The sequence below is a fragment of the Kitasatospora sp. NBC_00070 genome, from assembly GCF_045041205.1.
Lineage (GTDB): Bacteria > Actinomycetota > Actinomycetes > Streptomycetales > Streptomycetaceae > Kitasatospora.
Map to the genome: position 1 here is coordinate 7,341,642 of NZ_CP108247.1, position 54,396 is coordinate 7,396,037.

At 73.9% G+C, this 54,396-nt stretch carries 59 protein-coding genes and 1 riboswitch (2 of these 60 running past the window's edge); of the genes, 39 read left to right on the top strand and 20 right to left on the bottom strand.

Annotated features, from left to right (window positions below):
- Together OHV05_RS33225 and OHV05_RS33230 are read left to right on the top strand one after the other, a co-directional pair.
- On the top strand, window positions 1–561 hold the 3' portion of the coding sequence (locus OHV05_RS33225) for an alpha/beta hydrolase (protein ID WP_405021016.1). 387 nt of this gene lie to the left of the window's left edge; only the last 561 of its 948 coding nucleotides appear in the window; its start codon lies off the left edge, out of view; the stop codon is at window positions 559–561.
- Window positions 558–1,838, top strand: a complete 1,281-nt coding sequence (locus tag OHV05_RS33230; RefSeq protein ID WP_405021017.1) for a PLP-dependent aminotransferase family protein — start codon at window positions 558–560, stop codon at window positions 1,836–1,838. Before OHV05_RS33225 ends, OHV05_RS33230 begins: the two co-directional genes overlap by 4 nt.
- A 56-nt stretch (window positions 1,839–1,894) precedes the next feature.
- On the opposite strand, the gene OHV05_RS33235 is transcribed toward OHV05_RS33230, so the two are convergent.
- From OHV05_RS33235 to OHV05_RS33245, 3 genes are all read right to left on the bottom strand, one after another.
- Complete coding sequence (locus tag OHV05_RS33235) at window positions 1,895–2,650, bottom strand: ABC transporter permease (RefSeq protein WP_405021018.1); 756 nt, start codon at window positions 2,648–2,650, stop codon at window positions 1,895–1,897.
- 57 nt (window positions 2,651–2,707) lie between these two features.
- The gene (locus tag OHV05_RS33240; RefSeq protein WP_405021019.1) at window positions 2,708–3,664 is read right to left on the bottom strand and encodes an ATP-binding cassette domain-containing protein; all 957 of its coding nucleotides are present in this window, start codon (window positions 3,662–3,664) and stop codon (window positions 2,708–2,710) included.
- Between the two features lie 112 nt (window positions 3,665–3,776).
- Window positions 3,777–4,865, bottom strand: a complete 1,089-nt coding sequence (locus tag OHV05_RS33245; protein WP_405021020.1) for a glycosyltransferase — start codon at window positions 4,863–4,865, stop codon at window positions 3,777–3,779.
- A gap of 225 nt (window positions 4,866–5,090) precedes the next feature.
- Between OHV05_RS33245 and OHV05_RS33250 the strand changes: the two genes are divergently transcribed.
- The 6 genes from OHV05_RS33250 (at window position 5,091) to OHV05_RS33275 (ending at window position 10,418) form a co-directional block, all read left to right on the top strand.
- Window positions 5,091–6,023: a 3-oxoacyl-[acyl-carrier-protein] synthase III C-terminal domain-containing protein gene (locus tag OHV05_RS33250; protein ID WP_405021021.1), complete on the top strand. Its 933-nt coding sequence runs from the start codon at window positions 5,091–5,093 to the stop codon at window positions 6,021–6,023.
- A gap of 83 nt (window positions 6,024–6,106) precedes the next feature.
- Window positions 6,107–6,394 carry a phosphopantetheine-binding protein gene (locus OHV05_RS33255; protein ID WP_403035551.1) on the top strand — a complete coding sequence of 96 codons (288 nt, stop codon included), beginning with the start codon at window positions 6,107–6,109 and terminating at the stop codon, window positions 6,392–6,394.
- A 5-nt stretch (window positions 6,395–6,399) separates the two neighbouring features.
- Window positions 6,400–7,119 (top strand): hypothetical protein, encoded by a 720-nt coding sequence (locus OHV05_RS33260; RefSeq protein WP_405021022.1) that lies wholly within the window; start codon window positions 6,400–6,402, stop codon window positions 7,117–7,119.
- Complete coding sequence (locus OHV05_RS33265) at window positions 7,116–7,886, top strand: 4'-phosphopantetheinyl transferase family protein (RefSeq protein WP_405021023.1); 771 nt, start codon at window positions 7,116–7,118, stop codon at window positions 7,884–7,886. Before OHV05_RS33260 ends, OHV05_RS33265 begins: the two co-directional genes overlap by 4 nt.
- Complete coding sequence (locus OHV05_RS33270; protein ID WP_405021024.1) at window positions 7,879–8,760, top strand: hypothetical protein; 882 nt, start codon at window positions 7,879–7,881, stop codon at window positions 8,758–8,760. Before OHV05_RS33265 ends, OHV05_RS33270 begins: the two co-directional genes overlap by 8 nt.
- Window positions 8,757–10,418: a condensation domain-containing protein gene (locus OHV05_RS33275; RefSeq protein ID WP_405021025.1), complete on the top strand. Its 1,662-nt coding sequence runs from the start codon at window positions 8,757–8,759 to the stop codon at window positions 10,416–10,418. Before OHV05_RS33270 ends, OHV05_RS33275 begins: the two co-directional genes overlap by 4 nt.
- Window positions 10,419–10,425: 7 nt before the next feature.
- Here the strand turns inward: OHV05_RS33275 and OHV05_RS33280 are convergent, their stop codons facing one another.
- Both OHV05_RS33280 and OHV05_RS33285 read right to left on the bottom strand, forming a co-directional pair.
- Window positions 10,426–10,638, bottom strand: a complete 213-nt coding sequence (locus OHV05_RS33280) for an EF-hand domain-containing protein (RefSeq protein WP_403035537.1) — start codon at window positions 10,636–10,638, stop codon at window positions 10,426–10,428.
- Between the two features lie 114 nt (window positions 10,639–10,752).
- On the bottom strand, window positions 10,753–11,121 hold the full coding sequence (locus tag OHV05_RS33285) for a cupin domain-containing protein (RefSeq protein WP_405021026.1): 369 nt from the start codon (window positions 11,119–11,121) through the stop codon (window positions 10,753–10,755).
- A 158-nt stretch (window positions 11,122–11,279) separates the two neighbouring features.
- Here OHV05_RS33285 and OHV05_RS33290 point away from each other — a divergent pair, with 158 nt between their 5' ends.
- Window positions 11,280–12,008 (top strand): tyrosine-protein phosphatase, encoded by a 729-nt coding sequence (locus OHV05_RS33290; RefSeq protein WP_405021027.1) that lies wholly within the window; start codon window positions 11,280–11,282, stop codon window positions 12,006–12,008.
- Between the two features lies 1 nt (window position 12,009).
- Here the strand turns inward: OHV05_RS33290 and OHV05_RS33295 are convergent, their stop codons facing one another.
- Window positions 12,010–12,732: a helical backbone metal receptor gene (locus OHV05_RS33295; protein WP_405021028.1), complete on the bottom strand. Its 723-nt coding sequence runs from the start codon at window positions 12,730–12,732 to the stop codon at window positions 12,010–12,012.
- Between the two features lie 117 nt (window positions 12,733–12,849).
- Here OHV05_RS33295 and OHV05_RS33300 point away from each other — a divergent pair, with 117 nt between their 5' ends.
- Window positions 12,850–13,737 (top strand): hypothetical protein, encoded by an 888-nt coding sequence (locus tag OHV05_RS33300; protein ID WP_405021029.1) that lies wholly within the window; start codon window positions 12,850–12,852, stop codon window positions 13,735–13,737.
- A gap of 95 nt (window positions 13,738–13,832) precedes the next feature.
- Window positions 13,833–14,759, top strand: coding sequence for a diiron oxygenase (locus tag OHV05_RS33305; RefSeq protein WP_405021030.1), 927 nt, complete (start codon window positions 13,833–13,835; stop codon window positions 14,757–14,759).
- Between the two features lie 33 nt (window positions 14,760–14,792).
- On the opposite strand, the gene OHV05_RS33310 is transcribed toward OHV05_RS33305, so the two are convergent.
- The gene (locus OHV05_RS33310) at window positions 14,793–15,581 is read right to left on the bottom strand and encodes an SGNH/GDSL hydrolase family protein (protein ID WP_405021031.1); all 789 of its coding nucleotides are present in this window, start codon (window positions 15,579–15,581) and stop codon (window positions 14,793–14,795) included.
- Between the two features lie 87 nt (window positions 15,582–15,668).
- On the bottom strand, window positions 15,669–16,595 hold the full coding sequence (locus OHV05_RS33315; protein ID WP_405021032.1) for a pseudouridine synthase: 927 nt from the start codon (window positions 16,593–16,595) through the stop codon (window positions 15,669–15,671).
- 134 nt (window positions 16,596–16,729) lie between these two features.
- Between OHV05_RS33315 and OHV05_RS33320 the strand changes: the two genes are divergently transcribed.
- From OHV05_RS33320 to OHV05_RS33330, 3 genes are all read left to right on the top strand, one after another.
- Complete coding sequence (locus OHV05_RS33320) at window positions 16,730–17,419, top strand: pyridoxal 5'-phosphate synthase (protein ID WP_405021033.1); 690 nt, start codon at window positions 16,730–16,732, stop codon at window positions 17,417–17,419.
- A 92-nt stretch (window positions 17,420–17,511) separates the two neighbouring features.
- Complete coding sequence (locus OHV05_RS33325; RefSeq protein WP_405021034.1) at window positions 17,512–18,531, top strand: hypothetical protein; 1,020 nt, start codon at window positions 17,512–17,514, stop codon at window positions 18,529–18,531.
- 94 nt (window positions 18,532–18,625) lie between these two features.
- Window positions 18,626–19,213 (top strand): maltokinase N-terminal cap-like domain-containing protein, encoded by a 588-nt coding sequence (locus tag OHV05_RS33330; RefSeq protein WP_405021035.1) that lies wholly within the window; start codon window positions 18,626–18,628, stop codon window positions 19,211–19,213.
- Between the two features lie 47 nt (window positions 19,214–19,260).
- Here OHV05_RS33330 and OHV05_RS33335 read toward each other — a convergent pair whose 3' ends face one another.
- The gene (locus OHV05_RS33335; RefSeq protein ID WP_405021036.1) at window positions 19,261–19,773 is read right to left on the bottom strand and encodes a protein phosphatase; all 513 of its coding nucleotides are present in this window, start codon (window positions 19,771–19,773) and stop codon (window positions 19,261–19,263) included.
- A gap of 119 nt (window positions 19,774–19,892) precedes the next feature.
- Here OHV05_RS33335 and OHV05_RS33340 point away from each other — a divergent pair, with 119 nt between their 5' ends.
- Window positions 19,893–21,455, top strand: a complete 1,563-nt coding sequence (locus tag OHV05_RS33340; RefSeq protein WP_405021037.1) for a UDP-N-acetylmuramoyl-L-alanyl-D-glutamate--2,6-diaminopimelate ligase — start codon at window positions 19,893–19,895, stop codon at window positions 21,453–21,455.
- 57 nt (window positions 21,456–21,512) lie between these two features.
- Window positions 21,513–22,685 (top strand): o-succinylbenzoate synthase, encoded by a 1,173-nt coding sequence (gene menC / locus OHV05_RS33345; protein WP_405021038.1) that lies wholly within the window; start codon window positions 21,513–21,515, stop codon window positions 22,683–22,685.
- 15 nt (window positions 22,686–22,700) lie between these two features.
- Here the strand turns inward: menC and OHV05_RS33350 are convergent, their stop codons facing one another.
- The gene (locus OHV05_RS33350; RefSeq protein ID WP_405021039.1) at window positions 22,701–23,246 is read right to left on the bottom strand and encodes a hypothetical protein; all 546 of its coding nucleotides are present in this window, start codon (window positions 23,244–23,246) and stop codon (window positions 22,701–22,703) included.
- Window positions 23,247–23,332: 86 nt separating this feature from the next.
- Window positions 23,333–24,247: an SDR family oxidoreductase gene (locus OHV05_RS33355; protein WP_405021040.1), complete on the bottom strand. Its 915-nt coding sequence runs from the start codon at window positions 24,245–24,247 to the stop codon at window positions 23,333–23,335.
- Between the two features lie 117 nt (window positions 24,248–24,364).
- A riboswitch (cobalamin riboswitch) is annotated at window positions 24,365–24,486 on the top strand.
- A 125-nt stretch (window positions 24,487–24,611) separates the two neighbouring features.
- On the opposite strand from OHV05_RS33355, the gene OHV05_RS33360 reads away from it, so the two are divergent.
- From OHV05_RS33360 to OHV05_RS33370, 3 genes are read left to right on the top strand one after another with little or no spacing between them, the layout of a single operon-like run.
- A complete protein-coding gene (locus OHV05_RS33360) occupies window positions 24,612–25,691 on the top strand; it encodes a FecCD family ABC transporter permease (RefSeq protein WP_405021041.1) in 1,080 nt (359 codons plus the stop codon).
- A 25-nt stretch (window positions 25,692–25,716) separates the two neighbouring features.
- A complete protein-coding gene (locus OHV05_RS33365) occupies window positions 25,717–26,487 on the top strand; it encodes an ABC transporter ATP-binding protein (protein WP_405021042.1) in 771 nt (256 codons plus the stop codon).
- A 30-nt stretch (window positions 26,488–26,517) separates the two neighbouring features.
- Entirely contained in the window at window positions 26,518–27,540 is a 1,023-nt protein-coding gene (locus OHV05_RS33370; RefSeq protein WP_405021043.1) for an ABC transporter substrate-binding protein, read from the top strand.
- A gap of 9 nt (window positions 27,541–27,549) precedes the next feature.
- On the opposite strand, the gene OHV05_RS33375 is transcribed toward OHV05_RS33370, so the two are convergent.
- Complete coding sequence (locus OHV05_RS33375) at window positions 27,550–28,461, bottom strand: DUF2797 domain-containing protein (RefSeq protein ID WP_405021044.1); 912 nt, start codon at window positions 28,459–28,461, stop codon at window positions 27,550–27,552.
- A 134-nt stretch (window positions 28,462–28,595) separates the two neighbouring features.
- Between OHV05_RS33375 and OHV05_RS33380 the strand changes: the two genes are divergently transcribed.
- From OHV05_RS33380 to OHV05_RS33395, 4 genes are all read left to right on the top strand, one after another.
- Window positions 28,596–29,951, top strand: coding sequence for a DUF4190 domain-containing protein (locus tag OHV05_RS33380; protein WP_405021045.1), 1,356 nt, complete (start codon window positions 28,596–28,598; stop codon window positions 29,949–29,951).
- Window positions 29,952–30,106: 155 nt separating this feature from the next.
- Window positions 30,107–30,535 (top strand): hypothetical protein, encoded by a 429-nt coding sequence (locus OHV05_RS33385; RefSeq protein ID WP_405021046.1) that lies wholly within the window; start codon window positions 30,107–30,109, stop codon window positions 30,533–30,535.
- Complete coding sequence (locus tag OHV05_RS33390; protein ID WP_405021596.1) at window positions 30,532–30,768, top strand: helix-turn-helix transcriptional regulator; 237 nt, start codon at window positions 30,532–30,534, stop codon at window positions 30,766–30,768. Before OHV05_RS33385 ends, OHV05_RS33390 begins: the two co-directional genes overlap by 4 nt.
- Window positions 30,765–31,745, top strand: a complete 981-nt coding sequence (locus tag OHV05_RS33395) for an NAD(P)-dependent alcohol dehydrogenase (RefSeq protein WP_405021047.1) — start codon at window positions 30,765–30,767, stop codon at window positions 31,743–31,745. The genes OHV05_RS33390 and OHV05_RS33395 overlap by 4 nt, the downstream gene beginning before the upstream one ends.
- A gap of 28 nt (window positions 31,746–31,773) precedes the next feature.
- Here OHV05_RS33395 and OHV05_RS33400 read toward each other — a convergent pair whose 3' ends face one another.
- The 3 genes from OHV05_RS33400 to OHV05_RS33410 all read right to left on the bottom strand — a co-directional run bounded on the left by OHV05_RS33400 (window position 31,774) and on the right by OHV05_RS33410 (window position 34,729).
- Entirely contained in the window at window positions 31,774–32,445 is a 672-nt protein-coding gene (locus OHV05_RS33400) for a hypothetical protein (protein WP_405021048.1), read from the bottom strand.
- A gap of 163 nt (window positions 32,446–32,608) precedes the next feature.
- Complete coding sequence (locus OHV05_RS33405) at window positions 32,609–33,994, bottom strand: erythromycin esterase family protein (RefSeq protein ID WP_405021049.1); 1,386 nt, start codon at window positions 33,992–33,994, stop codon at window positions 32,609–32,611.
- A gap of 168 nt (window positions 33,995–34,162) precedes the next feature.
- Window positions 34,163–34,729: an EF-hand domain-containing protein gene (locus OHV05_RS33410; RefSeq protein WP_405021050.1), complete on the bottom strand. Its 567-nt coding sequence runs from the start codon at window positions 34,727–34,729 to the stop codon at window positions 34,163–34,165.
- 239 nt (window positions 34,730–34,968) lie between these two features.
- Between OHV05_RS33410 and OHV05_RS33415 the strand changes: the two genes are divergently transcribed.
- Window positions 34,969–35,286, top strand: a complete 318-nt coding sequence (locus OHV05_RS33415) for a hypothetical protein (protein WP_403035468.1) — start codon at window positions 34,969–34,971, stop codon at window positions 35,284–35,286.
- A 6-nt stretch (window positions 35,287–35,292) separates the two neighbouring features.
- Window positions 35,293–36,429, top strand: coding sequence for a polymorphic toxin type 44 domain-containing protein (locus tag OHV05_RS33420; RefSeq protein ID WP_405021051.1), 1,137 nt, complete (start codon window positions 35,293–35,295; stop codon window positions 36,427–36,429).
- A 23-nt stretch (window positions 36,430–36,452) separates the two neighbouring features.
- Here the strand turns inward: OHV05_RS33420 and OHV05_RS33425 are convergent, their stop codons facing one another.
- Together OHV05_RS33425 and OHV05_RS33430 are read right to left on the bottom strand one after the other, a co-directional pair.
- On the bottom strand, window positions 36,453–36,782 hold the full coding sequence (locus tag OHV05_RS33425; protein WP_405021052.1) for a hypothetical protein: 330 nt from the start codon (window positions 36,780–36,782) through the stop codon (window positions 36,453–36,455).
- Window positions 36,783–36,898: 116 nt separating this feature from the next.
- Window positions 36,899–37,594 (bottom strand): TetR/AcrR family transcriptional regulator, encoded by a 696-nt coding sequence (locus tag OHV05_RS33430; protein WP_405021053.1) that lies wholly within the window; start codon window positions 37,592–37,594, stop codon window positions 36,899–36,901.
- 117 nt (window positions 37,595–37,711) lie between these two features.
- Here OHV05_RS33430 and OHV05_RS33435 point away from each other — a divergent pair, with 117 nt between their 5' ends.
- The 3 genes from OHV05_RS33435 (at window position 37,712) to OHV05_RS33445 (ending at window position 40,502) form a co-directional block, all read left to right on the top strand.
- Complete coding sequence (locus OHV05_RS33435; protein WP_405021054.1) at window positions 37,712–38,380, top strand: DUF4386 domain-containing protein; 669 nt, start codon at window positions 37,712–37,714, stop codon at window positions 38,378–38,380.
- 57 nt (window positions 38,381–38,437) lie between these two features.
- On the top strand, window positions 38,438–39,172 hold the full coding sequence (locus OHV05_RS33440; RefSeq protein WP_405021055.1) for a Mut7-C RNAse domain-containing protein: 735 nt from the start codon (window positions 38,438–38,440) through the stop codon (window positions 39,170–39,172).
- A 73-nt stretch (window positions 39,173–39,245) separates the two neighbouring features.
- On the top strand, window positions 39,246–40,502 hold the full coding sequence (locus OHV05_RS33445; RefSeq protein ID WP_405021056.1) for a pyroglutamyl peptidase: 1,257 nt from the start codon (window positions 39,246–39,248) through the stop codon (window positions 40,500–40,502).
- A gap of 20 nt (window positions 40,503–40,522) precedes the next feature.
- On the opposite strand, the gene OHV05_RS33450 is transcribed toward OHV05_RS33445, so the two are convergent.
- Window positions 40,523–41,617, bottom strand: a complete 1,095-nt coding sequence (locus tag OHV05_RS33450; RefSeq protein ID WP_405021057.1) for a calcium:proton antiporter — start codon at window positions 41,615–41,617, stop codon at window positions 40,523–40,525.
- A 172-nt stretch (window positions 41,618–41,789) separates the two neighbouring features.
- On the opposite strand from OHV05_RS33450, the gene OHV05_RS33455 reads away from it, so the two are divergent.
- The 4 genes from OHV05_RS33455 to OHV05_RS33470 all read left to right on the top strand — a co-directional run bounded on the left by OHV05_RS33455 (window position 41,790) and on the right by OHV05_RS33470 (window position 46,238).
- On the top strand, window positions 41,790–42,983 hold the full coding sequence (locus OHV05_RS33455) for an Ig-like domain-containing protein (RefSeq protein ID WP_405021058.1): 1,194 nt from the start codon (window positions 41,790–41,792) through the stop codon (window positions 42,981–42,983).
- Window positions 42,984–43,143: 160 nt separating this feature from the next.
- Window positions 43,144–44,787: a phosphoglucomutase (alpha-D-glucose-1,6-bisphosphate-dependent) gene (gene pgm, locus OHV05_RS33460; RefSeq protein WP_405021059.1), complete on the top strand. Its 1,644-nt coding sequence runs from the start codon at window positions 43,144–43,146 to the stop codon at window positions 44,785–44,787.
- Between the two features lie 92 nt (window positions 44,788–44,879).
- Window positions 44,880–45,257, top strand: coding sequence for a hypothetical protein (locus OHV05_RS33465; RefSeq protein WP_405021060.1), 378 nt, complete (start codon window positions 44,880–44,882; stop codon window positions 45,255–45,257).
- Window positions 45,258–45,377: 120 nt separating this feature from the next.
- Window positions 45,378–46,238, top strand: coding sequence for an alpha/beta fold hydrolase (locus tag OHV05_RS33470; RefSeq protein WP_405021061.1), 861 nt, complete (start codon window positions 45,378–45,380; stop codon window positions 46,236–46,238).
- A 38-nt stretch (window positions 46,239–46,276) separates the two neighbouring features.
- Here the strand turns inward: OHV05_RS33470 and OHV05_RS33475 are convergent, their stop codons facing one another.
- Window positions 46,277–46,861: a TerD family protein gene (locus OHV05_RS33475; protein WP_405021062.1), complete on the bottom strand. Its 585-nt coding sequence runs from the start codon at window positions 46,859–46,861 to the stop codon at window positions 46,277–46,279.
- A gap of 194 nt (window positions 46,862–47,055) precedes the next feature.
- Here OHV05_RS33475 and OHV05_RS33480 point away from each other — a divergent pair, with 194 nt between their 5' ends.
- The 4 genes from OHV05_RS33480 to OHV05_RS33495 all read left to right on the top strand — a co-directional run bounded on the left by OHV05_RS33480 (window position 47,056) and on the right by OHV05_RS33495 (window position 49,436).
- Complete coding sequence (locus OHV05_RS33480; RefSeq protein WP_405021063.1) at window positions 47,056–47,475, top strand: BlaI/MecI/CopY family transcriptional regulator; 420 nt, start codon at window positions 47,056–47,058, stop codon at window positions 47,473–47,475.
- 3 nt (window positions 47,476–47,478) lie between these two features.
- Entirely contained in the window at window positions 47,479–48,420 is a 942-nt protein-coding gene (locus tag OHV05_RS33485) for a M56 family metallopeptidase (RefSeq protein WP_405021064.1), read from the top strand.
- Between the two features lie 118 nt (window positions 48,421–48,538).
- Window positions 48,539–49,114 (top strand): TerD family protein, encoded by a 576-nt coding sequence (locus OHV05_RS33490; protein ID WP_403035431.1) that lies wholly within the window; start codon window positions 48,539–48,541, stop codon window positions 49,112–49,114.
- A 52-nt stretch (window positions 49,115–49,166) separates the two neighbouring features.
- Window positions 49,167–49,436, top strand: a complete 270-nt coding sequence (locus OHV05_RS33495; protein ID WP_405021065.1) for a hypothetical protein — start codon at window positions 49,167–49,169, stop codon at window positions 49,434–49,436.
- 19 nt (window positions 49,437–49,455) lie between these two features.
- Here OHV05_RS33495 and OHV05_RS33500 read toward each other — a convergent pair whose 3' ends face one another.
- The gene (locus OHV05_RS33500; protein WP_405021066.1) at window positions 49,456–51,948 is read right to left on the bottom strand and encodes an SCO7613 C-terminal domain-containing membrane protein; all 2,493 of its coding nucleotides are present in this window, start codon (window positions 51,946–51,948) and stop codon (window positions 49,456–49,458) included.
- A gap of 124 nt (window positions 51,949–52,072) precedes the next feature.
- Here OHV05_RS33500 and OHV05_RS33505 point away from each other — a divergent pair, with 124 nt between their 5' ends.
- The 3 genes from OHV05_RS33505 to OHV05_RS33515 form a co-directional block, all read left to right on the top strand.
- Window positions 52,073–52,471, top strand: coding sequence for a hypothetical protein (locus OHV05_RS33505; RefSeq protein WP_405021067.1), 399 nt, complete (start codon window positions 52,073–52,075; stop codon window positions 52,469–52,471).
- A 117-nt stretch (window positions 52,472–52,588) separates the two neighbouring features.
- The gene (locus tag OHV05_RS33510; protein WP_405021068.1) at window positions 52,589–52,939 is read left to right on the top strand and encodes a lipopolysaccharide assembly LapA domain-containing protein; all 351 of its coding nucleotides are present in this window, start codon (window positions 52,589–52,591) and stop codon (window positions 52,937–52,939) included.
- 361 nt (window positions 52,940–53,300) lie between these two features.
- Window positions 53,301–54,396 carry the 5' portion of an FAD-dependent oxidoreductase gene (locus tag OHV05_RS33515; protein WP_405021069.1) on the top strand. It continues 287 nt past the right edge of the window, so 1,096 of the gene's 1,383 nt are visible here — the first part of the coding sequence; its start codon is at window positions 53,301–53,303; the stop codon falls past the right edge of the window.

Sequence of the window (54,396 nt, forward strand, 5' to 3'; positions counted from 1 at the left end):
TGTCACGCGGGCACCGTCTGGCTGGCCGGGCACGCGGCCGAGCTGGGCCTGGACCCGGACCGGATCGCGATCGGCGGGGACAGCGCGGGCGGCAACCTGGCCGCCGCCGTCACCCTGCTGGCCCGCCGCGAGGGCGGCCCCGCGCTCCGGCACCAGCTGCTGGTCTATCCCAACACCGCGTACCGGGCCGACACCGCCTCGGTCCGGGAGAGCGAGGACCCGCTGTTGTTCAACCGGCACTCGGTGGACTGGTACTGGGGCCACTACCTGAAGGCCGAGGCGGACGGCGAGGACCCGCTGGCCTCCCCGCTGCGGGCCGAGGACCTGTCGGCCCTGCCGCCCGCCACCGTGATCACCGCCGAGTACGACCCGCTCCGGGACGAGGGCGAGGCGTACGCGGCGGCCCTGGCGGCCGCCGGGGTGCCGACCGTGACCCGGCGCTACGACGGCATGGTGCACGGCTTCTTCGCGATGGCGGGCACCCTGGAGGCCGGCCGGGAGGCCCAGGAGTGGGCCGCCGGGCGGCTGCGGGCGGCGTTCGGGACGGACGGGTCGTCATGACGCTGTACCTGGACCAGCTGCACGGCTCGCTGGCCGACCCGCTGCTGGATGCGATGACCTTCCTGAACGAGATCACCGGCCGCCACCCGGAGGCGATCTCGTTCGCCCCCGGGCGCCCCTACGAGGGATTCTTCGAGACCGACCGGGTGGCCGAGTACCTGGACGCCTACCTGGAGCACCTGCGTGAGCGGGGGCTGACGGAGGACCAGGTCCGCAGCACGCTGTTCCAGTACGGCCCCACGAAGGGCATCGTGGCCGAGCTGATCGCCCGGACGCTGGCCAACGACGAGGGGCTGACGGTGGCGCCGCCGGCGCTGGTGGTCACGGTCGGCGCGCAGGAGGGCATGCTGCTGGTGCTGCGCGCGCTGTGCGCCGACCGGGACGACGTCCTGCTGGTCAGTTCGCCCTGCTACGTCGGCGTGACCGGCGCGGCCCGGCTGCTGGACATCAGCACCGTGCCGGTCCCCGAGGGCGACCCGGCGGCGGTGGCGGCCGTCGCGCGGGCACTGGTGGCCGAGGGCCGCCGCCCCCGGGCGCTGTACGTGGTGCCGGACTTCGCCAACCCGTCCGGGGTCAGCCTGCCGACGGCCGTGCGGAAGGAACTGCTGGCCACCGCCCGGGCCGAGGGCCTGCTGGTGATCGAGGACAACCCGTACGGCTTCTTCACCCGGACCGGCCGCACCCGGCCGACCCTGAAGGCGCTGGACCGGCACCGGGTGGTGGTCCACCTGGGCTCGTTCGCCAAGACCTGCTTCCCCGGCGCCCGGCTCGGCTACGTGCTGGCCGACCAGGAGGTGGTGGCGCCGGACGGGACCGTCACGCTGCTGGCCGACCAGCTGGCCAAACTGAAGAGCATGACGACCGTGAACACCCCGGCGCTCAGCCAGGCGGTGATCGGCGGCCTGCTGATCCGGCACGACTTCCGGCTGCGGGCGGCCAACGCCGCCGCGGTGGCCCACTACGCGGCCGGACTGACCACGCTGCTGGCCGAGCTGGAGCAGCACTTCCCGGCCGCCGAACGGGCCAGGCTCGGGGTGGGCTGGAACCAGCCGGAGGGCGGTTACTTCACCGTCCTCACGGTGCCGTTCCGGGCCGACGCGGCCGCGATGCGGCGCTGCGCGGAGCAGTACGGCGTGCTCTGGACACCGATGGCCGACTTCTACCCGGCCGGCGGCGGGGAGCAGCTGCTGCGGCTGTCCTCCAGCAGCCTGACCACCGATCAGATCGGCGACGGGATCAAGCGGTTGGCGGAGTTCATCCGGAGCGAGGCGGCCTGAGAACACGCTGGAGCGGGGCGGGGCCGTCGGCCCCGCCCCGCTCCAGCGTGCCGTGCTCAGCGCACCCGCTCCGCGAACAGCCGGGCCGACCACCAGACCGCCGCCACGGTGAGCACCGAGACGATCAGCAGGCTCTGCCAGACCGAGCTGTCCCCGATCCGGCCCGCGAACAGGGCGCGCATGCCCTCCACGGCCCAGTAGAAGGGGTTCCACTCGGCGATCGACCGCAGCCACTGCGGGGCCAGCGCCAGCGGCAGCAGCACGCCGGAGAGCAGCGCGATCGGCTGGGCCAGCGTGTTCACCACCGGGGCCAGCGCGGCGTCGCCGGGCACCAGCAGGGCGATGCCGTAGGAGACCGCCGAGGTCATCAGCGCCAGCAGCGCCATCAGGAGGTAGGCCAGCAGCAGGTCGAGCGGGGCCACCGTGAGGCCGAACGGCAGCGCCAGCAGCGTGATGATGACGGCCTGCACCATCAGGGCCAGCACCTCGCGCAGCGCCCGGCCGAGCAGCAGGGCCAGCCGGCTGACCGGGGTGACCCGGGAGCGTTCGATGATGCCGGCCCGCAGCTCGCCGAGCAGGCTGAACCCGGTGAACAGGCCGCCGAAGATGACCAGCACGGCGAGCAGGCCGGGGACGTAGATGCGGTACGCCTCCTCGTAACTCCCGACGCGCAGCACCGGCTTGAGCAGCGGGGCGAAGAGCAGCAGGTAGAACAGCGGCTGGATGACGCCGACCACCAGCCAGACCGGGGTGCGGACCATCAGCAGCACCTGACGCTGGAACACCAGCCAGGTGTCACGGGCGAGTTTCATGGGGCGGGTTCTCCGGCTTCGGACGAGCTGGCGAGCTACGGGAGCTGTGTGGTGGCCTCAGGCCAGGGAGCGGCCGGTGCGGGCCAGGAAGACGTCGTCCAGGCTGGGGCGCTGGAGCTGGATGGTGGCGGGCACCACGCCCGCGCCGTCCAGGGTGCGGAGCAGCTGCGGGACGGCCGAGGCGCCGTCCCGGACGTAGAGCCGCAGCCCGCCGTCCTCGGGGGTCTCCAGCCGGTGCAGGTCGGGCTCGCCGCGCAGGGCGCCGGCCGCCTTCTCCACGCTGTCGGGGTCGGTCAGGCCGACCAGCACCACGTCGCCGGAGATCTCCTGCTTGAGCGCCTCGGGGGTGCCCTCGGCCACGATGCCGCCGTGGTCGATGATGCCGATCCGGTCGCAGAGCGCGTCGGCCTCGTCCAGGTAGTGGGTGGTCACGAAGACCGTCATGCCCTCGCCGCGCAGGCGCCGGATCTCCTCCCAGACCTGCGCCCGGCTGGCTGGGTCGAGGCCGACGGTCGGCTCGTCCAGGAACAGCACGCCGGGGGAGTGGATCACGCCGAGCGCGATGTCCACCCGGCGGCGCTGGCCGCCGGAGTAGGTCTGGCACGGCCGGTCGGCGAACCCGCCGAGCTCGAAGGCGGCGATCGCCCGGTCGGCGCGCTGCCCGGCCTCGGTCTTGCCGATGCCGTGCAGTCTGGCCTGGTGGACGAGTTCCTCCCGGCCGCTGACCGTGTCGGTGGTGCCGCCGCCCTGGGCGACGTAGCCGATCCGGCGGCGGACGCCGGCCGGGTCGCGCCGCAGGTCGGCGCCCGCGACGGTGGCCTCGCCGCCGTCCGGGCGGATCAGGGTGGCGAGCATCCGCAGGGTGGTGGTCTTCCCGGCGCCGTTGGGGCCGAGGAAACCGTAGATCTCGCCGGCGGCGACGGACAGGTCGAGGCCGGCGACGGCGTCGACCGTGGTGGCCTGGCGGCCCTTGCGGGACTGGTAGGACTTGCGCAGCCCCGTGGTCTCGATCAAGCCGGAACTCCCGTACTGGGGTGGGCTGTCTGGGGATGGCCCGTCGCACGGGGGCGCCCTGGGGGCTTGTCGGACAAGCCCTGGTCCGGGCGCCGCGATCGGGCACTGCGGGTCACCCTAGGGTCTGGGCGGGCCCCGCGACAATGGTCTGGACCATCGGGTCTGTGCGGCGGCCGGCCGCGGCGGCCAGCAGCTCAAGCCGGTCAACTGCCGTGCGTGCGCCACCCTTCGCCCGAAGTTCCGCGCCGAGCCGCTCGGCCCCGGCGCGCAGGGCCGGCTCGGCCAGCGCCCGGCGGAGCGCCTCGGCGATCACGTCCGGCCCGGCCTGTTCGAAGGAGATCCGCAGCCCGGCCCCGGCGGCGGCCACCCGCTCCGCCACCAGCGGCTGGTCGTGCCGGATCGGTGCCAGCACCGGTGGCACGCCGTGCACCAGGGCCTCGCCGGTGGTGTTCAGGCCGCCGTGGCCGAGCACCGCCGCCACCGTGCCGCCCGCCAGCAGTTCCAGCACCGGGGCCCGCTCCACCGTCACCGTCCCGGCCGGGAACTCCGGCCAGAGCCCGCGCGGCGCCACCACCACGGCCTGTACGCCGGGGCCGAGCAGGTGCAGCGCGGCCGCCGTCCGGCGGAGGAAGTCCGTGGTCAGCTCCTCGGCCAGGGTGCCCATCGAGACCAGCAGCTGACGCCGGGTCGGGTCGACCCGCTCCCAGGGGAAGTCCGGCTGGGCCGGGCGGTCCGCCAGCACTGGGCCGACCAGGGCGTACTCCGCCGGATGCCCGCCGCCCGCCAGCGTCTCGCAGGTCAGGGCCAGCACCAGGTCGGGGGAGAAGCGCGGGTCGAGGTACGCGCCCGTGGGGAGGGCGGCCCGTTCCCAGAGACCGCGCAGCCGCTCCTCGAACCACGGCTCCAGCTCGGCGAACGGCCGCCCGAGCTCCATCAGGCCCGGCGCCAGCGAGGCCCAGGGCAGCCCGTGCCGATGCGCCGTCAGGGCGCCCGCAGGGGTGTGCTGGTCGACCACCAGCACGTCGGGCCGCCGGCTCCGGACGGCGCTGTCCAGGGCCTTGGCGGTGAACCGCGCGTACGGCACCACGAAGCCGTCCCAGAGCGAGTGCACCGCCGCCAGGCCGGAGCCGCCCTGCGGGCGGAACAGCCGGGAGCCGGTACTGACGATCTCGCTGCCCGGGTCCAGCAGGGCGCGCAACACGGGTTCGGAACCGGTCCAGACCACTTGATGACCACGGGCCAACAGCTCGCGGCCTAGACCAATTGTGGGAAATATGTGACCGGTCAGTGGCGGCACGACGAACATGAACCTGCTGGTCAAAGGGGTATGACGAGCCATCAGGGAGGTCTCCACCTGCTCGGGGGCGCCCGCGTTCGAAATGGAACGCATCTTGTGCGGCTCGCGGGGCGTGGGAATACTAGCCCGGTGACCGCACTGGAGGCAGTGGCCGTCCATCTGCCCGACCGTGCTGTGCCCATCGAGCTGGTCGGGGAACGGATCGGTCTGACCCCGCGCCAACTCAAACTCTTCCGCCGCTTCCACGGCCTGGACCAGGTGCGCCTGGACCCGGACGGGACGCTGCTCGACCTGCTCACCGGCGCCCTCGGCGCCCTGACCGAACTCCGGGGACGGGAACACCAGGTCCGGTACGTGCTGCACGCCCGCAGCATGCCGGTCTCCACGCCCTACCCGGCCAACCCGCTGCACGACCTGCTCGACCGCTTCGGCCTCGGCCACGCCAACGCCTTCGCGGTCACCCACCATGCCTGTGCGGCCGGCCTGCTGGCCATCGACCTGGCCGGCCGACTGCTGGCCGGCGAGTCCGACCCGGACGCGCTGGCGCTGGTGCTGACGGGGGAGAAGACCTTCACCCGGGACGCCCAACTCGTCCCGGAGACGGCCATCTTCGCCGAGGGCGCGGCCGCCTGCCTGATCCGGGCCGGCGGCGGACGGGACGAGGTGCTGTCGTACGCCGTCCGGCAGCTCGGCGAGTTCGACGGCCGGCTGGCCGAGGACCCGGAGCTGCTGGCCGAGTACCAGCGGGTCTATCCCGAGGTGATGGCCGAGGTGATCCGGCAGGCGGCCGACGAGGCCGGGATCGCCCTGGACGAACTCGCGCTGATCCTGCCGCACAACGTCAACAGCGTTTCCTGGCGCGGTCTGTGCCGTCGCCTGGGCTACCCGGTGGAACGGGTGGTGCTGGACAACGTGGCCTCGGTCGGGCACAGTTTCGCCGCAGATGCTTTCATCAATCTTCACACCGCCACCGCGCGAGGGCTGCTCCGGCCGGGTGACCGCTACCTGATCGCGGCCTCCGGACTGGGCGCCACCTTCTCGGCGATGGCCGTCCGCCACTGACGGACCGTCAGTTCCCCCCCTCCTCCAAGCCGGTCCCGGCTCTGCTGTCCGAGCCGTGCCATGCCCGATGGGACGTACCACCGATGGACGACACCACCCTGCAGACCGATCCCGCCCTCCGTGGCCGGGTGTTGACCAGCATCGGCACCCTGCTGCCCCGGGTGCTGAAGAAGGAGCTCACCGAAGTCCCGGAGAACGCCTGCCTGTTCGACGACCTCGGGCTCACCTCGGCCGGCACGCTGGAGCTGATCCTGGAGCTGGAGGAGGCGCTGGACATCCAGGTCGACGTCGAGCAGATCGGTGAGGACGACCTGCGCTCGGTCGCCAGCCTGGCCGACTTCGTCGCCGGACACACCATCACCGAGGACTGACCGGAATGGACCCGCACCCGGCCGGGCCCGGCGGACTGCGGATCAGCCGGGTGCTGGCCCAGGAGTTCGACGGACGCTCGGAGACCTCGCTCGACCCGGACCTGCGGGTCTTCGTGGGCGACCTGGCCCGGCCGTACGGGCTGGCGCTGCGCGAGGACCTGCTCGCCGAGGGCGTCGGCCACGCCTACGGCGAGATGGGCGAGGTGCTGATCGACCGGCTCGCGCTGGCCGAGGACCAGCCGGTCGACCTGCTGATCCTGGCCTTCGCGGTGCCGGACGTCCAGCCCGGCCGGGCGGTCACCCTGCACCTGGCCCGCCGCTGCCCCGGGCGGCCGCTCGCCTTCGCGATCGGCGACCAGGGCTCGGCCGCACCGTTCACCGCGCTGTTGATCGCCGACCGGTACGCGCGGACCGGGGCCTGCCGGCGCGCGCTGGTGCTGGTGCTGGAGCAGACCGCCCTGCACTACCTGCCGGCCGGCCCGGTGACGCTGCCGAAGCGGCACCAGGGCGTCCTGCTGCTGCTCGAACCAGCGGAGGAAGGACGGGAGATGACGATCCGTCAGCTCGACGGCCCGCCCGCCGGGGAGGCGCCGACCGGCGGGCCGGACCAGCCGCTGACCGGGTGCTGGGCCGACCTCGCTGCGGACGGCGGAGCGCTGCGGGTCATCGACCAGGACGAGCAGTTCGGCCGCTGGTCGGCCCTGGACCAGCCGGCCGTCCGGTGAACACCGACACGGTCGCGCTCTGGGTGATCCCGACCGACCAGCCCGCGCCGGTGGTGGACCGCCTGCACCGACTGCTCGACCAGGGCGAACGGGCCCGGGCCCGGGCCATGCCCGATCCGGCCCGCCGGGCCAGGTTCGTGGTCGGCCGGGGTGCGGTCCGGCTGCTGGCCGCCCGCCCGCTCGGCCTGGCGCCGGCCGAGCTGAGCTGGCGCCGGGGCCCGCACGGCAAACCCGAGCCGGTGCACAACCCGACCGGCGCGCAGTTCAGTTGGTCGGGCTCCGGGTCGCTCGCGGTCCTCGCCGTGGCGCACGGCCGCCGGGTCGGCGCGGACGTCGAGGAGCTGCCCGCCGAGCGGGTCGCGGTCCGGGTGGCCGGCCGGTACTTCCCGCCCGAGGAGGCCCGGTACGTCGCCGGCGGGTCGTCCGCCCGGCACCGCTCGGCCCGGTTCGCCCAGCTCTGGTGCCGCCGGGAGGCGGGCGTCAAGGTCTACGGCGGACGGCTCGCGCAGAGCCTGCCGCTCCGGCTGGCCGGGCGCAGCCCGCTCCGCTCGGAGGCGTTCAAGGCCCTTTCGCCGGGCCCCTGTTGGATCCGGGACATCCGGGTGCCGGGGCCGTTCCGGGCCGCCGTCGCGCTGGACGGCCCGGCCCCCTTCCTGGTCCGCCGCCGGACCTGGACCCCATACCTTCCGGTCGACCTCGCACCACCTGAGGCACCACTTGAGGCACCCCTTGAAGCACCACTCGAACCAGGAGCAGCCGATGACTGATCTTCACCTGTCGGGAGCGGCCACCCTGCTGCCCACCGACGTACCCGGCGTGGTCCTCTACTCCGGTGCCTTCGAGGCGCTGATCGCCGACCTGCGGCTGGGCATCGAGGCGCTCGGCGCCGACGAACCCTTCGAGCGGATCGCCGTCCCGCCGGTGATCTCCCGCGCGCTGGTCGAACGGGCCGGGTACGTCAAGGCGTTCCCGCACCTGCTCGGCACCGTGCACAGCTTCACCGGCACCGCCGCCGAGTGGGGCGAGCTCTCCGGCCGTCCGGACTGGCACGCCACCCAGCAGATCGGCGACCTGGTGCTGCTGCCTGCCGCCTGCTACCCGCTCTACGCCACACTGGAGGGGCAGGAGCTGGCCGGACCCGCCAGGTTCGCCACCTCCGCACACTGCTTCCGGCAGGAGGGCAGCAACGAGACGGGCCGGCTGCGCAGCTTCCGGATGGCCGAGTACGTCACCGCCGGGACCCAGCAGCACTGCGAGGACTGGCGGACCCGCTGGCTGGACCGGGTGGCCGACTGGCTGGGCGCGATGGACCTCAAGGCGGTCGTCGAGGTGGCCGACGACCCGTTCTTCGGCCGGGCCCGGAAGGTCTTCCAAGCCGCCCAGCGGGCCCAGGAGTTGAAGTACGAACTGCGGGTCGAGCTGGCCGACGGGCTGGTCCAGGCGATCGCCTCGGCCAACTGCCACAAGGACACCTTCGGCACCATCTTCGGCTTCACCGCCGAGGGCGAGCCCGGGCACACCGCCTGCGCCGCGTTCGGCCTGGAGCGGATCGCGCTGGCGCTGATCCACGCGCACGGGGCGTACCCGGCGCAGTGGCCGGAGCCGGTCCGGGCCGCGCTGACCGGGGAGTCGGTCCGATGAGCGTGATCACGGTGCAGTACGACGGCGGCAGCTCCGGCTCGGGGCCGCTGACCTTCGGTCAGGACAACATGATCCTGTGCATCCGCCGGGACGACCCCGACCAGATCAACAAGCACGCGGTCTGGCCGGTCCCGCCGGGCACCGAGCTGCCCGAGGTGCTGGCCGTGCTGCGGCAGCTGGCCGAGCGGCACGAGTCGCTGCGCACCCGCTTTCCGTCCGACGGCCCGGAGGGGACCCGGCAGGAGGTGCACGCCGCAGGCTCGTTCCAGGTGACCCTGGTGGAGGCCGGTCCGGACAGTGAACTCGACCTGCTGGCCGATGAGTTGGCCCGGAAGGACCGGCCCGTCGGCTTCGACCTGGCGGCCGACTTCCCGATCCGGTACACCCTGCTGACCCGGGACGGCCGACCGGTCCGGCTGGCCGTGGTGGTCTGCCACTCCGGGGCGGACGGCGCCGCCACCTCCCGGCTGTTCGAGGAGTGGTACACGCTGCTGAGCGGCGGCGAACTCCTGCCGCTCAGCGCGCCCACCCCGCTGGAGGTGGCCCAGGCCGAGCGCACCCCGCTGGGCCGTCGCCGGGCCACCGCCTCGCTGCGGCACTGGGAGCGGATCCTGCGCACCAGCCCGCAGGCGGTGTTCGCCGACTCCGGCATCACCGGCCCGCCCGGCAGGCTGGCCACCCTGGCGATCCGGTCGCCCTCGGCCGCCGCCGCGCTGGAGGCCGCCGCGCAGCGGACCGGCGCCAGCCCGTCCAGCGTGCTGCTCGGCATCTTCGCCGCCCTGGTCGCGCACCGGGCGGCCCAGCCCAAGCTGGTGATCGCCGCGCTGTCGGCGAACCGGCACCGCTCGCAGCTGGCCGGCTACGTGGGCACGCTGGCCCAGGACGCGCTGCTCGCGGTGGACACGGCGGCGGAGGACCTGGACGAGGTGATCGGCCGGACCAAGGCGGCCGCACTGGCGGGCTACTGGCACAGCACCTTCGACGCCACCCGGATCTGGGAGCTGATCGAGGACGTCGCCCACCTGCGCGGCTCGCGCTGGGCCCGCCAGGTGGTGGTGAACGACCTCAGCATGACCATCCCGGACGCCGCCGCCCACGCGCGCCCGATGCCGGCCACCGATCCGGAGCTCAGCTGGTACCCGGAGGAGGAGGTGCCGGTCCGGGTGATGCTGAACATCTGGCGGGTCCGGGACTGCGTCGAACTCTCGCTGCACACCTGCCCGCAGGTGTTCGACCGGGCGGACAGCGAACGGCTGGCGCGGGGTCTGCTGACCCTGGTCGAGGCGGCGGCGAACGGTCCGGTGGCGCTGGACGGGCTGACCGGCCTGACCGGTCTGGAGCCCGGGGTGCGGGACGGCGAGTGGGAGTCGGTGGACGGCTCCTGGATCGACCTGGCCGCCGTCCGGGAGCTGCTGACCGCGACCCTGGGCGCGGAGACCCGCCCGGTCGTGACGGTGGCGGACGGGCGGCTGACCGCCCGGCTGGACGCCGGGACCAGCGCGCTCACCCCGGCCGAGGCGCACCGTGCGGTGCTGGCCGGGCTGTCCGGTCGGCAGACCGCGATGGCCCCGCACCACTACGTGATCGACGGGGCCGTCCCGGCCGAGGGAAGCGGCCGGGACGGTGGGGTCACCGACTGGCAGGCCCTGCTGGGCTGAGCCGGGATCAGCTGTTCTGGGCGGCCCAGAACTCGTCGAAGTTCAGCACGCCGTCCTTGCTGGTGTCGGCCTTGTTGATGATCGCCTGGGCGACGGTCTCGGTGACGTAGGGGTCACCGAGCTCCGCCATCGCCTTGGTGTACTCGGCGGCCGTGATGAAGCCGTCGCCGTTGGCGTCGAAGCGTGCGAAGACCTGCTTGGCGGTCTCGATGTCAGCCATGGTGGTACCCCTCCTGATGGGTCGTGGTGCAGGTACTTTATCGGCCCGTCGGGAGAGGTGCGGACGCCGGACCCCCGACCGGGACCCGCAGGTCAGCAGCCCGGTCCCGGGCGGTCAGGCGGACCGCTTGGCGTAGTCCGCGTAGCCCTGCCAGTCCAGCAGCACGCACGGCTCGTCGCCGACCACCCAGGCGTCGTGCCCGGGGGCGATGGTCATCACGTCGCCGGGGCCGAACTCCTGCTCGTCACCGTCGTCCATCCGGACGGTGATCCGCCCCGAAACGCAGTACCCGGCGTGCGGCGCCTGGCAGCTGTCGGTCCCCGCGATCGGCTTCACATGCTCGGACCAGCGCCAGCCGGGCTCGAAGGTGGCCCGGCCGACGGCGACGCCGTCCATGTCCACCAGGGCCAGCTGTCCCATGCCCGCCTCGAAGGGGCGGACCTCCTCGGGTGTCTCCAGGCTCTTCCGCAGCAGGCCGGACATCACGCCACCTCCTCGGCGGCCGCCCGGACGGGCTCCTGCCGTCGCAGGGACGGTCCTTCTTCCCACGGTACGCCGCCCGCGGTGCGCGTTCCGTGCCGCCGCCGGCCGGGGGGCGGGTGGCGGTGGGCGAGGGCGGCAGGCTGGCTAGGGTGGCCGCCATGCAGAGACATCTGGAGTTCGAACGACTGCACAACTTCCGCGACCTCGGGGGCTACCGGACCTCGGACGGCCGGGAGACCCGGCCCGGGCTGCTCTACCGCTCCGACTCGCTGGGCAAGCTGGCGGGGGAGGACCTGGCACGGTTCGAGAAGCTGGGCGTGCGGACGGTGATCGACCTGCGCTACTCCTGGGAGATCGAGCGCAAGGGCCGGATTCCGGAGCTGCCCGGCCTCGGCTACCACAACCTCAGCATCGAGCACCGCCCCTACGACCAGGCCGCGTTGGGCCCCGAGGTGGACCCGGCGGTGTACCTGGCCGAGCGGTTCGCCGAGGTGGCCTCGGACGGGACGGCCGAGATCCGGGCCGCGCTGGAGGTGATCGCCGACCCGGCGAGCGGGACGGTGGCCTTCCACTGCGCCTCGGGCAAGGACCGCACCGGAATCATCGCCGCCCTGGTGCTCACCCGGCTCGGCGTCCCGGAGCAGACGGTGGTGGAGGACTTCGCGCTCACCGGGCTGGCCACCGAGCGGCTGGTCGCCGAGTGGCACGCCTCCTACCCCGACCTGGTGATGCGCTGGCCCGGCTACGGCCGGGCCCCCGCCGAGCTGATGCGCCGGTTCCTGGCCGACCTGGCGGAGCGGTACGGCTCGGTCGACGGCTACCTCACCGAAGAGCTGGGCCTGGGCGAGGAGTTCACCACCGCGCTGCGCGCCAAGCTGCTCGCCTGAGCTAGTGCCGGGCCCGGTCGAGGGCGGCCGTCAGCACCTGCGGGGCCGCCACCAACGAGGGCCCGTACCAGGTGAGGTGACGGCCGCTCAGCAGTGCGGCCGGGATGCCGGGAAACGCCTCCGGGCCGTCCTCGGCGGTGAAGCGGTACGGCTCGTCGGGCAGCACCACCAGCTCCGGGCGGGCCGCCAGCAGCTCACCGATCGGGATCGCCGGGTACCGCTCGGGGTGGTCGGCGTGGATCAGCCGGACGCCGAGCCGGTGCAGCAGGTTCCCGGCGAAGGTGTCCCGGCCCAGCACCATCCATGGCCGCCGCCAGATCGGCACCACGGCGCGGACCGGCGCCCGGGCCGGCAGCTCCCGCCAGGCCGACTCGGCGGCGTCCAGCCAGCCCGGCCGGGCCAGCCCGAGGTCGTCGGTCAGCAGCGCGGCCAGTTCCTCGAACGCCTGCGGCAGCGTCCGCACCTCGGTGACCCGGACGGACAGCCCGGCCGCGCGCAGCGCCGCCAGGTCGACGGCCCGGTTCTCTTCCTCGTTGGCCACCACCAGATCCGGCCGCAGCGCCACGATCCGGGCCAGGTCCGGGTTCTTCGTCCCGCCGATCCGCGCCACCGCGAGATCCGCGGGCTCGCTGCACCAGTCCGTCACCCCGACCAGCAGCTCCCGCCCGCCCACCGCGATCGCCTCGGTGAGCGAGGGCACCAGCGACACCACCCGCATCGTCATCCGGCCACGCTACCGCCCGGCCGGATGGATGTGCCGGGAAGGTCACGGAGCCGCCACGGGGGTGAATCAGGCGGGGCGGAGGGGCGTGCCGGGCTGCCGGGCGGGTACCCGCAGGTCATGGGACTCATTCGCAGGCGCCGCCAGGACGACTCCGTACCCGAGCCGGGCGGGGAGGACGTGGCGGGTGAGCTGGCCGCGCTGTCGGCCGAGATGGAGCGCAGCCTGCCGGAGGCGAACCCGGCCGTCCAGGAGGCGTGGTACCGGCGCAAGGGCGCGCAGCGGGCCCGGGTGCTGGTCGGTTCGCTGACCAAGGCGCTCGGCCGGGGCGGGGTCGCGGCGGCGAAGGGCGCGGGGCTGGGCGGCAAGGCGCTGGCCGACCGGCTGGTGCTGGCCGCGCCGCGGATCCCGATCCGCAGCCTGGCCACCCTGCGCGCGCAGCACCCGACGGCGGCCACCCCGGAGGAGCTGGCCGAGCTGGTGACGCTCGGCGCCTGCCGGTCCTCGGCCGCGCTCGGCGCCGGGGCGGGCGCGGCGGCGATGATGCCGGTGCCGCCCGCGATGGCGGTGGAGATCGCGGCCGAGACGCTCTCGGTCGCGGCGGTGGAGATCAAGCTGATCGCCGAGCTGCACGAGATCTACGGGATGCCCGCGGTCGGCACGGCCGCCCAGCGGGCCGCGGCGTACGTCGGCGCCTGGGCGGACGGCCGGGGGATCGACCGGGCGGCGCTGATCCGGCCGGCCGGGCTGGCCGCGATGGCGATCGGCTCGGAGGTGCGGCAGAAGGTGCGCAAGCGGCTCACCCGGAGCACCCTGCGCAAGCTGCCCTCGCTGACTCCGCTGCTGATCGGGGCCGGGATCGGCGCCACCATGAACCGCCGGGACACCCGCAGGCTGGCCGACCAGGTCCGGGCCGACCTGGTCGGGCGCAAGGTGCTCGACCCCGGCTACTGGGCGGCGGCCGCGCCCGCGCTCGGGGCGGGGGACCGGCGGGCGGTGGAGTCCTGACGGTCCGAACTATTGACGGTCCGTCTAATAATCTCTAGCTTCTCGGGCAGAGGGGTGCGTCGTGCCCTTCGGCGAGCCCGAGGAGGAGAGAGCCGATGACCACCGCAGCCGGCCGCAGGCCGACCGGAAGGACCGCCCCGGAGGAGTGGCCGGAGGAGCGCCGACGGACCGCCGAGCGGCTGCTCGCCTCCTCCGCCAAGGTCTCCTTCGACCCGCTCACCGAGGTGGACTGGGCCTCCCCGCCGGTGCCCGGCCGCTACTACAGCCCGGCGCACAACCTCTCGCTCTACGGCACCCCGCTCTGGGACGCGCTGACCGAGGAGCAGCGGATCGAGCTCAGCAAGCACGAGGTCGCCAGCATCGCGAGCGTCGGCATCTGGTTCGAGGAGATCCTGATGCAGATGCTGCTGCGGCACGCCTTCGACCGTGACCCGACCAGCGCGCACGTGCAGTACGCGCTCACCGAGATCGCCGACGAGTGCCGGCACTCGGTGATGTTCGCGAAGATGATCTCCTGGATGGGCGTGCCCACCTACGGGCCGGGGCGGCTCTCGCACGAGCTGGGCCGGCTGTTCAAGACGATCTCGACGCACAGTCAGACCTTCGGCGGCACCATGTACGTCGAGGAGATCCTGGACGCCTTCCAGCGCGAGCTGATGAACGACGAGTCGATGCAGCCGCTCACCCGCCAGGTCTCCCGGATCCACGTGATCGAGGAGTCCCGGCACATCACCTACGCCCGCGAGGAGCTGGTTCGCGCCAAGGTCGGCCCGGTCCGGCGCCGCTACGAGCAGCTGCTGCTCGGCCTGGTGGTGCACCGCTCCACCGTCGGCCTGATCAACCCGAAGCTGTACGCGGCGGTCGGCATCGACCCGAAGGTGGGCCGCAAGGCCGCCCGGAACAACCCGCACTGGCGCGCCACCAAGACGCAGATGGCGGCCAAGGCGATCGGCGTGCTGGACCGGGCCGGCCTGGTCGGCCGGACCAACCGCTGGCTGCTCCGGTCGGCCGGGGTGATCTGAGGGGCTGATCCGACGGGGCGGTCCGGGCAGGCGTCAGAGCGGGGACAGCTCGGGCCGCTTGGCCTCGACGTGGTCGCCGGAGGACTCGCCGCGCAGCCGCCGGCCGACCCACGGGACCAGGAACTCCCGGGCCCAGTGCAGGTTCTCCCGGCGCTGCTCGGCGACCGAGAGCACCGGGGCGGTCGGCCACGGCGCGTCCGGGTCCTGGGCGGCGGTGAGCGGCAGCCCGAGCGAGCGGGCGGCCAGCAGGGCGACCCGCTGGTGGCCCTCGGGGGAGAGGTGCAGCCGGTCCTCGCTCCAGGCCCGCCGGTCGTGCACCGCGCGCAGCGACCACAGGTCGGCCACCGCGCAGTCGTTCCGGTCGGCGATCGCCCGCAGGTGGCCGTTGTAGGTGGCGATCTTGCCGCGCAGCAGACCGAGCAGCGGGATGCCCCGGGTGTCGAAGCCGGTGCAGATCAGCACCCGGCCCGCGTGCCGGCGCAGCTCCAGCACGGCGGCCTCGAACCGCTCGGCCGCCTCGTCCGGGTCGCTGCCGGGCCGGAGGATGTCGTTGCCGCCCGCGCAGAAGCTCACCAGGTCGGGCCGGATCTCGGCGACCCGGGGCACCTGCTCGGCCACCACCTGGTCGAGCAGGCGGCCCCGGACGGCCAGGTTGGCGTAGCGGAAGTCGTCCGTCGGCCGCTGGTCGGCGAGCAGTTGGGCGAGCCGGTCGGCCCAGCCGGCGTACCGGCCGTCCGGGCCCGGGTCGTTCAGGCCCTCGGTGAAGCTGTCGCCGAGGGCGACGTACGAGTCGATGTCGGTGATCTCCTGGTGGTCAGCCATGGAGACGATAGTTCACCTTGTGAAGTTCCTTACGCGAACGTAGGTGGCGCGGTACGGGCGTGATCTTCGCCACCCGGGGTGCGGGCTTCAGTCCGCCGAGGGCCAGTCCGACAGTCGGCGGGCGCTCTCGAAGCGCAGTGGCTCACCGGTCACCGGATCGGTGAACTCCAGTCTGTGGGCCAGTAGTTGGAGCGGATGGCGGAAGTCGTCCAGGGCCGTCTCGGGCAGCACCTCGGGGTAGAGCGGGTCGTGCAGGATCGGGATGCCCAGCATGCTCAGGTGCACCCGGAGCTGGTGGGTCTTCCCGGTCTCCGGCAGCAGGCGGTAGCCGCCGAGGCCGTCCCGGTGGGTCAGCAGTTCCACCACGCTCCGACTGTTCGACTCGCCCGGCACCTCCCGGGCCGTCAGCTCGCCGCGTTCCTTCACCAGGTGGCCGGTCACCGTCCGGGGCAGCGTCAGCGCGGGGTCGTACGGGGCGACCGCGCGGTACTCCTTGGTGACCCGGCGCTCGGCGAACAGCCCCTGGTAGGCGCTCCGGTGCTCGGGCCGTACCACGAAGAGGGTGAGCCCGGCCGTGAGCCGGTCCAGCCGGTGGGCCGGGCTCAGCTCGGGCAGCGCCAGCTCGTCCCGCAGCCGGGACAGCGCCGTCTCCACCACGTGCCGGCCGCGCGGCGTCACGGCCAGGAAGTGTGGCTTGTCGGCCACCACGATCCGCTCGTCCCGGTACAGCACCGTCACCGGGAACGGCACCGGCACCTCGGGGCCGAGCTCCCGGTGGTACCAGACGTAGCCACCCGGCAGGTACGGCGCGTCGGCCGGGAGCGGCCCGGCCGTCCCGTGCACTGTGCCCTCGGCGAACATCGCGTCGACCAGCTCGGACGGCACCGGCAGCCGGTCGGCCAGGTAGTCGCGCACCGTCGTCCAGTCGCCCTCGACCGGCAGCCGCCGCCGGACCGGGTCGACCCCGCGGCGCTGCGGCAGCGGTGCGGGCGGCACGGCGGATCGGCGTCTCATGTCGAACCAGCCTAGTGCCGTGCCCGGGCAGGGGTTGTCCCACCGGGCACGCACCCGGTCGAGTGGCCGTGACCGGTTCCGGCCCCTGGCCGGGGCAGAATGGGGACCCGGAGACCGAGCCCGGAGGATTTACCGTGACGCGACCGGCCCAGCAGAGCGAGGAGCTGGCGACGCTCCGTCAGCTGCTGCGCACCCGCCCGCCGATGGACCGGAAACTGCCGGCCTTCGACCCGGGCGCCGCCCCGGCGGACCCGGCCACCCTGCACGTGTCCTGGCTGCTGGAGGCGATGACCGCCGAGCTGCCGGACGCCCAGGTGGTCACCGTCTCCACCTCCGACGGGGACGGCCACCCCGACGCCCGGGTGCTGGTGCTGCGGGACATCGATCCGGCCACCGGCAGCTGGAGCTTCGCCGCCGACCTGCGCAGCCCCAAGGGCGAGCAGCTCGCCGTCACGCCCTGGGCCGCCCTCACCTCGTACTGGCCCGCCTTCGGCCGGCAGATCAGGGTGCGTGGCCCGGTCGAGGCGATCGACCAGCAGGACGCACCGCCCGCCGAGCGGGGGGTCGGCCCGGCCGGCCACACCGCCGCCGTGGTCGGCCGGCAGAGCCAGCGGCTGGGCAGCGCGGGCGAGTTGGAGTCCGCCTGGCAGCTGGCCGCCGCCGAGGTGGCGGCCGATCCGGCCGGGCCGGTGCCGGGGCTGACCCGGTACGTGCTGCGCGCCGAGGCGGTGGAGTTCTGGCACGGCGACCCCGGTCGGCGGCACATCCGGCTGGCGTACCAGCGGACCGCCCTCGGCTGGGAGCGGGGCCTGCTCTGGCCGTGAGCGGCCCGGGCCGGGGTGACGGGAGGCCGGCCCGGCCGGCGGCGGGCTGGGACGCTGGTCCGGCCGCGTGCGATGATCGCCGGGTGCTTCGGGTGCCTGGAAGGTCGGTCCTCCGGCGGGGCAGGTCGGCCGGACCAGCCTCGGCGCTGGCCGCTGCCCTGCTGCTGGTGCTGGGCCCGGCCGCCGCTCCGGCGGCCGCCGACGGCAGCCCACGGCGCGAGTTCACGATTCAGGACGCCCGGATCACCGAGTCCAGCGGCCTGGCCGCGAGCCGCCGGCACCCCGGCGTCTACTGGACCCACAACGACAGCGACGACGGCCCGTACGTCTTCGCGGTCGACTCCCAGGGCCGCACGCTGGCCACCGTCACGCTGCGCGGGGTCACCCTGCGGGACGCCGAGGCGATCGCGCTCGGCCCGGACAACCAGCTCTACCTGGCCGACATCGGCGACAACTTCAACGGCAAGTGGCCCGAGGTCTGGCTCTACCGCTTCGCCGAGCCCGCCCAGCTGACCGACCAGACCGTGCAGGCCACCCGCTACCGGGTCAGGTACGCGGACGGGCCGCGCGACGCGGAGGCGCTGCTGGTGCACCCGGTGACCGGCCGGGTGTACATCGCCAGCAAGAGCGACAAGGACCAGGGCCACCTGTACCAGGGCCCCGAGGCGCTGTCGGCCACCGCCGTGAACACCTTCAAGAGCATCGCCGACGTCCCCTGGGTCACCGACGGCGGCTTCTCCCCGGACGGCAGCAAGGTGGTGCTGCGCGGCTACTTCTGGGCCAAGCTGTACGACTGGAAGGACGGCACCATCACCGCCCCGGAGTCGGTGAACGTCCCGTTCCAGCGCCAGGGCGAGTCGGTGACCTTCTCGGCGGACGGCGACTCGCTGCTGTTCGGCAGCGAGGGCAAGCAGAGCGACGTGTGGCGACTCCCGCTCAAGGCCGCCACTGCGACCCCGACCCCTGCTCCGGCGGCCGACCCGGCGGCCTCGGGCGCTCCGGCCGCCGCCCCCGAGCCGAAGAACGAGCCGAACCACGCGGGCGCCCTGCTGCTGGTGATCGCCGCCGTCGGGGCGCTGTTCTACTGGCGCAAGGGCCGCAGTTCGGGCTGATCAGCCGTCAGGGCCCGGCCGGGCGAGGGTGGATCGGGCCGCGGCCCGCGCACCGCTGATAGCCTCGCGGGGCACCCGGCGTGAAGGAGTCCCGATGGCCGTCGTCCACCGCACCACCATGAAGCCCGGCAAGCTCGAGCTGCTCACCGAGTGGCTGCCGCAGCAGTCCTGGTACCTGGGCGCGGGCCGGGCGCCGGAGCTGGTCCGGGCCGGCGGGTTCCGGCTGGACGACCCCGAGGGCGAGGTGGGGATCGAGTTCATGGTGGTGGTGGACACGGCCGGGCCCGACCCGGTGGCCTACCTGGTCCCGCTGGCCTACCGGGGCGCCCCGAACGGCACCGGCCCGACCCTGATCGGCACCTCCGAGCACGGCGTGCTCGGCACCCGGTGGATCTACCACGGCACCGGCGACCCGGTGCTGATGACGGAGCTGGCCGCCCTGCTGAGCGGCAACGCGGTGCCGCAGCAGCAGAGCGAGAGCGACACCCCGGACCCGACCGTCACGGTCCACCCGGTCACCACCGGGCAGCCCTTCAGCTACGAGACCGTCGAGGTCCTGCGACCGCTGGCCGACCAGGCCGCCGAACTCCCGGCCGACACCGTGCTCGGCCAGGTCGTCGCAGGCTGGCTCTGGCCGGACGGCACCCCAGCCCGCGCCGTCTTCGCCCGCGCCACCCCGTAGCGGGGCCTGCCACCGTCCGGCTGAACTCCGTTAGAGGGAAGGGCGGTTCAGGCGTGGGCGGTCAGGTCGCTGAGTTGGGCGGCCAGGTGCAGGCCGGTGGTGAGGTACTGCACGAAGGTCTCGTTGTTGAGGGCGGCGGGGGAGCGGCGGCGGCGGATCAGGGTGATCGCCTGGTCCATGTCGTGGCCCAGGCCGGCCAGGGCCTGAGCGATCACCAGCCCCGAGCGGTTGTAGCCGGAGTGGCACCGGACGAGGACGGTGCGGCCGGCGCGGACGGCGTCCGCCACGGCGGTGGCGAGCGATGCGGCCGTGCGGAGCTGGGCGGCGGTGAGCGGTTCGTCGGGCATCGTGCCGACCAGGTGCTCCACGTCGGGGGACGGGCCGTGGCCGGGGGCCGAGAAGAGGCTGACCACCAGGTCGAACTCCGACCCGACGACCACGGACTGGAGGTCCCCCAGGCAGTCGGTCCAGATGTGCCCGCCCATCCAGAGGCCCGGGACGATCTCGTTCCAGGGCTCCTCGGGGCCCGGTACGTGCCGGTCCTTCCTGCGCGTCCTCATCGCCTCACCCTCCCGCAGCGCCAACGGCGGGGCGGGGCGGGGAGTTCCGCGTTCCCTCGGGCGGGCCTTCGGGGTGATCGGTGTTCGCGCGGGCCGTTCGTAGGGATAACGTCAGGGGCGTGTCACGAACCGAAAGCTCCCCCGCCGCGCTCCTGCCTCGTCCGGAGCGCCTGCACACCGTCCCGCTCGAACGGATAGCCGGGCTCCTGGGTGTTCCAGGGGCTTCGGGTGACGTCCCGGTCACGGGGATCACGCACAGTCATTCGGCGGTCCTGCCGGGGGACTTGTACGTGGTGCTCCCCGACAGCCGGGTGGAGGTCCGGGAGGCGGTGGGGGCGGCGCGGGCGGCCGGGGCGGTGGCCGTGCTGGCGGAGGCGGCCGCGGCGGAGCGGCTGGGCGGGTGCGGGGTGCCGGTGCTGGTGGTGACCGGGTTGCGGTCGCGGCTGGCGGAGCTGTCCAGCTGGTTCTACGGGCGGGCGGCGGAGGGCCTGTTGAGTTTCGGCGTGACCGGCACCAACGGGAAGACCACCACCTGCTATCTGCTGGAGGGCGGCCTGGTCGGGGCCGGCCGGGCCCCCGGCCTGCTGGGTACGGTGGAGCGACGGCTCGGTGCCGAACGGTTCGCCGGTGAGCTGACCACCCCCGAGGCGCCGCAGCTGTACGCGCTGCTGGCGGTGCTGGCGGAGCGCGGCGCGGACGCGCTGGCGATGGAGGTGTCCAGCCACGCGCTGCGGCTGGGCCGGGTGGACGCGCTGGTGCTGGAGGTCGCGGTGTTCACCAACCTGACGCACGATCACCTGGACTTCCATCCCGACATGGAGGACTACTACCGCGCCAAGGCGGTCCTGTTCACCCCGGAACGCTGCCGGCGCGCGGTGGTCAACGTCGACGACCCGTACGGGCGGAGGCTGAAGGACGAGGCCGGGGTGCCCGTGGTGACGTTCTCCGCCGAGGGCGACCCCGGTGCGGACTGGCGGGCGGTGGACGTCCTGCTGCGGGCGGACGGTTCGACGTTTCGGGTGCTCGGCCCCGACGGTGCCGGGGCGGACGCCCGGATCGCGTTGCCCGGCGGCTACAACGTGGCCAACGCGCTGGGCGCCGTCGCGGCCCTGGTCACGGCGGGCCTGCCGCTGGACCGGGTGGTGGCCGGGATCGGCGCGGTGACCGGCGTACCTGGGCGGGTGGAGCGGGTCGAGGCCGGGCAGCCGTACCTGGCGGTGGTGGACTACGCCCACCAACCCGACGCGCTGCAGGCCGTCCTGACGACCCTTCGGGCGGTCACCCCGGGACGGCTGCACGTGGTGATCGGCTGCGGCGGGGACCGGGACACCGCCAAGCGGTCCGTGATGGGCGGGGTCGCCGCCCGGTTCGCCGACACCGCCGTGCTGACCACCGACAACCCCCGGTCCGAGGACCCGTTGGCGATCCTGGCCACCATGCGGGCCGGGGCCACCGCCGTGCCCGCAGCCGAACGGGCCGAGCTGCTGGTCGTCCCGGACCGGGCCGAGGCCATCGCCGCCGCCGTGGCCCGGGCGGTGGCCGGCGACACCGTGCTGATCGCCGGCAAGGGTCACGAGAGCGGCCAGCAGATCGGCGCCGTCAGCCTGCCCTTCGACGACCGGGCGGTGCTGGGCGCCGCGATCACGGCCGCCCGGTCCACCGGTGAGCCCGACCGCGGCTAGGCCGCTCTCTCGGTCGCACCCCGGCCCGCCCCCGACTCACCCGACCTCGGAGAACTCTTGCTGGTCTCACCCGCCCTTCCCCTCGCCATACCCGTACCCGGGACGGTCGTCGACGCGATCCGGATCGTGCGCGTCGACCTGTTCGTGGTCCGGCTGCCGCTGCTCCGCCCGTTCACCACCAGCAGTCACCGCAAGGACCACCTGGACCACATCCTGGCCCGGGTCACCGACCAGGACGGCGCCACCGGCTGGGGGGAGTGCGCCAGCCCGACCGACCCGTTCTACGGGCCGGAGAACCTCCGCAGCTGCTGGAACGCGCTGACCGACTACTTCGCCCCGGCCCTGCTGGGCGCCGGCTGGCAGCACCCCACCGACCTGCCGACGGCCTGGGGCCACATCCAGGGCAACCGGTTCGCCCGGGCGACACTGGACATCGCCTGCTGGGACCTGTTCGCCCGCCGGCAGGACCGCTCGCTGGCCGACACCCTCGGCGGCACCGCGGCCGCCGTCCCGGTCGGGGTCAGCCTCGGCATCGAGCCCGGCGTCGAGGAACTGCTCGCCCAGGTCGAGCGGTACGTGGCGGAGGGCTACCGGCGGGTCAAGCTCAAGATCGCCCCCGGCTGGGACGCCGCACCGGTGGCCGCCGTCCGCGAGCGCTTCCCGGACACCCCGCTCCAGGTGGACGCCAACGGCGCCTACCGGGACCACCCCTCGCACCACGCGGTGCTGCGGGAGCTGGACGGCCTGGGCCTGGCGATGATCGAGCAGCCCTACCCCGCCGACGACCTGCTGGCGCACGCCCGCCTGCAGCGCGAACTGGCCACCCCGGTCTGCCTGGACGAGTCCGTCACCACCGTGCACACCGCCCGGACCGCGCTCGCCCTGGGGGCCGGACGGATCGTCAACATCAAGGTCTCCCGCCTCGGCGGCCTGACCGAGGCCCGCGCCGTCCACGACCTGTGCGAGCAGGCGGGCGTGCCGGTCTGGTGCGGCGGGATGCACGAGTTCGGCATCGGCCGGGCGGCGAACCTGGCCCTGGCCGCACTGCCCGGCTTCACCCTCCCCGGTGACCTCTCCGGCTCCGACCGGTACTTCCGCACGGACGTGGTGCAGCCGCCGATCCGCGCCCACGACGGAACGGTGGCCGTGCCGACCGGCCCCGGCCTCGGCGTCGAGATCGACCAGGATGCGCTGCGCGGTCACCTGCTGCGCAGCACCGTACTGACCTGAGCGCGGTGGGGGCGGTCACTCGCTGTCCGACACCCACGTCCTCCGGTCCGCGTACTCCGCCACGACCGCACCGGGGCAGGCCCGGCGCAGTGCCGCCGCCAGCAGGCCCGGGTCGTGCTCCGGATGGTCGAACGCGGCCCGGGTGCGGTGGACCTTGCCGCCCACGTGCAGTTCGAGCACCCGTTGGCCGCCGTCGGGATTGTCCATGGACCGGTGCCCGGTACGGATCAGCTGCAGCCGGCCGACCGAGTCGAGCGGGTGGCTGCTCTCCCGGCCGTCGACCCGCACCAGCACGAGCACCGGCGGGGGCCCCGGCCGGATCTCGGCCCGCTCGACGGCCCTCCGCTCGCCCAGCCAGGGCGGCACCAGCAGCACGCCCCAGAACGTCACGAGGATCCCGCCCAGCACCAGGGCCGCCCAGGGCGCGGCGACCGCCACCGCCCCGACGGTCAGCACGTGTCCCACGGTGACGACCACGTAGTCGCCCCAGTCGGACGACCCCTCGTACTTGCTCCGGTAGGTCTCCCAGCGGAAGACGCCGCCGTCCTCGGGTTCGCTCATGGTGCCCAGCATGGCGATCCGTGCGCGCTGCCGGAAGGGGTACCGAGGAGGAAGTCGCCCCCGGACGGTGTGCCGGTGACGGACCGTCAGCGGTAGCCGGTGGGGTCGGCGGGCAGGTCCGGGTCCTGGACCTCGACCAGGTAGCGCCAGGCGTCGGGCCGGCTGCCGTCCAGGTCGGTGAAGCCGTAGACCCGGGCGAGTGCGCCGCTGGACAGGGACTGCCCGTTCCAGCGCGCCACGTCGGGGTCGGCGGCCAGGGCCACCACGGCGCGGCCGACGTACGAAGGGGTCTCGGAGATGCCGAAGTGCGGGACCCGGGCGATCGCGTCCCGCCAGTTCTGCTCGGTGACCCCGAAGGTGTCGAGCATCAGCTCCGAGCGGAGCCAGCCGGGGGTGAGCGCGACGGCGGTGGCGCCGCGCGGGCCCAGCTCGTGGCCGAGTGAGAAGGCCATCCGCAGGACGGCGGACTTGGCCAGGTCGTAGAAGAAGGAGACCCGGTAGCGGGTGCGGTTGTACTCCTCCGTGCCGTCGGTCATCTCCACCACCAGACCGCCCGGCGTGCGCAGCAGCAGCGGCAGCGCGTGGTGGCTGGTGATCGCGTGGGTCTCCACCGCGAGCCGGAGCAGGCGCAGGCCGTTGTCGAGGTCGTGCTCCCAGACCGGGCTGTTCCACTCGAAGAGCCGTTCGCCGCCCCAGATGTCGTTCACCAGTAGGTCGAGCCGGCCCTGTTCGCCGTCGATCCGCTGCACCAGGGCCGCGACCTGCGCGGGGACCAGATGGTCCGTCACCACCGCGATGCCCCGGCCGCCGGCCGCCGTGACCAGTTCGGCGGTCTCCTCGATCGTCTCGGGGCGGTCGTACTCGGAGCGCCGCCCCCGGGTGCTGCGCCCGGTCACGTAGACGGTGGCTCCGGCGGCGCCGAGCTCGACGGCGATGCCCCGGCCCGCGCCCCGGGTCGCCCCCGCGACCAGCGCGACCTTGCCGTCGAGTGCTGTCGTCACGGTGCCGACGCCCTTTCGCTCCAGGTGGTGCCACGCTACGCGCCCGCCCGACCGGGTCGGCGGAAGCGCGCGGGTGTGCCGGGCACCACAGCCGTTGACCCCTTACCGGGACGGACGGTGTTGTTATGCTGCGAGAGCGTCCCGAGGGGAAAGTCCGGTGGAAGTCCGGCGCTGACCCGCAACGGTGGACGGGCCCCTGAGGGTCCGTGAGCCCGATCGCCCTCGGCGGCGCTGACCTCCCGACAACTCGCCGCGGACTGCGAGGGGATGCGGCACGGCACGCCCGCGCGGACCTTCAGGTCCGCGCCGACCGGGCGGCCCCGGCGCGTCGTCCCGTACGCCCGCGGCCCGACCGAAGGCAGCCGTGAGCACCGCCGTAGCCGCACCGACGCCGAAGGCCGCCGCCCACCCGCCCGCCCGGACCCCGGTGCTGGCCGCCGGGCTGACCGTCGCCCTGCTGGTCTCGCTGGTCTGCGGCGTCGCGCTGGGCTCGTCCGGGATCAGCTGGGGAGCGGTGGTGGAGTACCTGCGGGCCGGTCTGACGGGTGGTCGGATCAGCGCCGACCAGCTGGCCGGCTACACCATCGTGTGGGAGATCCGGCTGCCCAGGACGGTGCTGGCCGCCGTGGTCGGGGCCGGGCTGTCGGTGACCGGCGTCGCCGTCCAGGCCATGGTGCGCAACGCGCTCGCCGACCCGTTCGTGCTCGGGATCTCCTCCGGTGCGGCCGTCGGCGCCAACGCCGTCCTGCTGCTCGGCGCGTTCGCCTCGCTCGGCGTCTGGGCGCTCTCCGCCTCCGCGTTCGCCTCCGCGCTGGCCGCCATGGTGCTGGTCTACGCGGTGGCCAGGACCGCCGAGGGCCTCACCCCGCTGCGCCTGGTGCTCACCGGCACCGCGCTCGCGTACGGGTTCTCCGCCGTCACCTCGCTGATGGTGTTCTCCGCCGAACGCGGCGAGGCGGCCCGGACGGCGATGATGTGGTTGCTCGGCAGCCTGGGCGGCGCCACCTGGGCCGCCGTCCCGATCGCCGCCGGCACCGTGCTGGCCGGGTTCGGCTACCTGCGGTACTCCGCCGGGCAGTTGGACGCGCTGGCGATGGGCGACGAGACCGCCGCCGCGCTCGGCGTGGACGCCGCCCGGCTGCGCCGGGCGCTGTTCGTGGTCACCGCCGCCGTCACCGGCACGGTGGTCGCGGTCAGCGGGGCGATCGGCTTCGTCGGGCTGATGGTCCCGCACCTGGCCCGGATGCTGGTCGGGGCCGACCACCGGCGGGTGCTGACGGTGGCTCCGCTGCTCGGCGCGGTGCTGCTGGTCTGGGTGGACATCGTCTCCCGGCTGCTGCTGGCGCCCGCCGAACTGCCGGTCGGGGTGGTCACCGCCGTGCTCGGGGTGCCGTGCTTCCTGCTGCTGATGCGGCGGCGCGGCTACAGCTTCGGCGGCCGCTGATGGCCGCCCGGGGGAGGGGACGCTGATGCGCGTCGACATCGAGGAGGTCTCGGTCGAGCTGGCCGGGACCAGGCTGGTGCACGAGGTCACCGTACGGGCCGCCAGCGGGCAGGTGCTCGGCCTGGTCGGGCCGAACGGCAGCGGGAAGTCCACCCTGCTGCGCTGCGTCTACCGGGCGCTGCGCCCGGCGGCCGGCACCGTCCGGCTGGACGGCGACGACCTGCACGGCCTGACGCCCCGGGAGGGCGCGCTCCGGGTCGGCGCGCTGCCGCAGGAGACGGTGGCCGAGTTCGACTTCACGGTCGCCGAGGTGGTCGGGATGGGACGGCTGCCGCACCGGCGCGGCTTCGGCGCACCCGGCCCGGACGAGGCGGCGGGCTGCGCGCGGGCGTTGGCCGAGGTCGGGGCGGAGCACCTGGCCGGGCGGGGCTTCCTGAGCCTCTCGGGCGGGGAGAAGCAGCGGGTGCTGATCGCCCGGGCGCTGGTCCAGCAGCCGGCGGTGCTGGTGCTGGACGAACCCACCAACCACCTGGACATCGCGCACCAGTTGGAGGTGCTCTCGCTGGTCCGCTCCAGCGGCCTGACCGTGCTGACGGCGCTGCACGACCTCAACCTCGCGGCGGCGCACTGCGACCTGCTGTACGTGATCGCGGCCGGCCGGATCGTCGCCTCGGGACCGCCCGGGGAGGTGCTCTCGCCCGACCTGCTCGCCGAGGTGTTCGGGGTCCGGGCCCACCCGGTGCGGCACCCGGTGACCGGCGCCGTCCAACTGCTCTTCGACCGACTGCGCCCCTGATCCACCGCACCCCTGATCGACCGCACCCTGATGAGGACGGACACCTTGCTCACCCATCCCCGCCGCGCCCTGGCCGCCACCGCCGTGCTCGCCCTGGGCCTGACCGCCTGCGGCGCCGAGGTCACCCCTTCGGCGGAGAGCGCGGGTTCGCCGCACTACCCCGTCACCGTCGACAACTGCGGCACCCCGCTGACGTACCACCACAAGCCGGCCCGGGTGGTGACGAACGACATCGGTATCACCGAGCTGATGCTGTCGCTCGGACTGGCCGACCGGATGGCGGGCTACGTGATGCCGGACGAGAAGGGCGACCTGGCGAAGGTGCCCTGGGCGGCGGAGTACGACCGCACCAAGTGGCTGTCCAAGAAGGAGATCACCAAGGAACTGGTGCTGGACGCCAAGGCCGACCTGGTCTTCGCGGGCTGGAACTACGGCTGGAACGACACCACCGGGCTCACCCCCGAGGGCCTGGGCAAGCTCGGGGTCGGCGCCTACACCCTCACCGAGTCCTGCCGGAACGGCAAGGAGAAGGCGCGCGGGGTGATGCCGCCGCTGGACGCGCTCTACGCGGACCTGGCCAACCTCGGGAAGATCTTCGACGTCGAGCCGAAGGCCCGGCAGCTGACCGCGGAGTTCCAGGCGGAGGTGGCCGGGGTCGAGGCCGGGGCGCCCGCCCGGCGGCCGAGTGTCTTCCTGTACGACAGCGGCCAGGACAAGCCGTTCACCGCCGGCCGGTTCGCGGCGCCCGAGCAGATCATCGGCAAGGCCGGCGGGCGGAACGTGATGGGTGACCTGGGCGACTCCTGGACCACGGTCGGGTGGGAGAGCGTGGTGGCCAGGGACCCCGAGGTGATCGTGATCAACAACTACGGGGAGACCGGCGCGGACGCCAAGCGGCAGTTCCTCAGGTCGTACCCGCCGCTGGCCAACGTCTCGGCCGTCCGGAACGACCGGATCTTCGTGCTGGACTACGTCGACCTGGTGGAGAGCCCGCGCAACCCGTCGGCGATCTCCCGGCTCGCGGCCTACCTCCGGACGGTGCCCGCACCCTGACGCCGCTGCTCAGAACAGTGCGGCCTGCTCGACCGGCCGCGCCCTGAGCTGCTCGGCGAGCCCGGTGCAGGAGGCGAGCGGGGTGGGCCGCAGGGACCAGCCGATGAGCAGCCGGGTGTCCAGCAGCAGCGGGGGAGCGTCCGCCTGATCGGGCGTCACGAACAGGTGGCGCCCGATCGGCGCGTGCAGGGTGCCGCCGAGGGTGGCGCCGGGGCCGAGCGCGGTGATCTCGCGGTACGCGGCGGGCGGCCCGGCGGTCAGGCCGAACAGGGCCACCTGGTCGGTCACCGGATCGGCCGGGAAGAGCTCGACGCCGTGGCCGGCCAGCACCCGGAGCACCCGGGCGCGCAGCTCGTGCACCGCCGCCGCCCGCTCGTCCGGCGCGGGCAGCCGCCACCAGCCGCCGACCTTGGCCCGGGAGGTGAACCGCTCCCTGGCCAGCCCGGACTGGGCCACCGTCAGCTCGGCCCGGCGGATGCCCGGCAGCGATCCCCGGGCGACGAACGTCCAGGCCAGGGCGGCCTGCTCGACCAGCCGGGCGGTGCCGCGCTGCTCGGCGGTCAGCCCGACCTTGGCCAGCCCCGGCCCGAACCAGGCCAGGTAGAGCCGGTACGTCCGCCCGTCGTCGAGGATCTGATCCCGGGCCAGCGCCAGCCCCTGGTCGGCGTCCTGGCAGGACGGGCACTGGCCCGCCTTCCCGCTCGGCTCCAGCTCCGCCGCGAGCGGGCACGGGTGGTGCCGGTGGGCCGTCCGCACCCCGACGCAGCGGCGCGGGCCGAGCACCGTCCAGCCGATCCGGGTACCGGCGGTGACCTCGCGCTCCAGCACCCGGGCCCCGGCGCTCGCGGTGAGCCGGGGCAGGCCGTCGCGCCAGCGCAGACCGGTGGCCGTCCAGCCGGTGGCCGCAGGGGTGCTCGTCATGGGACGTGAGCGTACGGCCTGCCACCGACAGCCGTCCCGCAGGGCGGAATCCCATTGGGAGCGCGGTCTGATGATCCGCTATATTCGCGCAGCCGTCGGACCCGCCGGCGCCGCAGCTCCGGGGGAGTCCCACCGTGTCGTCCGAGTCCGACCCGTCCAGCAGTTCGAGCCCCGACAGCTCGGCGGCCTGGTCCCCGCCGTCCGGCTCCGACGGTGCCCCGGCACCCGCTCCGGCTCCCACCGAGAGCTCCCCGTACGCGCCCCCGGCGGACGCGAACCCGTTCGCGCCGCCGGTCGCCGAGGCGAACCCGTACGCGGCGCCCGCCGATCCGTACGCGCCGCCGACCGGCCCGTACGCCCAGACCGGTCCGTACGCCCAGACCGGTGCGTACCCGCCGCCGGCCGCGCCCGGGTACCCGGTCGGGGCGCCGGCCGCGTGGGGCCAGGGGTACTGGAACGGGCCGCCGCCGCCACCGCAGGGGACCAACGGGCTGGCGATCACCTCGTTGGTGCTCGGGATCCTCGGGTTCGGGTGCTTCCTCTGGGTGCTCGGCCTCGGGTTCGGCATCGGTGCGCTCGGGCAGATCCGCCGCCGTCCGCAGCGCGGCAAGGGGCTGGCCGTGGCCGGCATCGTGCTCTCCTGCCTGTGGGGCCTGCTGATCATCGGCATGGCGGGGGTGTTCGTGGCGAAGGGCGACTTCGACGACATCGGGAGCACGACCAACGTCTTCAGCCTGGAGCCGGGCGACTGCGTGCAGGAGCGGACCGAGGAGCAGGGCAAGGTGGTCCAGCGGTTCACCGTGGTGTCGTGCAGCGAGCCGCACCACGGCGAGGTGTTCGGGGCGGTCCCGGTGCCGGGTTACGAGGCGAAGGGCGCCGCCTACCCGGGGGAGACGGTGCTGCAGGAGACCATCTCGAAGGGGTGCGTCGGCCGGCAGTACGAGTACGCGGCGGACTACGTGGCCGTCCCCCGGGGCGTCGACGTCACCACGCTCTACCCCGACCGCACCTCCTGGCGGTCGGGCGGCAAGCGGTTCGGCCTGTGCGTCTTCGAGTCGACGGAGAGCCTGACCCGGACGCTCCGTCAGGACGTCACCGCCGCCACGGCCGAGCAGCGGGGCTACCTGGACGCCTCCAGTGAGCTGAACCAGGTCGTCGACCAGTGGCCGCTGGACGAGCCGGAGGAGGCCACTCCGGGCGTCTACCAGGACTGGGCCCGCAGGCTGATCGGCGCCGCCGAGACGGAGAAGAGCCGGTTGAACGGCGTTCCGTGGTCGGACGGGACCCGGGCGAAGGTGGCGCCGCTGCAGGCCGAACTGGACCAGGTGATCGTGCACGCGGAGAAGATCCGGAAGGGCACCGACCCCGGCCTGCTGGCCGACGAGGCGATGGAGCTGGAGGACCTGCTCCGGGGGCCGGCGGACACCAAGCTCCGGGACGCGCTCAAGCTGCCGACCAGCGCCCCGGACCTCCGCCCGGCCACGGTCTGACACTCCGTTCGTTCCGCGCCGCCCCGGTCCCCGCCGTACGGGACCGGGGCGGCGTCGTCGGTGCCGCTCTCGGTATCGGTGTACAGAATTCTTGACATGGTGTCGGCCTTGCTTGACACTGCGGATGTCGGGTTTTCTTTACATGGGGGAGCGGGATGGCAGTCGAGGAGAAACGCGCCTGGTGCATGCTGGCGGTCACGGTCGCGACGTACACGGCGTACCTGGCCGTGGTGCTGGACCGGCCCGCCGGGCTGGGCCTGACCCAGGCGCCCTACGTGGCCGCGCTGCTGTGGTCGATCGGCGGCGGGATCGTGGCCTCGATCGTGCTGCACACCGCCGTCTCCACGTTCTCCCCCCGGGAGGAGAACGTCCGGGACCAGCGGGACCGGGAGATCCACCGGTTCGGCGAGTACGTCGGCCAGTCCTTCATGGCGATCGGCGGCATGGCCGGGATGGGCCTGGCGATGGCCGGGCAGGACCGGTTCTGGATCGCCAACGCGATCTACCTCGCCTTCGTCCTGTCGGCGCTGCTCGGCGCGAGCGCGAAGATCGCCGCCTACCGGTTCGGGTTCCACCCGTGGTGAAGCCGACCAGGGTCACCAACGTGATCCGCACCCTGCGGTTCACCCACGGCGAGATGACCCAGGCCGAACTGGCCCGCCGGATCGGGGTCACCCGCCAGACCGTCATCGCCATCGAACAGGGGCGCTACTCGCCCTCGTTGGAGGTGGCGTTCCAGATCGCCCAGGTGTTCCGCGTCCCGCTCGACGACGTGTTCCAGTACCCCACCGGCACCGAGGGAGACACCAGCTCATGAAGGCTGTCCTGCACGACGTCTACGGCCCGCCCGAAGTCCTGCGGGTCGAGGAGACCGAACCGCCCGTCCCCGGCGAGGGCGAGGTGCTGGTCCAGGTGCACGCGGCCGGTGTCGACCCCGGGGTCTGGCACCTCACCGCCGGACTGCCCTACCTGATCCGGGCGGCGGGCTTCGGCCTGCGGGCGCCCAAGCGGCGGATACGCGGCCTGGACGTCTCCGGCCGGGTGACGGCGGTCGGCCCCGGAGTCACCCGGTTCCGGCCGGGCGACGAGGTGTACGGCATCGCCGACGGCTCGTTCGCCGAGTACACCTGCGCCAAGGCGGCCAAGCTCGCCCACCGCCCGGCCAACCTGACCCACGCCCAGGCCGCCACCGTCCCGATCTCCGGCGCGACGGCCCTCCAGGCGCTGCGCGACGCCGGCCGTCTGAAGCCCGGTCAGACCGTGCTGGTGATCGGCGCGGCGGGCGGCGTCGGCAGCTTCGCCGTCCAGCTCGCCAAGGCGCTCGGCGCCCGGGTCACCGCCGTCTGCAGCCCCGGCAAGGCGGACCTGGTCCGCGCGCTCGGCGCCGACCAGGTGATCGACTACACCCGGACCGACTTCACCGACGGCACCCACCGGCACGACCTGGTGCTCGACATCGCGGGCAACCGCTCGCTGACCCTGCTGCGCCGCACCCTGAACCCGCACGGCACCCTGGTCATCGTCGGCGGCGAGAACGGCGGCCGCTGGATCGGCGGCAACGACCGGCAGCTGCGGGCCCTGCTGCTCTCCCCCTTCCTCCGCGAGCGCCTGCTCGGCCTGCTCGCCAAGGAGCGGTACGCCGACCTCGACGTCCTCAGGGAGCTGATCGAGGCGGGGACGGTCACCCCCGCGCTGGACCGGACCTACCCGCTGACCGAAGTCCCGGCGGCGGTCGCCCGGCTGATGGCGGGTCAGGTGCGCGGCAAGCTGGCGATCCAGGTCCGGACGGACTGAGGCCGCCCCTGCGGAGGCCGCGAGGTGGTCACCGGACGGTGTAGGTGGCGGTCATCGGGGTGCCGCCGGGTTCGGCGGTCGTCACGGTGACGACGCCGGCGGCGGTGTGCCTGACCAGGGCCACGGCGCTGCCGTCGCTCTTGCAGGTCGGGTTCGGGGTGGCGTCCGGGCCGGCGCCCCGGACGGTGATCGGTACCGGGGAGCCGGGGTCGCAGCCGTAGTACGCGAGGGTCGACTCCTCGTTCTGCCTGGGTTGCTGCGGGGTGACCAGGGCCGGGTGGGTGGTCAGCGTGGTCGACTTGGACCCGCCACCGGAGATCTTTCCGGTCACCTCCCACCGGCCGGCTGACGGGCCGGCGAACTGCGGTAGCCGGAGGAGGGCGTTCGCGCCCTGGCAGGGCACGGCCGAGCCGAGTACCCCGCTGCGCCCCGTGCGCTGGTCGCGCCAGCCGAACTCGACCTGCTGGCCGGGGCGGCAGCCTTCGTAGCTGACGGTCAGGTCCCCGCGCATGGTGAACGGCGAGGGCGAGGCCAGCACCCGTTCCGCCGCCGGAGTGGACGAGCGCGAGGCGGTCGCCGTCGCGGTGCTCCGGTCGTCGGAGCCCCTGCGCTTCTTCTTGTTCTTGCTGCCCGTGCCGCAGGCCGCCAGCACCACCACCAGTGCCAGGACCAGCGCGCACCGAAGCCCCCGCTTGACCATCGGTTCCCCCCGTAGTCGTCTCAGTGGCTACAGGATGGGCTCCGGGCGGCCGGCTTGACCGCTCTTCGGCGCGGGCTGTGGCCGAGCTGTGACCTCGCGGTCCGCTGCAAGGATTCTGCAAGGTCAGGGGGGCATCGTGGACGCCCGACCGGCCCCGGGAGGGTCAGAGTTTGACGGCCTCGCGCACCTGGTCGAGGTGGATGAGGACGTCGTAGGCCCGGCCGATGGCGAGGGTGGGGTGCGGGTCCCCCTTGTAGGAGGAACCGGCCTCGTACACGGGGCGCGGGGTGTCGAGCCAACTGCGGCCCGCCGTCGGCAGGGTGCGCAGGTCGAGGTAGTAGTCGCGCTGGCGGACCCGGTCGAGGGTGTACTCCTGCATGTCGGGGGTGGCCCGGGGGACGGTGACCTTGGCCCAGGGGCTGCCGAGGGTGGTCGCGGTGAGGAACGACCCCTGGTTGAAGGTGAATCCGATCGCGGTGTAGGCCGGGCCGAGGGCGTTGCGCAGGAAGACGCCCTGCGTGGTGGGGTACATCACGGGGTCGGTGGACAGGTAGCCGACGTGGCCGTTGTGCGCCGACAGCAGCATCCTGTCGCCGGTGCGCCGGTGCCACCAGGTGGTGTTGTCGGCCATCACCCGGTCGCGGAGGTGCTCCGCGGCGGACACCGACTCGGGGTCGGACAGGTCGAGGGAGGCGAAGGCGAAGGTCTGGGCGATGTTGCGGGCGTGCTGTTCGGCCCACTCGTAGGCGTCGCCGCCGGCGCCCTTGCCCGCGGTGACCAGGTCGAGGGCCTGCTGGGCGACGGTGGCGTTGTGGCGCCGTTCGGCGACCGGCCTGCCCAGGTAGGCGAAGACGTCGTCGAGCGGGCGCAGCCCCGCGTACAGCCCTTCGAGGCGGGCGAGATCCTGCGGGCGGCTCGCGCGGACATGGGTGAGGACCCGGTCGAAGGCGGCGTCGCCGAGCCGGGGCGCGCCGACGTCGTTGCCCATGAAGTGCACCTTCCGGTCGGGGTGCCGGTCGTTGTACCGGCGCATCCAGGTGATCAGGCTGACGAACTCCTCGCGCTCCCAGGGCGATCCGGTCAGCGTCTCCTTGGCCACCTGCCGGGCGTCGCCGCGACCGCCCTGGAGGTACTCGTCGATCCGCAGGCCGGCCGTCCAGCTCATCTCCAGCGCGAAGGTGGTGAAGCCCTTCTGCTCGACCAGGTAGCGGAAGACGCGTTCCTTCATGGCGAAGAACTCGTGCGAGCCGTGGGTGGCCTCGCCCAGTCCGACCACCTCGGCGTCGCCGATCATGGCTCCCAGGGCCCGCAGGTCGGTGGTCCGGCCGCCGGGTTCGGTCGACCGGAGCGGCTGGGCGGCGCGGTCCAGGGCGCGGAGCGCGGCGGCCTGACGGTCCTTCGACGCGGTGGCGGTGGCGGTGGCGCTGGTGGGCGCGGGGCCCGGGCCGGGGGCGGCGGCGGCGACCGGGGCGAGCAGGGCGGTGGCCGCGAGGCTGGCGGTCGCGGCGAGCAGTCCTCGGCGGCCGATCGTCTGCTGGTGCGCGTTCATGCTGGTCACTCCTCGTTTCGGGGCCCGTCGGGCGGTGAAACGATCATGGCCGGAAGTGGCGGTGGGCCGCGCTGGGGCTCTCCTCCGACTTGGTCGGGGGAGAACCCCTGGCCCGGTGGTGTAGCGGGCTACACCACCGGCTGACCCGAGCTCAGGTGCGGTGCCGGATCACCCTTCGAGGGCGTCCGCGTGCCGCTGGCCCGGGATGCGGCCGCAGAGCAGGTTGCCGGGTTCGGCGGGGTCGTCGCTGATCCAGAACTGGACCCAGAGCAGGGCGAACTCGGAGCGGCTGAGGTAGCCGTCGCCGTCCAGGTCGAGCAGGTCGAAGATCCCGTCGGTGTCGACGCTCTGCCCGTTCCAGGTCTCCACCAGCCGCTGGTGCTCGCTGTGGGAGATCCGGCCGTCCCCGTTCTCGTCGACGGCGTCGAAGATGGTGTCGGCGGTGGTGCTGACGGCCGCCACCATGCCGGGCAACTCGTCGACCAGGGCGAGGAGTTCGTCGAGGTCGACCCGGCCGTCACCGTTGGCGTCGCCGTGTGCCAGCAGGCTCTCCCACCAGCCCATCAGGACGGCCTCCAGGGTGGCCCGCAACTCCGCCCCCGCCGCCACCCGGGGCAGCCGGCTCCAACGGACCACGAGGGCCTCGAAGTCGTCCCGCTGGAGGTACCCGTCCCCGTTCACATCGAACGCGGCGAACATTCCCTTGATCTTGTCCCGCTGGAACACGCTGGCCATGAGCTGCCCCTTGCTGTGCCGGTTGTCGTGCCGGAGCCGAAGAACGCCATCACGTCAGGCGATCGGTCGACCACGCTAGGTCGGATCCCGGGTGTCATGAGGGCTGTTCGGTACATCGCCGGACGGGCCGAGTGCGATGTGGTATTCCCGGTGCCCGGGCGGTGGCTGCAAGGATTCTGCAAGCCGGACCACCCACCATGAGCGCTTCGAATGTCTTTGCGAGTCGGGGAGTTGAGGTCGTGGCCGGAGCCGAGGTGCAGGTGGATCCGCAGGTGCTTCAGCAGGCCCGGTCCGCCACGGGGGAGACCCGGGGCGACTTCCGGGCCGCCGCGTTGTCGCCGTTGGACGAGACCACCGCCTGCTCCGGCAAGCTCGCGGGCTGGCAGTCCGCCGAGGGGATGAAGGTGCTCGTGCAGCGGTGGGAGCAGCAGGTGGAGGGCCTGGACGCGATCCTGCGCGGCCTCGCCGAACGGTTCGAGACCTCGGCTGCGGCCTACCGGCGCACCGAGGCGGACGTCCAGGGCGAGATGTCCCGCATCCAGCGGGCGTTCGGGTAGCCGGCCGTGCGCTACGAGGATCTCCACCACGCGGACCTGAAGGCGCTGGACGCGGCGGCGGACAGCTGGGAGCAGGCGGCGAAGCGACTCCGGGCCGCCGTCGGCGGCTTCAGCTCCGGCACGGTCAAGCCGCTCTCCGCCTCGGACTGGCGCGGCGATGCCGCCGTCCGGGCGTTCAACACCCTCTCCCAGGCCGAGCAGGAGCTCGACCGGGCGGCGAACGAGGCGGCCAGGGTCCAGGCCCTGCTGGCGGACGTGCACGCCCAGTTCACGGCGGTGCAGAAGGAGTTGCGGACGCTGGCCGAGAGCGAGGCACCGGCCGTCGGGGTGCGGATCGCCGAGAACGGGCAGGTGTCGCCGCGCGATCCGCTCGACAGCACGTCCCACGAGCGGAACGATCCGGACTTCCGGGACGCGCAGAACCAGCAGAACCAGGCCGTCCAGCAGGTGGAGCAGCGGCTCGCCGAGATCCTGGGCAAGGCCGACCGGCTGGACGCAGCGGCGGACCAGGCGCTGCGTCAGGACCTGAACTCCGCTGCCGACCGGGGCTTCAACGCGGACTCCTACACCAAGCTCGACCAGGTCAGGAACCCGAGCGAGCAGAACTACCAGAACGCGGGCGACTTCATCTTCGACGAGATGAAGACCAACATCGAGTCGCCCGACTTCAAGTCGATCCGGGATCTGTACAACACCGACGACTCCTTCATCGGGATCCTCACCACGCCCACCGACAAGCTCGCGGCGCTGGCGAAGTGGGCCCTGAAGGTCGGCCCCGGTCAGGACTGGGACCACAAGCCGAAGTTGCAGGACCGGCTCGACCTGAAGCAGCCGGACGACTTCTACTTCCAGGTGCCGGGCACCGAGGACAAGGTCTTCTACGACATCTACTCGAACATCCACTACGGCTACGTGGGCACCGCCGCGGGCTTCGGTCCCGACACCCTGATCAAGGGCGCCACCGTCCCCATCCCGGTCCTGGTCGGCAAGAGCGACCCGGGGGACGTGCTGACCATGCAGGCGGGCATCGACCTGTGGAAGCAGTACGGCAAGGACCTGACGAAGGAACAGCTCGACGCCAAGATCCGCGAGGTGGTCGCAGAGATGAAGGCCAAGCACCTGGACCAGGTCCGCCCGGCCTGAGCGGCCGTCGGCGCCGGTCGGTCTCAGCCGCCCGCGACGTTGGGCCAGTAGGGCTCCCCGGTGGGGTGGTACCAGGCCGGCCGGCTGCGGTGGTTCGCCCACGCCACGCCGCCGGCTCCCGAGGCGAGCGTGGCCAGGACGACCAGGAAGGTCGTCACGAGTTCCAGGTAGCCGTTCGGCAGCAGCAGGATCCACCCGGCCGACTGGACCGCCGCGAGCAGCAGGAGCACACCGGTCCGGGCCGGCAGGGTCTGCCGTACCGTCAGCCGGCCGGCGACCAGGCCGAGGAGGACGGCCGGGGCCACCACCATGAGGAACCCGATCACGAGGAACAAGAGCAGTGCGATGAGCATGGCGAGGCCCCGAATCCGTTTGGGCAGCGCCGGCCGCGCGATCGTGACGGCCGACCTTGTGGCGCCATCCTGGCAGATTCTTTGAACGTGTTCAATATTGCTGCCGGCGGGCGGGCTCAGCCGGCCGTGGCGGTGGAGGACCAGCCGCTGCGGTGCAGGCGGGCGAGACCGTCGAGGAGCAGGTCGAGGGCGAACTCGAACTCGGACTGGTCGTCACATCCGGGGCCCACGACGGACTTCTCGTCGTGGGCCCCGGCCGTGGCGAGCTCGGCGACGTGCGGGAAGTTCGCGGCCAGGGCCCGGAGCACGGCGGGGTCGGGCGGGGCGGCGCCGGGGGAGTCGTCGAAGAGCTCCTGGGTGAAGCCGAGCATCCGGCTGCCGAGGGCGTGCATCGCGTGGTGGGTGAGGTCGACCGAGCACCCGCCGGTGCGGAACAGGCCGATCAGCGAGTCGGTGTAGCCGAGCAGGGCCGGGGTCGGGGCGGTGCGGGACTGGATCACCCGGGCGGCCCAGGGGTGGCCGAGCAGGGCGCTCCGGGCGGTGAGGATGCGGGCCCGGACGGCGGGCTGCCAGTCGGGGCCCGGGGTGGGCGGGCCGATCTCGTCGAGCACGAAGTCGACCATGCCGTCGAGCAGTTGCTCCTTGTTGGCGACGTGCTTGTAGAGCGCCATCGGCACCACGCCGAGCTCCTGGGCGAGCCTGCGCATGCTGAGCGCGTCGATCCCGACGGCGTCCGCGAGCGCCACGGCGGCGCGCAGCACCCGGTCGCGGCTCAGCGGTGCCCGGCGGGCTGTCTCCGGCTGCCGAGTCATCGTCAGCTCCCTTGCGGTCGGCCGGAGAACCGGCGGCTGGTGTTGACGAGTGTACGGCGTACGCCTAATCTCTGGCACAGGTGTACGCCGTACACCTCGGGGCTGGGGAGGAAACTGATGAGTTCGGACCGAAGGACCGCGAAGGTTGCGGGCGGGCTGTTCCTGATCACCGAGGTCGCCGCGGTCGGCGGCCTCACGCTGTACGGACCGGCGTTGCGGAACGCCGACTACGTGCTCGGCGCCGGGGCCGACGCGCGGGTGTTCGCCGGGGCGCTGTGCGAGATCGTGCTGGTGCTCGCGGTGATCGGGACCGGGGTGGTGCTGTACCCGGTGCTGCGGCGGCGGAACGAGGCGGCGGCGCTCGGCTACGTCTGCGGCCGGCTGCTGGAGGCCGCCGTCATCGCGGTCGGGATCGTGGCCGTGCTGTCGGTGGTGACGGTGCGTCGGGAGGTCGGGGCCGGGGTGGGCGGCGAGGCGGTGGCCAGGGCGCTGGTGGCGGTCCACGACTGGACCTTCCTGCTCGGGCCGAACTTCGTGCTGGGGGCGAACACCCTGGTGCTGGCGGTGTTGATGTACCGTTCGCGGTTGGTGCCCCGGTTCGTCGCGGTGCTGGGGCTGGTCGGCGGTCCGCTGATCTGCGTCTCCGCCACCGCGGTGCTGTTCGGGCTCTACGGGCAGGTGTCGCCGGTGGGTTCGCTGGCGGCGGTGCCGGTGTTCGCCTGGGAGGTGACGCTGGCGGTCCGGCTGATCGTCAAGGGCTTCGACCCGGCGGCCCCGGCCGCCTGACGGTGCCCGGCCGGGGGCGGCGGGCCAGGCCGGAGCGGTGGCTGGCATGCTGCTGCCGTGGAGAAGCCGGAGATCTGGATCGAGTTCGACCCCGAGTTGCACGTCTTCGTCGCCGCGCCCCGGCGGGCCGGCCGGTCGGAGGTGCGGACCGACGGCACCTCGACGCTCGGCCACCTGGTCGAGTCGCTCGGCGTGCCGCTCACCGAGGTCGGGGTGCTGGAGGTGGACGGGGCGCCGGTGCCGACCGCCCACATCCCGGGAGCCGGTGAGCGGATCTCGGTGCAGGCGGTGACCAGGCCGCAGCAACTGGCGGGCCCGGCCCGCTTCCTGCTCGACGTGCACCTCGGGACGCTGGCGCGCCGGCTGCGGCTGCTGGGCGTGGACGCGGCGTACGAGAGCACCGACATCGGGGACCCGGCGCTGGCCACCCGCTCGGCCGCCGAGCAGCGGGTGCTGCTCTCCCGCGACCGGGGGCTGCTGCACCGGCGGGAGCTCTGGGCGGGCGCCTACGTGTACAGCCACCGTCCGGTCGAGCAACTGCGGGACGTGCTCTCCCGGTTCGCCCCGCCGCTGGCGCCCTGGACCAGGTGCACGGCCTGCAACGGGACGCTCCGCGAGGCCGCCAAGGCCGAGGTGAAGGAGCAGCTCCGGGACGGGACCGAGCGCGCCTACGACGTGTTCGCGCAGTGTGCCGACTGCTCGCAGGTGTACTGGCGCGGTGCGCACCACTCCCAGCTGGAGGCGATCGTGGCGGCTGCGGTCGAGGAGTTCGGCGCGGCTCAGGCGGGCTGAGCCGGGGTCGGACGGCGGGCAGTTGGCCGGTTCCGGCGTGCGGAGGGTCCCGCTCTGTGTAATGTCACATGCCATGAAACCCTCCCTTGCTGCCGCCGTGCTCGCGGCGAGCGTCCTGCTGCCCACCCTCTCCGTCGTCCCCGCGCAGGCCGCTGCGGCGAGCTGCACGGTCGGGGCGGCCGAACGCGGCGCGGAGGAGCGGCGGTTGACCGACCCGCGGAGCGCCGAGCTGGTGGCCCGGGGTGGTCTGGGCAGCTTCACCGCCCGGTTCCCGGCGGCGCTGTGCAGCGCCCGGTCGGTGGCCGAGGCCGAGCAGCTGCTCGACTCCTGGGGCACGGCGCTCTGGCAGGCGGCGGTGAACCGGAGCCAGGGGCGGCGCCCCGGCGGTGACCTGGCGGCGTCGGACGACCGGCCGCTGTACTGGGCCCGGCTCGCGATGGTCGACCAACTGGCGGGCTGGCAGCCGGTGTTCGCGGTGGATCGGGATGCGCTGCGGGGCCGGTTCGAGGACGCCTCGCGGGGGTTGCGGGAGAACGACTTCGGCGGCGCCCCGGGAGTGAAGCGGATCTTCGTCAGCGGATTCGACCCGTTCGGCCTGGACGGGGACCTGCGGACCGCCAACCCGTCCGGCTCGGCCGCGCTGAGCCTGAACGGGCGGCGGGTGACGCTGGACGACGGCAGCACCGCCGAGATCCGCGCGGTGGTGCTGCCGGTCCGCTACGCCGACTTCGACCACGGCATCGTGGAGCGGGCGTTCGCCCCGAGGCTGACGGCCGGCCCGCGCGCGGCCGACCGGATCACCACCATCAGCCAGGGCTACCCCGGCCTGTTCACGGTGGAGGCCTGGGCCGGCCGGGCCCGCTCCGCCGACCCGTACCCGGACAACACCGGGGCGCTGTCCGGCGGGACGTACGACCGCCCGGTGGTGGCGCCGGGGATGGGCCCCGGGGCGGAGTTCATCCCGACCACCCTGCCCGGGGCGGCCTGGGAGGCGGCGGCCCAGAGCCCGTTCCCGGTGCTGCTGAACACCGAGGTGACCGAGATCCCGGCGGGCGGGAGCGACCCGGTCGACCGGGCCGACGGCCCGACCCCGGGCTCCCGGGCGGTGGCCGGCGGGGGCGGCGGCTACCTCTCCAACGAGGTCGCCTACCGGAGCAACCGCCTGCGCCTGGAACTGCGCCCCGACCTGCCCGGCGGCCACCTGCACACCCCCGTACTGACCGGCCTGCCGGCCGACCGGACCCAGCTGAGCGGCGCGCAGTTCGAACAGAACGAACAGGCGATCACCGCCGAGATCCTCACCCTCCTCCGGGCCGGCTGGCGCCCGTAGCGGCGACGTTCCGAGGGAGGTCAGGGGCTGATCGCGAGGACCAGGAAGGCGGCCATGATGGCGAGGTGGACGCCGCCCTGGAGGGGGGTGGCGCGGCCGGGCATGACGGTGAGGGTGCCGACGGCGATGGTGAGGGCGAGCAGGATCATGTGGGTGGCGTCGAGGCCCAGGACCAGGGGGCCGCTGAGCCAGGCGGAGGCGACCGCGACGGCGGGGATGGTCAGGCCGATGCTGGCCAGGGCCGAGCCGTGGGCGAGGTTGAGGCTGGTCTGCATCCGGTCCCGGGCGGCCGAGCGGACGGCGGCGATGGTCTCCGGGAGCAGCACCAGCATGGCGATCACCACGCCGACCACCGAGGCGGGCAGGCCCGCGTCGGCGACCACCCGTTCGATGGTGGGGCTGACCCCCTTGGCCAGCCCGACCACCGCGACCAGGGCCACCCCGAGCAGGCCGAGGCTGAACCAGGCGGCCCGGGCGGTCGGCGGGTGGGCGTGCTCCTCCAGGACCTTCCCCTCGGAGGTCAGCGGGAGGAAGTAGTCCCGGTGACGGACGGTCAGGGTGCCGACGAAGAGCCCGTAGACGATCAGCGAGGCGGTCGCCGCGAAGACCAGCTGGGTGGTGGAGAACTGCGGGCCCGGCTTGCTGGTGGTGAAGGTCGGCAGCACCATGCTGAGGGTGGCCAGGGTGGCGATCGCGCTGAACGCGGCCCCGGTGCCCTCGGCGTTGAAGACGGCCACCCGGTGCCGGAGCGCGCCGACCAGGATGCACAGCCCGACGATGCCGTTGCAGGTGATCATCACCGCCGCGAACACGGTGTCCCGAGCCAGGGTGGCGTTCTTCTCGCTGCCGTCGGCCATCAGCGTCACGATCAGCGCGACCTCGATGATGGTCACCGCGACCGCCAGCACCAGCGAGCCGAACGGTTCGCCCACCCGGTGCGCGATCACCTCCGCGTGGTGCACCGCCGCGAGCACCGCGGCCGCCAGGAACAGCGCGACCAGCACCACCAGCGCGGTGGGCAGGGATCTGCCCCAGGTCGCGGCGAGCAGCACGAAGGCGAGCGCGGGGGCGAGGGTGGTCCACTGCAGGGTCTGACTGCGGGCCTTGGCGATCATCCCCCGAGTTTTCCAGGGCCGGGCCGTTCCGACGGTGGGCCCGGGGACCACGGCGTGTCGGCGTACCGGCGCTGAGCGGCGGTTTCGGTGCCGAACCGGTGGGAGATCGGGAGAACCTCTTCGTATGCTTCACGCGTGGTGTTGAGGGAACGACACCGTGGGAGAGGGACCGATGAAGCGATTTGGCAGGGCACTGACCACCGGCGTGCTCAGCGGCGCACTGGCGCTGACGGCGGCGTGCTCGGGGGGTGGGACGAAGGCGGGGCCGACGGGGACGGCGAGCCCGTCCGCGGCCAAGACCTCGGCGGCGGTGATCAGCATCGAGCCCGGCACCGGCAGCACCGGCGTCAAACCGGCCGGCGCGCTCAAGGTCTCGGTGCAGGGCGGCAAACTGACGGACGTCCAGGTCGCGGCGAAGGGCGGCGCCGCCGTGCCGGGGACCTTCACGGTGGACGGTTCCAGTTGGACGCCGACCGGCAACCTCGCGGTCTCCACCGACTACCAGGTGGACGCCAAGGCCGTGGACGCCAACGGGGTGGCGGCCGCGCTCCAGGGCGGCTTCAGCACCCTGAAGCCGAGCAAGGGTGCCGGGCCGCACGACAACATCGCCGACGGCGCCACGTACGGGGTCGGCATGATCGTCTCGCTGGAGTTCAAGGAGCCGGTCAAGGACCGGGCGGCGGTGGAGCAGGCGGTGTCCTTCGAGACCGGCGACGGCACGGTGGTCAAGCCGCACTGGTTCAGCTCCGAGCGGGTCGACTTCCGTCCGGAGAAGTACTGGAAGGCGCAGAGCCGGGTCACCGTCAGGTACCGGCTGAAGAGCGTGGAGACCGCGCCCGGCGTCTACGGCGAGGTGGACTCGGACCAGACCTTCACGGTCGGCCGGTCCCGGATCAGCACCGCCGACGCGAGCAGCAAGAAGATGGTGGTGCAGGAGGACGGCAAGCCGGACGAGACCATCCCGATCAGCGCCGGTGCCAGCTCGCCCGCTTCGCAGAACACCTTCAACGGCACCATGGTGGTGATGGCGAAGGAGGGCACCGCCGTGATGGACTCCAGCACGGTGCCCAACCACGAGGGCCCGGCGTACAAGGTGGAGATGCCGCACGCGCTGCGGCTCACCCCGACCGGCACCTACGTGCACGGCAAGAACGCCGCGCCGAGCGTCTTCGGCAGCCAGAACATCAGCCACGGCTGCATCGGCCTGTACGACGGGCCCGGTGACGGCAGTTCCGACCTGCCGGGCGGCAAGTTCTACGACGCGGCGATGGTGGGCGACGTGGTGACGGTGCGGAACTCGGTCGGTAAGCCGGTGGACCCGGACAACGGGATGAGCGGCTGGAACATCGACTGGAGCAAGTGGTAGCGGCCGGGCGCGCCGCCCAGCCGTGACCTGACGTTGTCCGGCTGCTCAGCGGCGCGCCAACCCGGGCTGCTTCGATACCGAACAGCGGGTGGGCGAGGCCCGGTTAGGCTGCCCTGGCGGGCCCGCCACCGGGCAGTGCCGACGGACGAAAGAGGACACGATGGTGCACGCACGCGCAGGCCGGCAGGCCGAGCCGCAGGATCTGGTCGACGTGGCCCGGCTGGTGACGGCCTATTACGCGCTGCGCCCTGACCCGGCCGAGGTCGGGCAGCGGGTCGCGTTCGGCACCTCGGGGCACCGCGGGTCCTCGCTGGACACCGCCTTCAACGAGGACCACATCGCCGCGACCACCCAGGCGATCTGCGAGTACCGGACCGCCCAGGGCACCACCGGGCCGCTGTTCCTCGGCATCGACACCCACGCGCTGTCCGAGCCCGCCCGGGTCACCACCATCGAGGTGCTGGCCGCCAACGGCGTGACCGTGCTGCTGGACAGCGCCGACGGCTACACCCCGACCCCGGCCGTGTCGCACGCGATCCTCGCCCACAACCGGGGCAACCCGGCCGGGCGGGCCGACGGCATCGTGGTCACGCCCTCGCACAACCCGCCCGGCGACGGCGGCTTCAAGTACAACCCGCCGCACGGCGGCCCGGCCGGTTCGGACGCCACCGGGTGGATCCAGGACCGGGCCAACGAGCTGATCCGGGGCGGGCTCGCGGACGTCCGGCGGATCCCGTACACCCGGGCGCTGGCCGCGGAGACCACCGGGCGGTACGACTTCCTCGGCACGTACACCGAGGACCTGCCCTCGGTGCTCGACCTGGACGCGATCCGGTCCGCCGGGATCCGGATCGGGGCCGACCCGCTGGGCGGGGCCTCGGTCGCGTACTGGGGCCGGATCGCCGAGACCCACCGGCTCGACCTGACGGTGGTCAACCCGCTGACCGACCCGGCCTGGCGGTTCATGTCGCTGGACTGGGACGGCAAGATCCGGATGGACTGCTCCTCCCCGTACGCGATGGCCTCGCTGATCGGCCGTCGGGACGAGTACACCATCGCCACCGGCAACGACGCGGACGCCGACCGGCACGGCATCGTCACGCCGGACGGTGGCCTGATGAACCCCAACCACTACCTGGCCGTGGCGATCGACTACCTCTACCGGAACCGCCGGGACTGGCCGGCCGGGGCCGCGGTCGGCAAGACCCTGGTCTCCTCGTCGATGATCGACCGGGTGGCGGGCGAGCTGAAGCGCGACCTGCTCGAAGTACCGGTCGGGTTCAAGTGGTTCGTGGACGGGCTGCTGACCGGGTCGGTCGCGTTCGGCGGCGAGGAGTCGGCCGGGGCCTCGTTCCTGCGCCGCGACGGCGGGGTGTGGAGCACCGACAAGGACGGCATCCTGCTCGCGCTGCTGGCCGCCGAGATCACCGCCGTCACCGGGCGCACGCCGTCGCAGCACTACGGCGAACTGACGGACCGTTTCGGCGCCCCCGCCTACGCCCGGGTGGACGCCCCGGCGGACCGGGCGCAGAAGGCGGCGCTGGCCAAGCTCTCCGCCGAGCAGGTGAAGGCCGGGGAGCTGGCCGGTGAGCCGATCACCGCCGTGCTCACCGAGGCGCCGGGCAACGGCGCCGCGATCGGCGGGCTGAAGGTCTGCACCGAGAACGCCTGGTTCGCGGCCCGGCCGTCGGGCACCGAGGACGTGTACAAGATCTACGCCGAGAGCTTCCACGGCGCGGAGCACCTGGCCCGGGTGCAGGAGGAGGCCCGGGCGCTGGTCGGCGAGGCGCTGGGCGGCGTCTGACGCCCCGCCGACGCCCCGGTCCCGCGGCGCTCCCGGCAGCGCGGCGGGACCTCGGGGCCCGGCCGGCGCGGGGGAGGTACTAGGATCCCGGTATGTCGAACCCCGATGGGCTGCTCGTCGACATCGCCGCGATGGTGGAGTCCGAGCACAGCAATCAGATGCCCCTGACCGTGGTCGTCCCCGGCGCCGTCATCACCGGACGGCTCGCCCCGCAGAGCCTGTGGCGGGAACGGATCGCCGAAGTCCTCGCGGCTTCGGACCACCTCAAACCCTTCGCCACCCTGTTCACCGACCCCGGCCCCGGCGGTCCGGGCGGCGACCCCGCCGCCCGGCCGACCCATCTGCACCTGCACCTCGCCCGCATCCTGCAGGGCAGTTACGGCCTGCCGCACACCGGCGGCATGTACCGGATCGCGATCGCCGACATCAGCAGCTGGACCGTCGGGGACCTCAGCTACACCGACCAGTAGCCTGACCCGCGCCCGGTCCGGACCCCAGGGTCCGGGCCGGGCCGTTCGCTGCCGGGGCGGGAAGCGGCCCGGTCCGCCGAACGGCCCCCCGGCGCGGGCCCGGTGTGTGATCGTTACCGCATGCCGATCTTCCCTTCCCACGACCACGTCGGACTCTGGTACGAACTCGCCGGTGCGGGCGACCCGTTGCTGGTGCTGGGCGGCGGCCCGGGCACGGACGCGCGCTACCTGGGCGACCTCGGCGGGCTGGACCGGCACCACCGGCTGGTCTTCCTGGACGGCCGGGCCGCCGGGCGGTCCGAGGTCCCGGTGGACCGGAGCACGGTGTCCTTCGTGGAGCAGGCGCGCGACGTGGAGGCGCTGCGGGTGCACCTGGGTCTCGACCGGTTCGACCTGCTGGCCCACTCGGCGGGCTGCCTGACCGCCCAGGAGTACCTGGCCGCACACCCGGACCGGGTCCGGCGGGCGGTGCTGGTCACCCCGGTCGGCCGGGTCGAACGCGAACCCGACCCGGTCGAGCTGGCCGAGCTGAAGGCGGCGCGGGCCGACGAGCCCTGGTACCCGAAGGCGGCCGAGGCGGACCGCCGGCTGGCCGCGGGCGAGGTGACCGGCGCCGAACTCGCCGTCCTGCAGAGCTGGGCGCTGCCGTTCTCCTGGTACCGGTGGAGCCGGGAGCGGTACGCCGAGTACCGGCACGGGCACGCCGGCTCGGTGCCGTGGGTGCGGGACGCCTTCTACGCCGGAGCCCCGGCCCCCGGGGAGCGGGCGGCCCGGCTGGCCCGGCTGTCGGCCGGGACGACTCCCGTACTGGTGCTGGCCGGTGCGGCCGACGCCCTGATCGGGACGGTGCCGGCGCGGCGGGTGGCGGAGTGTCACCCCGGCGCCCGGCTGGAGGTCCTGGCCGAGTCCGGGCACCGGCCGTGGGTGGAGGAGCCGGATCGTTTCGTCCGCACCGTGACGGAGTTCCTGACGGCGGGGTAGCGGCGAGGGCCGGGCCCCGGTGGGGGCCCGGCGTCGCGTCACAGGTGCGGGGTGATGGCGGGCAGCAGGTCCTTGAAGGTGCGGCCGGTGGCGGGGGCGCCGATGGCGGTCATCTGCCAGCCGTCACCGGTGCGTTGGACCTTGGCCATGATCTGGGCGGTGTACGGGCCGCCGCCGGTCAGGGTGTAGCGGGCGAGCTCCTGGCCGGTGCTCTCGTCGACCAGCCGGCAGAAGGCGTCCTGGACGGCCGCGAAGGTCTGGCCGGTGAAGGAGTTCACGGTGAAGACGATCTGCTCGACCCGGGCCGGGACCCGCTGCAGGTCGACCACGATCGACTCGTCGTCGCCGCCCTTGACCGTGCCGCCGACCAGGTTGTCGCCGGTGTGCCGGATGGAGCCGTCCGAGCTGGTGAGCTGGTTGAAGTAGACCACCTCGACCAGCTCGCGCCCGGCGGAGAACAGCACCGCCGAGGCGTCCAGGTCGATGTCACGGGCCGTCAGCTTGGCGAGGAAGCCCTTGCGGGGCGCCGCCTGCCAGCCCAGACCCATGCGCACCACGCTGAGGGCGCCACCGTCGGACTTGCGCAGGCTGATTCCTTGGCCCTTGGCCAGGTTCACACTCACGTGGCTCTCTCCTTCGTGGACACGTCCGGGGCGGGACCCCGCCGAGTACTCCGCCCAGTCAACTCCCGACGGGCGCGATCCGTTGCACCCCGGCCGCTGTCCGGGTCGGATCTACAGCAGTGTAGATCTCGGGGCGGCCGTTAGGATGAACGGCCGCCGCCGTGCCGCGCGGTACCGGACCGGAGGGAGACGCCATGACGCAGGCCGTGGACGGAGCCGACCCGGGCCGCAGGCGCGGGCAGGGCGAGCTCGAGGCCGCGCTGTTCCGGGTGCTCGGCCGGGCCGGGGCGCCGGTCACCGCGGCCTGGGTGCAGGAGAACTTCGAGGGCGAGCTGGCCTACTCGACGGTGATCACCATCCTGTCCCGGCTGCACGGGAAGGGCGCCGTCACCCGGGTCAGGGACGGCCGCTCCTACCGGTGGACCCCGGCGGCCGACGGCGCCGGCCTGGCCGCCCTGCGGATGCGCCGGGTGCTGGACCGGGAGGCGGACCGGGACGCGGTGCTGGCCAGCTTCGTGACCGCGCTGTCGCCGCACGACGAGCAACTGATCCGCGCCCTGCTGGCCGGGACCGAGCCGCCGCCAGGCACCCCGGCGAGCGGGCGGGAGGGCTGAGCGGTGGGGGTCTTCGTCTTCCTCCCGTTGATCCTGCCGCTGACGGCACTGCCGATCGCCCGGCTGGCCGAGCAGCACCTGCACCCGCGCACCGCGGCCCGGCTGCTCACCGGGCTGGCGGCGATCCTCGGCCTCTGCAGCACGCTCTGCCTGGTGCTGCTCGGCGTGGTGGGCACCGCGCAGATCCCCGGCAACCCGCTGCCCGACGCCTGGGCCGACCCGGAGGTGCGGGCGGCGGTGCCGTACGACGAGGCGGTGGGCACCGCCTCGATCGCCGCGCTGCTCGCGGTGGTCCTCGCGGCGACGGCCGTCTGGTGGCGGCACCGCCGGGTCGAGTCCGGCGCCCGGCGCGCCCTGGCCGCGCTGCCCGGCGACGCGGAGGTGGTGGTGCTGCCGGACGAGGTGCCCTACGCGTACGCGGTGCCGGGCCGGCCCGGCCGGATCGCGGTCTCGACCGGCATGCTGGCCTGCCTGGACGAGGACGAGCGGGGCGCGCTGATCGCGCACGAGCGGGCCCATCTGAGCGGTCGTCACCACCGCTACCTGCTGCTGGTCCGGCTGGCCGCCGCGGTGAACCCGTTCCTGCGCCCGCTGCGCGAGGCGGTCGCGTTCAGCGCCGAGCGCTGGGCGGACGAGGAGGCCGCGCAGGCCGTCGGGGACCGCCGGCTGACGGCCCGTGCGGTCGGCCGGGCGGCGCTCGCCGGACCTTCGGCCGTCCCGGTCGGGCTGACCGGCTTCGCCGCGCCCGGCCCCGTCCCGCGCCGGATCGCCGCGTTGCTGGCCCCCGGTCCCGGCCTGCACGGCTGGCCACCGGCGCACAGCCGGACCGGGCTGGCCGCGCTGGTCGCGGCGGTGGGGACCACGGTGTCGGCGGTGTCCTCGTTGAACGCCTGCGCGGCGCTGCTGCTGGTGCTGCACGTGGTGCCGATGAACCCGCTGGGCTGAGACCGACCGGCGGGCCCGGGGAGGGGCTCGGCTTCGGTCGATGTTCTACAGTGCTGTAGATTCACAGATCGGCCGCCGGGACGCTCGGAACCCGGCCGGGAACTTCAGGAGGGGCACCGTGGGAGTCTCGCTCGCCAAGGGTGGCAATGTTTCGCTGACCAAGGAGGCCCCCGGCCTGACCGCGGTCATCGTCGGTCTCGGCTGGGACGTCCGCACGACGACCGGCGCGGCCCACGACCTCGACGCCAGCGCGCTGCTCTGCAACGCCAACGGCCGGGTGCTCACCGACCAGCACTTCGTCTTCTTCAACAACCTGAAGAGCCCGGACGGTTCGGTCGAGCACAGCGGTGACAACCTCACCGGCGGCGGGGACGGCGACGACGAGCAGGTCAAGGTCGACCTCGCGGCCGTCCCGGCCGACGTGGCCAAGATCGCCTTCCCGGTGTCGATCTACGACGCCGAGAACCGGCAGCAGAGCTTCGGCCAGGTCCGCAACGCCTTCATCCGGGTGGTGAACCAGGCCGACGGCACGGAGATCGCCCGCTACGACCTCACCGAGGACGCCTCCACCGAGACCGCCATGATCTTCGGCGAGCTCTACCGCCACGGCGAGGAGTGGAAGTTCCGGGCGATCGGCCAGGGCTACGCCTCGGGGCTGCGCGGTATCGCCCAGGACTTCGGCGTCAACGTCTGACCCCCTCCGCCCCCTGCCCGCCCCTGGACGTCGGGTGCCCGAAAGGACAGCGGTGCACGCTCCGCAGGAACAACCCGGCGCGGTCCGGCCGGCCGGCAGCACGGGGTGGTCACCCCCGGAGCAGGAGACCCGACCGGTCTTCCAGCCCGTCGAGGTGCGGTACGAGGACGGCCGCTGGGCGGTCGGCCGGATCAACGCCTGGTGGGAGGCGGCCGACGGCCGGCTCTGGTGCCGGCTCCGGGTGATGGGTGACGGCTCGTCGGCCCACTGGCAGCCGTACGACCCGGACCGGGTGACCCTGCTCCCGTCGCACGGCATCTGACCGCCGGCCCCGGCCCCGGTCAGGCCATCCGGCGCAGTCCGTCGCGGGCCCGGCGGGCGTCCCGCAGGCGCTGCTCGTAGGTGGCGCCGAGCACCAGCAGGAGCAGCCCGGCGGCGGCCGGCGGGAGCCAGCGGGGCAGCACGTCCAGGAACTCCACCAGCAGCGGGGCCAGTTCGTGCCCGGCCACCAGCAGCAGGGTGCCGGCGCCGAGGACCAGCGGGGCCTGCAGCAGGCGGCGGGCGCCGAACACGGTCAGGGCCAGCGCGCACCCGCCGAGCAGCAGCGGGCGCAGCCAGTGCGGGTCGGCCCAGACGGCGAGCAGGCTGGGCAGCAGCGCCGTGCCGAGACCCGGTCCGTAGGTGGTCCAGGACGAGACCGACGGGGTGCGGCGGCGGTGCAGGTGACCGATCGTCAGGGCGGCCGCCGCGACGCTGAGCGTGTACGGCTCGGGTGCGGTCACCCCGGCGATCACCAGCCGGACCCAGGAGGACAGGATCAGCAGCCCGGTGGCCGCCGCACCGGCCCGCCGTCGGCGGCCCGGGCGCAGGGCGGCGACGCCGAGGGCGAGCAGACCGGCCACGGCCAGCAGCAGGCTCAGCGCGGCCGGGTGACCGGCCGTCAGGGCCGCCGCGACCGGCACCATCGCGTACCCCGTGAGCTCGACCGGGAGGGCGGCCGGCCGGTCCGTCCGGGCGGCGGCCGGGACGGAGAGCGCGGTGACCGCGAGGACGGCGAAGGCGTACTCGTGCGGGGCGAGCCCGGCCGTGGCGCCGGCGGTGACCGCGACCACGGCGAGCAGGAGGACGGCGGCGACGGCCGGACCGGGGGTCCACGGGGCGGGCAGCGCGACCGCCAACAGGGCGGCCAGTACGGCGAGTACGGACCAGACGGCGATGGTGGTCGGCCGGTCGGTGCCGGACCAGAGCACCGCCGCGAGGGCGGTCGGGGCGAGCAGCACCAGCGCGGCAACCGGGGCGGTCGGCCGCCGGAGCAGGGCGGCCGTGGCGCCGACGGTGAGCAGGACGGCCCAGCCGGCGCCGGTCCGCAGCGGCAGGTGCAGCAGCGCGGGCAGCAGCAGGACGACCGGGGCGCCGACGGCGAGGGCCGAGCGGCCGAGCGGCCGGGCCCACGGCCGGTGGCCGGTCCGGGCGCAGCGGGCGGCGGCGGCCGCGAGGACCGCGACGAGCAGCCACGGCAGGACCGCCGCAGCCGGGGCGAGCTGCCAGGCCGGGAGGGTGGCGTCGGCCCCGAACCAGGTGCCGCCCCATTGGGCGGTGGGCGCGAAGAAGGCGGTCAGCAGGGCGGGCAGGCAGGCGAGTCCGGTGAGCAGCAGGGCGGCGGCCGCGCTGCCGAGCAGACCGCGCCAGGCGGCGGGGTGCCGGGGCTGAGGAACCGTCAGCGCGGTGACCCCGGCCAGGGCGAGCAGGGCGCCGGGGACGGCATAGGCGGCCGGGCCCCAGTCGGTGGAGAGCGCGAACCGCAGGCTGCCGCCGAGCCCGGCCAGCAGTGCGATCCCGGCCAGCGCGGCCGAGGCGCAGCGGGGGCCGACGGCGCGCAGCGGCACGGGCAGGACGCCGGCGGGGAGCAGCGCGGCGCCGAGGCCGAGCGCCACCAGCAGGGCGAGCGGCAGCCAGTGCGCCCGGGCCTCGGCGAGCGTGGTGGCGTCGGCCACCCGGCCGGCGGCCGACCCGCCGCCGAGCAGGGCCCAGCCGGTGGCGGTGACGGTCAGTACCGGGGCGGTGGTGCGGGTCGCGAGGGCCAGGTCGAGCAGCGCGGTGAGCAGGCAGGCGGTGGCGATCACGGCCGGTCCGCCGCCGGTGGCCACCGCGGCCAGCGGGAAGGGGAGTTGGAGCAGCAGCAGGGCCACGGGCAGCGGCCCGCGCAGCCGCAGCGCCCGGCCGTAGGCGGTCGCCCCGGCGGCGGTCAGTGCGGTGGCCCCCGCCCAGTAGGCGGCGGCGCCGAGCCGGTCCAGCCCGCCGAGGCCGACGGCCCGGGCCGCGTACCAGTCGAGCAGGACCAGCGACAGGCCGAGCGCCGCCGAGGTCTCGGCGGTGGCGGTCAGCGCGCGCCGGCGCAGCGGCAGAGGCGCCAGCAGGGCGCAGAGCGTGATGCCGGTGAGGATCAACGCCTTGGCGCCCAGGCCGAGTCGGCCCCAGCTCACCACGGTGAACACCAGGGCCGCGACGGCGACCAGCAGTCCGCCGAGGGCCAGCAGGACGGTCTGCGCGGACGGTCCCGAGACCTCCTGGCGCGGCGGCAGCGGCGGGTGGTACGGCGCGTGCGGCGGCGGGTCGGGCAGGTCCTGCCGGGCGCGCAGCCCGGCCAGCAGGTGGTCGCGGTGCAGCAGCAGGGAGTGCCGCTGGGCGTCCAGACCGGCGAGCGCGAGGGTCACCTGCCAGAGGGCGGCCGCGTCCTGGCCGAGCAGCGGGAGGCGGCACTGCGGGCAGCGGGTGACGGGCGGGGGCCCCAGGGGCGAAGCACAGCCCGGGCAGGCGGGTGAACCGGTGTTCATGCAGGTGATTGTGGCGGCCGCCCGGCGGCGGCGACATGAGTAGGGGTACTCAACTTCCGGCCGGGGCCGGGTCGGCAGGCCCGGCGACGGAGCGCCCCGGGGGCGGATCTGGCAGGCTCGGGGGATGCCAGCCCGGAACCGCCGCCTGCCGAGCCACCTGTCGTGGCCGCTCACCCCCTCGGACCTGGACGCCGCGCTCGGCGAGCGGATGTCCCGGGTCGAGAAGCTGTACTTCGGCTCCCGGCCGGCCGAGGACGGCAGCCTGCTGGCGGTGCAGTGGTACGGCGTGACCGTCCACCCCTCGCTGCGGCAACGGCTGTCGATGACCGTCGTCCCGCTCCCGGCCGCCGAGCGGGCCGTGGCCCGGCATGTGCTGGTGCAGTGCTGTCTGCCGGAGGTCGCCGCCTGGATCGACCGGGCGGTTGCGGCCCCGGAGACCTGGCGGCAGGCCGGTCACCACCGACACTGGCGGCCGGCGGGTACCGGGGTCACCCACCGGGACGACTTCGACCCGTACCGCTGACCGGCCGTCGGGCGGTGGGCCGGGTCGGCCCGCATGCTGGAAGGGATCTTGTCCGCCCCGGAGCGCGAGAGAAGAGGCCAGCCGATGGGTTCCCGGTCTGCCCGCACGGATCGTCAGATGCCGAAGCGCACCCGAACGAGCGCGACCTGGATCGGGGTGGCGCTGTTCGCCCTGGTCCTGTTGGTGCTCCTGATCTTCATCCTGGAGAACACCCAGCAGGTCGACGTGGCGTTCTTCGGTACGCACACCCATCTGCCGCTCGGCGTCGCCCTGCTGCTGTCCGCCGTCTGCGGGATCCTGCTGGTGGCGATCCCGGGCACGGCCCGGATCCTCCAGCTCCGCCGGGTGGCCCGGAAGAACGCCCTCGCCCCGGCGCCGGCACCCGTACCGGCCGCGCCGCCGGTGGACGAGCCGGTGCCCCCGGTGGACGAGCCGGTGGAGCCGGGGCCCGGCCGCCCGGAGGAGTGAACCGTGCGACGGGCGTCGGGAGGCAGGGCGGAGCGTCGTGTGCGAACGTGGGTCCAGTTGTCCCGAGAGGAGCGCTCATGTCGTCGAAGCGTCGTCGTAAGAAGAAGGCTCGTGCCAAGCGCGGGGCGAACCACGGTCGTCGTCCCCAGTGCTGAGTGACGGCGGGGCGGTCCCCGGCGGCAGCTGACGGCGCCGCAGCGGACCGCCCCGCCGGGTCGGCCCCCGGTCGCGGGCACTGTCCGCGACCGGGGGCCGACCGCTGTCCGGGAGGGCTCCGACGGGCGCGGCAATCGGATGGCAATCGGATGCCGAGTCAGGACCGCCATGCTGTCCCCGTAACACCGGGGACGAGGAGGACAGCATGCCGGAGAGCAGCGGACCAGGTGGCCACGCGGTCGTGGCGGGGGCGGGTATCGGGGGGCTGCTGGCGGCCCGGGTGCTGTCGGAGACGTACGAGCGGGTCACCCTGGTGGACCGGGACACGCTGCCGCAGGGCGGGGGGCCGCGCCGGGGGGTGCCGCAGAGCCGGCACGCGCACGGGCTGCTGTCGCGGGGGTTCGAGGTGCTGGAGGAGTTCTTCCCCGGTCTCGGGGACGACCTGGTCGGGCAGGGCGCACTGGTCCGGGACGCGCAGGCGGACGTGCGGTGGTTCAACGACGGGCACCGGATGAGCGGTGGGGACTCGGCGCTGCCCTGTCTGATGGTCAGCCGGCCCGCGCTGGAGACGTATCTGCGCTCCCGGGTGGCGGCGCTGGAGGGGGTGGAGATCCAGGACCGCTGCGAGGTACTGGAGCCGGTGGCGGAGAAGGCCGGTGGCCGGATCACCGGTGTCCGGCTGCTGCGGGTCAACGCCGAGCCGCAGACGGTGGCGGCCGACCTGTTCGTGGACGCCACCGGGCGCAGCAACCGGGGGGTGGCCTGGCTGACCGGGCTGGGGTACGAGGCGGCACCGGAGGACCGGGTCGACTCCAAGGTGGTGTACGTGTCGCGGGAGTACCGGCGGCGGCCGGGGGAGGCGCCGGCCGACGCGTACCTGGTGGGCGCCTCGGCGTCGGTGCCGCGCGGCGGGGTCGCGCTGAGCGCGGAGGGCGGCCGCTGGCTGGTGACGCTGTTCGGGATGAACGGGGACGTCCCGCCGGTGGATCCGGCCGGCTTCCACCGGTTCGCCGAGCGGCTGCCGGTGCCGGAGCTGCACGAACTGCTGGAGCGGCTGGAGCCGTTGACGGAGCCGCTGGCGATGCGCATCCCGGTGTCGGTACGGCGCCGCTACGAGCGGATCGACCGGATGCCGGCGGGCTACCTGGTCTTCGGCGACGCGCTGTGCCAGTTCAACCCCTCGTACGGGCAGGGCATGACGGCCGCCGCCCTGCAGGCGGTCGCGCTGCGGGACTGCCTGGCCCGGGGGAGCGGTCCGGCGGCGGTCCGGGAGTACTTCCGGCGGGCGGCGCAGGCCGTCG

Coding starts and splice junctions, on each gene's coding strand:
- OHV05_RS33330 (WP_405021035.1), top strand. CDS start 18,626: ATGGCCGTCGTCCACCGCACCACCATGAAGCCCGGCAAGCTCGAGCTG.
- OHV05_RS33275 (WP_405021025.1), top strand. CDS start 8,757: ATGAGCGTGATCACGGTGCAGTACGACGGCGGCAGCTCCGGCTCGGGG.
- OHV05_RS33370 (WP_405021043.1), top strand. CDS start 26,518: ATGAGGACGGACACCTTGCTCACCCATCCCCGCCGCGCCCTGGCCGCC.
- OHV05_RS33295 (WP_405021028.1), bottom strand. CDS start 12,732: ATGACGATGCGGGTGGTGTCGCTGGTGCCCTCGCTCACCGAGGCGATC.
- OHV05_RS33350 (WP_405021039.1), bottom strand. CDS start 23,246: ATGAGCGAACCCGAGGACGGCGGCGTCTTCCGCTGGGAGACCTACCGG.
- OHV05_RS33410 (WP_405021050.1), bottom strand. CDS start 34,729: ATGGCCAGCGTGTTCCAGCGGGACAAGATCAAGGGAATGTTCGCCGCG.
- OHV05_RS33235 (WP_405021018.1), bottom strand. CDS start 2,650: ATGAAACTCGCCCGTGACACCTGGCTGGTGTTCCAGCGTCAGGTGCTG.
- OHV05_RS33480 (WP_405021063.1), top strand. CDS start 47,056: ATGACGCAGGCCGTGGACGGAGCCGACCCGGGCCGCAGGCGCGGGCAG.
- OHV05_RS33465 (WP_405021060.1), top strand. CDS start 44,880: ATGTCGAACCCCGATGGGCTGCTCGTCGACATCGCCGCGATGGTGGAG.
- OHV05_RS33450 (WP_405021057.1), bottom strand. CDS start 41,617: ATGATCGCCAAGGCCCGCAGTCAGACCCTGCAGTGGACCACCCTCGCC.
- OHV05_RS33375 (WP_405021044.1), bottom strand. CDS start 28,461: ATGACGAGCACCCCTGCGGCCACCGGCTGGACGGCCACCGGTCTGCGC.
- OHV05_RS33230 (WP_405021017.1), top strand. CDS start 558: ATGACGCTGTACCTGGACCAGCTGCACGGCTCGCTGGCCGACCCGCTG.
- OHV05_RS33405 (WP_405021049.1), bottom strand. CDS start 33,994: ATGAACGCGCACCAGCAGACGATCGGCCGCCGAGGACTGCTCGCCGCG.
- OHV05_RS33300 (WP_405021029.1), top strand. CDS start 12,850: ATGGGACTCATTCGCAGGCGCCGCCAGGACGACTCCGTACCCGAGCCG.
- OHV05_RS33260 (WP_405021022.1), top strand. CDS start 6,400: ATGGACCCGCACCCGGCCGGGCCCGGCGGACTGCGGATCAGCCGGGTG.
- OHV05_RS33425 (WP_405021052.1), bottom strand. CDS start 36,782: ATGCTCATCGCACTGCTCTTGTTCCTCGTGATCGGGTTCCTCATGGTG.
- OHV05_RS33470 (WP_405021061.1), top strand. CDS start 45,378: ATGCCGATCTTCCCTTCCCACGACCACGTCGGACTCTGGTACGAACTC.
- OHV05_RS33315 (WP_405021032.1), bottom strand. CDS start 16,595: ATGAGACGCCGATCCGCCGTGCCGCCCGCACCGCTGCCGCAGCGCCGC.
- OHV05_RS33365 (WP_405021042.1), top strand. CDS start 25,717: ATGCGCGTCGACATCGAGGAGGTCTCGGTCGAGCTGGCCGGGACCAGG.
- OHV05_RS33255 (WP_403035551.1), top strand. CDS start 6,107: ATGGACGACACCACCCTGCAGACCGATCCCGCCCTCCGTGGCCGGGTG.
- OHV05_RS33400 (WP_405021048.1), bottom strand. CDS start 32,445: ATGGTCAAGCGGGGGCTTCGGTGCGCGCTGGTCCTGGCACTGGTGGTG.
- OHV05_RS33270 (WP_405021024.1), top strand. CDS start 7,879: ATGACTGATCTTCACCTGTCGGGAGCGGCCACCCTGCTGCCCACCGAC.
- OHV05_RS33290 (WP_405021027.1), top strand. CDS start 11,280: ATGCAGAGACATCTGGAGTTCGAACGACTGCACAACTTCCGCGACCTC.
- OHV05_RS33435 (WP_405021054.1), top strand. CDS start 37,712: ATGAGTTCGGACCGAAGGACCGCGAAGGTTGCGGGCGGGCTGTTCCTG.
- OHV05_RS33395 (WP_405021047.1), top strand. CDS start 30,765: ATGAAGGCTGTCCTGCACGACGTCTACGGCCCGCCCGAAGTCCTGCGG.
- OHV05_RS33430 (WP_405021053.1), bottom strand. CDS start 37,594: ATGACTCGGCAGCCGGAGACAGCCCGCCGGGCACCGCTGAGCCGCGAC.
- OHV05_RS33305 (WP_405021030.1), top strand. CDS start 13,833: ATGACCACCGCAGCCGGCCGCAGGCCGACCGGAAGGACCGCCCCGGAG.
- OHV05_RS33285 (WP_405021026.1), bottom strand. CDS start 11,121: ATGTCCGGCCTGCTGCGGAAGAGCCTGGAGACACCCGAGGAGGTCCGC.
- OHV05_RS33280 (WP_403035537.1), bottom strand. CDS start 10,638: ATGGCTGACATCGAGACCGCCAAGCAGGTCTTCGCACGCTTCGACGCC.
- OHV05_RS33455 (WP_405021058.1), top strand. CDS start 41,790: ATGAAGCGATTTGGCAGGGCACTGACCACCGGCGTGCTCAGCGGCGCA.
- OHV05_RS33445 (WP_405021056.1), top strand. CDS start 39,246: ATGAAACCCTCCCTTGCTGCCGCCGTGCTCGCGGCGAGCGTCCTGCTG.
- OHV05_RS33335 (WP_405021036.1), bottom strand. CDS start 19,773: ATGAGGACGCGCAGGAAGGACCGGCACGTACCGGGCCCCGAGGAGCCC.
- OHV05_RS33385 (WP_405021046.1), top strand. CDS start 30,107: ATGGCAGTCGAGGAGAAACGCGCCTGGTGCATGCTGGCGGTCACGGTC.
- OHV05_RS33310 (WP_405021031.1), bottom strand. CDS start 15,581: ATGGCTGACCACCAGGAGATCACCGACATCGACTCGTACGTCGCCCTC.
- OHV05_RS33510 (WP_405021068.1), top strand. CDS start 52,589: ATGCCGAAGCGCACCCGAACGAGCGCGACCTGGATCGGGGTGGCGCTG.
- pgm (WP_405021059.1), top strand. CDS start 43,144: ATGGTGCACGCACGCGCAGGCCGGCAGGCCGAGCCGCAGGATCTGGTC.
- OHV05_RS33500 (WP_405021066.1), bottom strand. CDS start 51,948: ATGAACACCGGTTCACCCGCCTGCCCGGGCTGTGCTTCGCCCCTGGGG.
- OHV05_RS33505 (WP_405021067.1), top strand. CDS start 52,073: ATGCCAGCCCGGAACCGCCGCCTGCCGAGCCACCTGTCGTGGCCGCTC.